The organism is Pseudomonas sp. LAM2023 (assembly GCF_016620375.1).
Taxonomy (GTDB): Bacteria; Pseudomonadota; Gammaproteobacteria; order Pseudomonadales; family Pseudomonadaceae; genus Aquipseudomonas; species Aquipseudomonas anuradhapurensis.
This window is the reverse complement of record NZ_JAENHV010000015.1, coordinates 682272-738306: the sequence shown is the minus strand read 5'-3', so window position 1 is coordinate 738306 and position 56035 is coordinate 682272. Positions and strand designations below refer to the sequence as shown.

The window sequence follows — 56035 nt, the reverse complement described above, 5'->3', positions numbered from 1 at the left end:
TCGATGATCGCCAAGGCCAGGTGCTTGAACTTCACCTCATCCTGGAACAGCGCATGGGTGCCGACCACCATCGGTGCACCGTTGGCGATCTGCTCGAGGGCGCTGGCCCGGGCCTTGCCCTTGAGCTTGCCGGCCAGCCAGGCCACCTCGATGCCCAACGGCTCGAGCCAGCGCTTGAAGGTGATGTAATGCTGTTCGGCGAGAATCTCGGTGGGCGCCATCAGCGCCACCTGGTAACCGGCTTCCAGCGCCTGCAGGGCGGCCAGGGCGGCGACCACGGTCTTGCCGGCGCCGACATCACCCTGCACCAGGCGCATCATCGGCTCGTGCTGGCTGAGGTCATAGGCGATTTCATTGGCCACCCGCCGCTGCGCGCCGGTCGGTTGGAAGCCCAGGTTGGCCAGGTATTGCGCCTGCAGGCGCTGGGCCTTGGGCAGTACCGGTGCGCGCAGGCTGCGCAGGCTCTCGCGCAGGCGCTGCTGCGACAGCTGGTGGGTCAGCAGCTCTTCGAAGGCCAGGCGGTGCTGGGCCCAGTGCTGGCCTTCGGCAAGCTCGTCGAGGTCGGCGTCGGCCGGCGGGTTGTGCAGGTAGCGGATGGCATCGTCCAGCGGGGCCAGCTGGTAGTCGCGGGCCAGTTCGGCGGGCAGCCAGTCTGGCAGGCTGCGCGGGCCGAGCAAGGCCAGGCTTTGCTGGCACAGCAGGCGCAGGCGCTGCTGGGTCAGGCCCTCGGTGGACGGGTAGATCGGCGTCAGGGTCTGCTCCACCGGTGGTGGCGGCTCGTCGCCGTTCAGCGCGCGGTATTCCGGGTGGTAGATTTCCAGGCCCGAGGCGCCGGGGCGCGCTTCGCCATAACAGCGCAGGTGGGTGCCGCGCTTGAGGCCTTCCTTCTGCGCATTGCTGAAGTGGTAGAAGCGCAGGCTCAACACGCCGCTGCCATCACCCAGGCGCACCACCAGGCTGCGGCGTTTGCCCATGGTCACGTCGGCACCGCTGACCACGCCCTCGATCACCGCGTCCTGGCCGGGGCGTAGCTGGCCGATCGGGACCACGCGGGTGCGGTCCTGATAACGCAGGGGCAGGTGAAACAGCACGTCCTGCAGGTTTTCCAGGCCGACCTTGGCGAGTTTCTCTGCCATGGCCTCGCCAACCCCCTTGAGTACCGTGACCGGGACCTTCGACAGCTCACTCATGGCTCAGGCCGGCTGTTCCGCTGGGGCTTTGGCGACCGAGCACAGGCGGATCGAGTCGGCGAGGATCTCGATGGCCTTCGGCCGTGGGAAGCTGGCGCGCCAGGCAATGGCCACGGTTCGGAAGGGCGCCGGTGCGGTCAGCGGGCGGACCTCGATGACGCCTGGGGCGTAATGGTGGCTATGCACTGCCGACAGAGGCAGGATCGACACGCCGAGGCCCGAAGCCACCATGTGGCGGATGGTTTCCAGCGAGCTGGACTCGACCGTGGTGTGCCTGGCCCCTTCGCCGCCCTTGTTCAGGGTCGGGCAGGCTTCCAGCACCTGGTCGCGGAAGCAGTGGCCTTCCCCGAGCAGCAACAGGCTCTTGTCGTTGAGCATGGCGGTGTCGATGGTCTTTTTCGCCGTCCACGGGTGGTCGGCCGGCATCAGCGCGCAGAACGGTTCATCGTACAGCGGCAGGGTCAGCACGTCGGCTTCGTTGAACGGCAGGGCGATGATCACTGCGTCCAGCTCGCCGTTGCGCAGCTTTTCGCGCAGGACGTGGGTGAAGTTCTCTTCGATGTATAGCGGCATCTGCGGCGCTACGCGGTGCAGCTGCGGGATCAGGTGCGGGAACAGATACGGGCCGACGGTATAGATGGCGCCGACCTTGAGCGGGGCAGTCAGCTGGTTCTTGCCGGCCTGGGCGAGTTCGCGAATGCCCTGGGCCTGTTCCAGTACCTTCTGCGCCTGGGCTACGATGCTTTCGCCGACCGGGGTCAGGCGTACCGCGCTCTTGCTGCGCTCGAAGATCAGCACGCCTAGCTCGTCCTCGAGCTTCTTCACACCGACCGACAGGGTCGGCTGGCTCACGTGACAGCGTTCGGCGGCATGGCCGAAATGCTGTTCCTGGGCGAGTGTGACGATGTAGCGTAATTCTGTAAGGGTCATAACGTGCGTCCATGAAGTTGCGAGCCCAGCATAGCGGCTGCAATCGATAGACGCACGTTATCAGAGTTGCCGATTTGTGACAGAAACAAAGCCTCAGCGGCGGTCCAGCGAGTAGACGAACGGCGCCACGACTTCGATCGTGCCGTTGTTCAGCAACTCGGGTGGTGGCTTGGGTACCGTGCCGGCCCGACGGATCATTTCCAAGGTCGCCCGGTCCAGGGCGGCACTGCCTGAGCCACCGGCCATGGAGTACGACACCACCTTGCCTTCGGCGTCGACCACGAAGCGCAGCCGGTTGATGCCCTGCAGGCCGCGCCGGCGCGCGTCTTCCGGGTAGCGCTTGTACTTGGCCAGGTGGCGCAACAGGTCGCTCTGCCAGGTTGGCAGGGCGTTGCTGTTGGCCGCAATGCTCGGTGTCGGCGCCGCGGACTTCTGCGGTGGCGTGTTGCTGGGCGGCGCATCCACCGTCTGTTCGGTCGGCGGGGCTTCCTTCGGCGGCTCAGGCTTTTTCTCGGGCTTGGGCGGCTGCGGTTGCGGCTTGGCCTTCGGCTTGGGCGGCTTGGCAATGGCGATCTTCGGTTTGGGAGCCTCGGCCAGCTTTGGCAGCGGTGGTTCCTCGACCGGTGCCGGCGGCTGCGGCGCTGCTTTCGGAGGGGGCGGTGGCGCAGGCTCCGGCAACGGCGCCAGCTCGACCATCATGGCTGCCGGGGGCAGCTCGATGGCCTGGGGTACCGACCAGTTGAGCGTGAGCAGCACAGCCACGGCATGGACACCCAGCACGAGGGCCAGGCTGCCGCCGTAACGCGCCAGATTGTGCCGCGTCTTCGTCATTTCTTGGCTGCCGTCTCGAGACCTACCAGGCCGACTTTCAGGTAGCCGGCCGCGCGCATGCTGTTCATTACTTCCATCAGGTCACCGTAATCCACGCCTTTGTCAGCCTGGAAGAAGATGGTGGTGTCCTTGTCGCCCTTGGTCTTGGCGTCGAGCATCGGGCCAAGCTGCTCGGGGGCCGGGACCTGATCGTCGCCGACGTACAGCTTCTGGTCGGCCTTGACGCTGACGAACACCGGTTTTTCCGGCCGCGGTGCCGGCTTGGCGGTCGAGGCAGGCAGGTCGACCTTGATGTCGACCGTGGCCAGGGGCGCTGCGACCATGAAAATGATCAGCAGCACCAGCATCACGTCGATGAACGGCGTAACGTTGATTTCGTGGTTCTCGACCAGGTCGTCACCACCTTCGTTGAGATGCAGGCCCATGGCTTACCCCACTTTCACCATGTGCGGGGCGGCGCGCTCGCTGCCCTGGTGGTCCAGGTCACGGCTGACCAGCAGCAGCACCTGGGCGGAGGCGTCGGACACCTGGGCCTTGTAGCCGGCGATGGAACGGGCGAAGACGTTGTAGATGACCACGGCCGGAATCGCCGCGACCAGGCCCAGGGCGGTGGCCAGCAGGGCTTCGGCGATGCCCGGGGCAACCACGGCCAGGTTGGTGGTCTGGGTCTTGGCGATGCCGATGAAGCTGTTCATGATGCCCCAAACGGTACCGAACAGGCCGACGAACGGCGCGGTGGAGCCGATGGTGGCGAGCACACCGGTGCCGCTGCTCATGGTACGGCCGCTGGCGTGTACCAGGCGCTCCAGGCGGAAGCTGACGCGTTCCTTGATGCCTTCCTTTTCCCGGGCATTGGCCGACAGGCGCATCTCTTCAAGCGCATCCTGGACCAGGGTATGAGCCAGGGTACCCTCCTTGTTGGAGTGATCGCTGGCTTCTTTCAGGCTGGCGGATTTCTTCAGCAGGGCGATTTCACCACGCAGGCGACGCTTGGCGCCCATCAGCTCGAAGCCTTTGGCAATCCAGATGGTCCAGGTGATGATGGAGGCGATGGCCAGGCCGATCATGACCGCTTTCACCACTACGTCGGCGTTCTTGTACATGCCCCAAGGCGAAAGGTCGTGGGCCATGCCCAGCGAGGTATCTTCAACCAGGGCTTCGACGCTCGGGTCTGCCGCGGTCGGGGCTTGAGCCGGAGTGGCGGTAGGGGTGTCGGCCGTCGGCGCTGCGGCTGGCGCAGCGGGTGCGCTGGCGGCAGCTGGCGCGGCGGCGCTGGCGGTTGGCTCATCGGCCATGGCCACCGGGGCCAGCACCAGGCTGAGCATCAGCGCGGCGATGGCGCGCCAGGCGCGCGACGGGGTTGGCGAAGCGGAAGGTTGAATACGTGTCATGCTGGCCGGACCTGATGAAGAAAAAGTAAGCGTTCTCCAAGGCCTCGAGGTAGGCCGAGAACAATTTGGCCGCCATTATTGCAAGTAATTCTTGTTAACAAAAGTAATCTTGTTGCTTTTTTCGCCTATGGTCTAGTCACCCATCGTGTAGCGTGGCCGGGTTGATCAAGTTGGTCTAGGGAGTTCAGAGATGTCAGACCTTTCCGTGATGGTTGTGGGTTGTGGTGATGTAGGCGGGCGTCTTGCCCGGCAGATGCTGGCGTGCGGCTGGCAGGTAAGCGGCCTGCGCCGCTCGGTGGGGCAACTGCCGGCAGGTGTTGCGCCGGTGGCTGCAGACCTGGCCGAGCCATCTATGCCACCAGCCTGGCCGCAGCGTGCGCCGGATTATTTGGTGTATTGCGTGGCGGCCAGCCAGCACGACGAGGCCGGTTACCAGGCAGCCTATGTCGACGGGCTGCGCCATGTGCTGGCCTGGTTGGCCGCACGCGGCCAGCGCCCACGGCGCCTGCTGTTCGTCTCCAGCAGCAGCGTGTATGCGCAAAAGGGCGGGGAATGGATCGACGAGCGTGCAGCCACTGAGCCTGAAGGTTATTCCGGGCGGGTGATGCTGGAAGCTGAGCGGCTTGCCTTGGCCAGCGGCATTCCGGCGACTGTGGTGCGTTTGACCGGCATCTACGGCCCGGGTCGCGAATGGCTGCTCAGCCAGGTGCGCCAGGGTTACCGCGTGGCCGAAGAGCCGCCGCTTTATGGCAACCGTATTCATGCCGAGGATGCCGCCAGCCTGCTGGCTTTCCTGTTGCAGGCCGATGCCGAAGGCAAGGCGCTGGATGCCTGCTACATCGGCGTCGACGACGACCCCGCGCCGCTGGCCGATGTGGTGGCCTGGCTGCGGGATTACCTGGGAGTTACCGAGTGGTCCGATGAACAGCGGGTGCGGCGGACGGGCAGCAAGCGTTGCAGTAATGCGCGGGCGCGGGCGCTGGGCTGGGCGCCGGTGTATCCGAGTTACAAGGAAGGCTATGCGGCGATCCTGGCGGGTAAAAACTAGCCCTCTGGCTTGTGCGGTCCGTGTAGGAGCGGCCTTGTGTCGCGAATGGGCCGCAAAGCGGCCCCAGCAATCTATGTAGTAACGCACAAATCCTGGGGCCGCTGCGCGCCCCATCGCGACACAAGGCCGCTCCTACAGGGGGCGGCGCTCGGCTCGAGATAAGGCTTCAGTCCTGCTCCAGCAACCACTGGCGCTTGCCGGCCGCCAACACGGGCATCTCATCCGGCTGCGCACGGTTCACCGCCTGGAAAATCTCCAGCTTGTCGCCATCGCGCTTGAAAATGAAGGGCGCGCCGCGCTGCTCATGCTCCAGCCACAGGCTGTCATTGCTGCCACCCATGGTTGCGCAATCACCCGCCAGGCACAGGGCGAAACGGTCTGGTCCCGGCAGGCCGGTGACGTTGCCGGTATCGCTGAAGCGTACGCTGGCACCTTTGCCCTGGCCGTCGATGATCTTCCAGTTGCCACCCAGATAAGCCTGGTACAACGCCTTCTCGAAGCTGCTACCCAGTGGCGCATTGGCTGACGCTGGCGCCTTGGCCCGCACGAAAGTCTGCTTGGCGCCTTTTTGATCGATGGCTTGCAGCTCGTCACCATCGAGCGACAGCTGCTCGGTCTGGCCGCCCTGGAAGCTGGCCTGCCATTGCTTGTCGGCGGCCCTCAGCTGGCCGTCGACCGCCTCGAAACCATTGCTGTAGCTGGCCTGCTGGCTGGCGACGTCGAGCTTCCACTCGAACACCGGGCCGTGCTCGTCGAGCGCCTGGCGCAGGCTGTCACCTTTGACCGCCGCAGTGATGGCGTCCTGGTTGATCCAGGTACCGTTGAAGTCTTCGGGTTTGTGGCTGGCGCAGCCGCCCAGAAGCAGGGCTGCCAGCGCTAGAGGCAGTGCTTGACGCATGACGGGTAACCTTGCAGAGGAAGGGAGGGTGACGGGCAGGGCGCCCGTCACCGGGGCATCATTCGATGACCAGAATGGCGTCCATTTCAACCTGGGCGCCTTTTGGCAGCGCGGCAACGCCGATGGCGGCGCGGGCCGGGTACGGCTGCTCGAAGTAGCGGCCCATTACCTCGTTGACCTTGGCGAAGTGGCTCAGGTCGGTGAGGAAGATGTTCAGCTTGACGATGTCCTTGAACGAACCGCCAGCGGCTTCAGCCACGGCCTTGAGGTTCTCGAAGACCTGCACGGTCTGGGCTTCGAAGCCTTCGACCAGTTCCATGGTCTTCGGGTCCAGCGGGATCTGGCCCGACATGTACACGGTGTTGCCGGCCTTGATCGCCTGCGAGTAGGTGCCGATGGCGGCAGGGGCCTTGTCGCTGTTGATGACGGTCTTGCTCATGATGACTCCTTGCGGTTGGCGGACTACGTACGCATACGGGTTATGCGGACCACACCGGTCAGGGTACGCAGCTTCTTGATCACACGCGCCAGGTGCACACGGTCGTGCACGCTGACCACCAGTTGGACCACGCTGATACGGCCGTCGCGTTCGTCCATGCTGATCTTCTCGATGTTGCCGTCGGCGGCGTTTACGCTGCTGGCCAGCAGCGCGATCAGGCCGCGCTGGTGTTCCAGTTCGACACGCAGTTCGACGTTGAACTCACCGGTGATGTCCTTGGCCCAGGAAAGCTGTACGCACTTCTCCGGGTTGTGGCGGATTTCACTGATGTTGCGGCAGTTCTCCAGGTGCACGACCATGCCCTTGCCAGCTGACAGGTGGCCGACGATCGGGTCGCCCGGGATCGGCGTGCAGCACTTGGCGTAGCTCAGCACCAGGCCTTCGGTACCGCGGATCGCCAGCGGGCCTTCCGGCGCCGGCAGTTGTTCGCCTTCAGCCGACAGCAGGCGGCGCGCAACCACGTAGGCCATGCGGTTGCCCAGGCCGATGTCTTCGAGCAGGTCTTCGATCAGCTCCAGGCGGTACTCGGCGAGAATCGCCTGGATGTGCTCCTGAGGGATGCTTTCCAGGCTGCTGTCGAAGCCGGTAAGCACCTTGTTCAGCAGGCGTTCGCCCAGGCTGATGGACTCGGAGCGGCGCTGCTGCTTGAGTGCGTGACGGATGTGCGTGCGGGCTTTGCCGGTAACCACGAAGTTGAGCCAGGCCGGGTTCGGCCGTGCACCCGGGGCGCTGACGATCTCCACCGTCGAGCCGCTTTGCAGCGGTTCGGACAACGGTGCCAGGCGGCGGTTGATGCGGCAGGCGATGCAGCTGTTGCCGACGTCGGTGTGCACCGCGTAGGCGAAGTCGACGGCCGTGGAGCCCTTGGGCAGCTCCATGATGCGGCCCTTGGGCGTGAACACGTAGACCTCGTCCGGGAACAGGTCGATCTTCACGCTCTCGATGAACTCCAGCGAGTTGCCGGCACGTTGCTGCAGTTCGAGGATTCCCTTGACCCACTGGCGAGCACGAGCGTGGCTGCCCTTGGGCTGCTCATCGTCGTTGGACTTGTACAGCCAGTGTGCGGCGATACCGTTGTTGGCCATCTCTTCCATTTCGCGCGTGCGGATCTGGATTTCGATGGGCACCCCGTGCATGCCGAACAGCGTTGTGTGCAACGACTGGTAGCCGTTGGCCTTGGGAATCGCGATGTAATCCTTGAAGCGACCAGGCAGCGGCTTGTACAGGTTGTGCACGGCACCGAGCACGCGGTAACAGGTATCGACCTTGTCGACGACGATGCGGAAGGCATACACATCCATGATCTCGTTGAAGGCGCGACGCTTGCCGCGCATCTTCTTGTAGATGCCATAGAGGTGTTTCTGCCGGCCACTGACCTCGCCCTCGATGCCGTCGGCGGCCAGGCAGTTGGCCAGCGAGTGCTCGATCTTGGCGACGATCTCCTTGCGGTTGCCGCGTGCGCTTTTCACCGCCCGGTGAATCAGCGACGAGCGCATCGGGTGCATGGCCTTGAAGCCCAGGTCCTCGAACTCCACGCGCACGGTGTGCATGCCCAGGCGGTTGGCGATGGGGGCGTAGATCTCGAGGGTTTCCTTGGCAATGCGCCGGCGCTTTTCGCCAGACAGCACTTCCAGGGTGCGCATGTTGTGCAGGCGGTCGGCCAGCTTTACCAGGATCACGCGGATATCGCGCGCCATGGCCATGGCCATCTTCTGGAAGTTTTCGGCTTGCGCCTCGGCCTTGGTCTCGAAGTTCATCTGGGTCAGCTTGCTGACGCCATCGACCAGCTCGGCCACGGTCTCGCCAAACTGTTGGCTGAGGGCTTCCTTGGCGATGCCGGTGTCTTCGATCACATCGTGCAGCATGGCGGCCATCAGGCTTTGATGGTCCATGTGCATGTCGGCGAGGATGCTGGCCACGGCCAGCGGATGGGTCACGTAGGGCTCGCCGCTGCGGCGACGCTGCCCGTCGTGTGCCTGTTCGGCGTAGAAATAGGCACGCCGGACCAGGTTGACCTGTTCGGGGCCAAGGTAGGTCGACAGCCGTTCGGCCAAAGCTTCTATACCCGGCATGGGTTCACCTCCTGCCGAGGAAGAGGGCCTTGCGCCGTGCGACGTCGACCAGGCATCAATCAGACAGCCTCGTTGTTCTCGTCCTCGAATGCGGCGAACACCGGATCCTCGGTGACGATCTCTTCGGCGGCGATGAATTCGTTGGTGACGATGCCTTCGGCGATTTCACGCAGGGCAACAACGGTCGGCTTGTCGTTTTCCCACGCAACGCGTGGCTCTTTGCCGCCGGTCGCCAGCTGGCGAGCGCGCTTGGTCGAGAGCATGACCAGCTCAAAGCGGTTATCCACGTGTTCCAGGCAGTCTTCAACAGTTACGCGGGCCATGGTCTTCCTCAGTAGCAATTGCGGTGGGCGTGCAGCCCGATAATGGGCAGGCGGACTCGATAGTTTAAAAAATCACCAGCCAATAGGGAAGCGCTGTTTTGTCGGGTGGATCGGTGTGGGCTTCTTCGCGGGCATGCCCGCTCCCACAAGTCCTGCACAGTTCTCACCGCCGCCGCTTTACCTGTGGGAGCGGGCGTGCCCGCGAAAGGGCCGGAGCAGACATGCTCGATACATGAGCCTGACGATAACCTCAGAGCATCGCGTCACGCAACCGCGGGGTCAGCTCCTCGAACAGCGTCTGGACCGAGCGCAACGCCCGGCAGTCCGGCCGGGTCAGCAGCCACAGCTGAGTATCGCAGCCGGGCAGCGGCCCGCTCAACGCGTCCACCCCCGGCAGGGCATGCACCATGTAATCCGGCAGCGCCGCCACGCCCAGCCCGGCCGTGACCAACTGGGCGATGGTGGACATGCCGCTGCACTGGTAGCGCGGGCTCAACCCCGGATGCTGCTGGTTGCGCCAGACCACCGTGGGGTGGTCCTGCATCGAGTCGTCCGGGGCGATCCACGGCACGCTGGCCGGCGATTCGGCCAGGCGCTCGCGCCACTGCGGCTGGCCGCAGACCACATACGAAGTCGACCCCAGGTTGCGCCCGACCAGGTGCTCCGGCGGCGTGTTGGTCAGGCGCAGGGCAATGTCGGCATCGCGCCGGCTGAGGTTGGCGAAGGTGTTGGACGTGCCCATTTCCAGCGACAGCGCGGGGTAGTTGGGCATGAACTCGGCCAGCGCCGGCAGCAGCAGGCTGTGCATCACCGCTTCGGTGCAGGTCAGCCGTACCGTGCCACTCACCACCTGTTCGCCACTGGTCATGGCAATGCGTGCCGCTTCCAACGCCTGCTCGGCGCGCTCGGCCTGTTCGGCCAGGGCCTGGGCAGTGTCGGTCGGCAGGTAGCCCTTGCGGCTCTTGACGAACAAGGCCGTGCCCAGCGCCGACTCCAGCCGGCGGATCGAGCGGAACACGGTCGAGACATCGACCTTGAGCAGCTCGGCTGCCTTGGCCAGGGAACGACCGCGCTCCAGCGCCAGGACCAGGGAAAGGTCGGCGTGGGTAATCTGATATTGCATTGGTGCACGCTCTGCTTGCCGAATTGCCAATGTCTGTTGCGTTTTGGCCATTTTATAGTGAAACGGCCCCCGGGAATCAATGCGCCCGGTCGGGTAACCAATCCCCACGATGGGAAAGTGAAAAGAACAACAGCTGCAACCATCGTCGCCCGTGAGGCGCCAGCCGTATCCCCACATCGCCGCAGCAAATCATAGGATGTACAGCCATGACGTCGGTAACCCCGTGCGCCAGTTCTTCCAGCGAGATGAGTGACTTCCTCCAGGCCCATCCGGACACGCAGTACGTCGACCTGCTGATCTCCGACATGAACGGCGTGGTACGTGGCAAGCGCATCGAGCGGGCCAGCCTGCACAAGGTGTACGAGAAAGGCATCAACCTGCCGGCGTCGCTGTTCGCCCTGGACATCAACGGTTCCACCGTCGAAAGCACCGGGCTAGGCCTGGATATCGGCGATGCCGACCGTATCTGCTTCCCGATCGCGGGCACGCTGTCGGACGAGCCCTGGCAGAAGCGCCCGACCGCCCAGCTGCTGATGACCATGCATGAACTGGACGGCCAGCCGTTCTTCGCCGACCCGCGCGAGGTGCTGCGCCAGGTGGTGAGCCGGTTCGACGACCTGGGCCTGGATATCTGTGCCGCGTTCGAGCTGGAGTTCTACCTGATCGACCAGGACAACCTGAACGGCCGCCCGCAGCCGCCGCGCTCGCCCATTTCGGGCAAGCGTCCGCAGTCGACCCAGGTGTACCTGATCGACGACCTCGACGAGTATGCCGACTGCCTGCAGGACATGCTCGAAGCGGCCAAGGAACAAGGCTTGCCTGCCGACGCCATCGTCAAGGAAAGCGCCCCGGCGCAGTTCGAAGTCAACCTGCACCATGTGGCTGATCCGCTGAAGGCCTGTGACTACGCGATCCTGCTCAAGCGCCTGATCAAGAACGTGGCCTATGACCATGAAATGGACACCACCTTCATGGCCAAGCCTTACCCGGGCCAGGCCGGCAATGGCCTGCACGTGCACATTTCGTTGCTGGACAAGAAAACCGGCAAGAACATCTTTGCCAGCGATGACCCGCTGCAAAGCGACGCCTTGCGCCATGCCATCGGCGGCGTGCTGGAGACCATGCCGGCGTCGATGGCCTTCCTTTGCCCGAACATCAACTCCTACCGCCGTTTCGGTGCGCAGTTCTACGTACCCAACGCGCCAAGCTGGGGCCTGGACAACCGCACCGTGGCCGTGCGCGTACCCACCGACAGCAGCGACAATGTGCGCCTCGAGCACCGTGTCGCCGGCGCCGACGCCAACCCCTACCTGATGCTCGCGGCAATTCTCGCCGGTGTGCACCATGGCCTGACCAACCAGGTCGAGCCGGGTGAACCGATCGAAGGCAACTCCTACGAGCAGCTGGAGCAGAGCCTGCCGAACAACCTGCGCGATGCCCTGCGCGCGCTGGATGACAGCGAAGTGCTCAACCAATACATCAGCCCGGACTACATCGATATCTTCGTGGCCTGCAAGGAAAGCGAACTGGCCGAATTCGAAGTGTCAATCTCCGACCTCGAATACAACTGGTACCTGCACACGGTGTAAGCCCATGAGCGCAAATGCGGTCCCCTTGATCGGTGTCAGCGCCTGCCGCCAGCAGGTCGGCAAGAACCCGTCGCACACGGTAGGCGACAAGTATGTCGAGGCGGCCGGCTTTGCCGGCCTGCCGCTGATATTGCCGGCGCGTGACGGTGGCAGCGACACACAGGCGCTGCTGGCCCGTCTGGACGGCATTGTTTTTACCGGCTCGCCTTCAAATATCGAACCGCATCATTACAATGGCGCCCCCAGCGCGGCCGGTACCCGGCACGATCTGGCGCGCGATCGCCTGACCCTGCCGCTGCTGCAGGCGGCCATCGCTGCCGGGGTGCCGGTGTTCTGCATCTGCCGCGGTTACCAGGAATTGAACGTGGCCCTGGGCGGCAGCCTGCACCAGCGCGTGCAGGAGCTGCCCGGTTACCAGGACCACCGCGAACCCGAGGACGCACCCCTGGAAGTGCAATATGGCCCTCGCCACCTTGTCGGCATCGAGCCGGGCGGGTTGTTCGAGCGCCTGGGCCTGGCTGCGCAGTTCGAGGTCAACTCGCTGCACAGCCAGGGCATCGACCGCCTGGCCCCTGGCCTGCGCGTCGAGGCACGGGCCCCGGATGGCCTGATCGAAGCGGTATCCATGCCTGCGGCGCCGGGCTTCGTGCTTGGCGTGCAATGGCACCCGGAATGGCGATTTAGCGAAAACCCGGTCTCGCTGCGCCTGTTCCAGGCGTTTCGCGAGGCTTGCATTGCCTACGCAGCACGGGAGGGCGCACGGCAGAAAGCATTCTGACGTCAGCCGAAGGTCTCGGATGACTGATTCCCGGCAGCAGCTTTCAATGAGTGAAAGCGAGCCTTGTGCGCAAGGCCAGTGAAAACAATTCCAAAATCTACGGCAAATACTCATGAGCGATTACACAGAAGCCGGCCGCCCACCCGACGTGGTGGCCGACGCGGGCAATACCCAGCGCAGCAAGGGCCTGGCCAAAGGCCGGCTGGGCTTGCTGGCCAGCGTGGTGCTGGGCATTTCCACCATCGCCCCGGTCTATACCTTGACCGGCGCACTTGGCCCGACCGTGCGCGAGGTGGGCGCCCACCTGCCAGCGGTGTTCATCGTCGGCTTCCTTCCGATGCTGCTGGTCGCCCTCGGTTACCGCGAGCTGAACTCGGCCGAGCCGGACAGCGGCACATCGTTTACCTGGTCGGCGCGTGCCTTCGGCCCGATGATCGGCTGGATCGGCGGCTGGGGTCTGGTCGTCGCCACCACCATCGTGCTGTCGAACCTGGCGGGCGTGGCCGTCGACTTCTTCTACCTGTTCCTCGGCCAGATCACCGGCCATCACGAGCTGGCGGCACTGGCCGACAACCTGTTGATCAACGTGGTGACCTGTTGCGTGTTCATTGCCCTGGCGGTGTGGATCTGCTGTCGGGGTATCGCCACCACCATGACCGTGCAGTACGGCTTGGTGGCGCTGCAGTTGGTGGTGCTGATCGGCTTTGCCTTTGCCGCCTTCGACGGTACCACCGCGCCGCCGCCGCTGGAATTCGATTTCGCCTGGTTCAACCCGTTCGGTGTCGAGTCGTTCTCGGCCTTCGCCGCCGGGCTGTCGCTGTCGATCTTCATCTTCTGGGGGTGGGACACCTGCCTGACCGTCAGCGAAGAGTCGGTAGGCAGTGAAGAGGTACCGGGCAAGGCGGCCACCTGGACCGTGATGTTGATTCTCGGCCTGTACCTGTTCACTGCGATCGCCACCCTGCAGTTTGCCGGGATCAGCGAGTCTGGCCTGGGCCTGAACAACCCGCGCATCCAGGAAAACGTGTTCGCTCACCTGGCCGGCCCGGTCATGGGGCCATTGGCGATCCTGATGTCCATTGCCGTGCTGGCCAGTACCGCAGCCTCGCTGCAGTCGACCTTCGTTGCGCCCGCGCGCACGCTCTTGGCCATGGGCTACTACGGTGCGGTGCCGCAGAAGTTCGCCAGCGTCTGCCCGCGTTCGCAAACCCCACGCTACGCCACCATCTGCGCCGGCCTGGCCGCGGGCCTGTTCTACGTGACCATGCGTACCCTGAGCGAGAACGTGCTGGCGGATACCATTACCGCCCTGGGCATGATGATCTGCTTCTACTATTCGCTGACCGCATTCGCCTGCGTCTGGTATTTCCGCGACAGCCTGTTCGACAGCCTGCGCCACTTCATCATGCGTGGCCTGTGCCCGTTGGTGGGTGGGGTGATTCTGTCGGTGATCTTCGTGCGTACTGCCATCGACAGCGCTTCGCCAGACTTCGGCAGTGGCTCACATGTGGGCGGACTGGGGCTGGTATTCGTGATTGCCGCGATCATTTCGGTGCTCGGCATCGGGCTGATGATGCTGTCGCGCATGCGCGCACCGGCGTATTTCCTCGGGGCTACCCTGCGTCAGCAGGCTACCTTGCCACTGCAGGAATAAAGCCGGGGGGCGCTTCGCGCCCCTTTCGCGACACAAGGCCGCTCCTACAGGAGATCGCGCAAGCCTGACTAACGCGATCCCTTGTAGGAGCGGCCTTGTGTCGCGATAGGGCCGCAAAGCGGCCCCGTACGGTCTCTCAGGAGAGCAGTTCTTTCAGCAACCCGCTGTTGCGCTGTTGCTGTTTCTTCAGCACCAGGCGGTTCGAGCGGAACACCGCTTTCAAATCCTCCAGCGCCACGTCGAAATCATCGTTGATGATCACGTAGTCATATTCGTCGTAGTGCACCATCTCACTGACCGCTTCTTTCATGCGCCCGGCAATGATCTCTTCACTGTCCTGCCCGCGGCCGTCCAGACGATGACGCAAGGCCTGCTGGCTTGGCGGCAGGATGAATATCGACAATGCCTGCGGCATCAGCTTGCGCACTTGCTGGGCGCCTTGCCAGTCGATTTCCAGAATCAGGTCGTAACCCTGGTCCAGCGTATGCTGCAGCGCACTGCGCGAGGTGCCATAGAAGTTGCCGAACACCTCGGCATGCTCAAGGAAGTCACCTTGCGCAATCAGGGCCTTGAACTCCTCGTGGACGACGAAGTGATAGTTCACCCCGTGCTGCTCGCCCGGGCGCATGGCGCGGGTGGTGTGCGAGACCGAGACGCGGATCTGCGGGTCGTCCTTGGTCAGGGCGGTGACCAGGCTGGTCTTGCCGGCGCCGGAAGGGGCCGAAACGATATAGAGGGTGCCGCTGCTGTGGTTCATGGTCGGGGTGGCCTTACTCGATGTTCTGTACTTGTTCACGCATCTGTTCGATCAGTACCTTCAGGTTGACCGCCGCTTGCGTGCTGCGTGGGTCGAAGGCCTTGGAGCCGAGGGTATTGGCCTCGCGGTTGAGTTCCTGCATCAGGAAGTCCAGGCGCCGGCCGGCGGCACCGCCACCCTTGAGCACTCGGCGTACTTCGGTGACGTGGGTGCTCAGGCGGTCGAGTTCCTCGGCCACGTCGCTCTTCTGGGCCAGCAGCACCAGCTCCTGTTCCAGGCGTTGCGGGTCGAGTTCGGCCTGCACGTCGCCGAAGCGATCGAGGATCTTCTGTCGCTGTGCCGCCAGCATCTGTGGCACCAGGGCGCGCAGGGTTGTGACTTCGCTGGCCATGTTGTCCAGGCGTTCGTTGATCAGCCGGGCCAGCTCCTGGCCTTCACGCTGGCGCCCGGCCTTGAGTTCGGCGAGGGCTTCGTCGAACAGTGCCATGGCTTCGGCATTCAGCGCCTGCGGGTCACTGGCGTCGGCCACCAGCACGCCTGGCCACGACAGCACTTCCAGCGGGTTCAGCGGTGCCGGTTGCTTGATCAGGCCGGCCACTTCCTCGGCAGCGGCAACCAGTTGTGCGGCGCGCTCGCGGTCTACCTTCAGCGGTTTGCCGTTGCTGTCGTCGTTGAGGCGCAGGGTACATTCCACCTTGCCCCGCGACAGGCCCTGGCGCAGGCCCTCACGCACGGCGCCCTCGAGGTCGCGCAGGGCTTCGGGCAGGCGCAGGTGCGGCTCCAGGTAACGGTGATTGACCGAACGCAGCTCCCAGACCAGGGTGCCTTGGCTGCCGGCGCGCTCGACACGAGCAAAAGCGGTCATGCTGTGCACCATGGGGAGTACCTCGCGTAGATGAATGAACGGTGGGAGCCTCTCGGCTGCAAGGCGCAGGATTGTAGCGCAGTGGCGCCCTGGCGCCCAATCCACCCATGTTACCGAGGGCTGGCTGGCGCAGCAGGAAAAGGCGACGGGCAGCGCCGGGCGCGACAATAGGCATGTCCTCCCCGGGCCGCGGGCTCTATAATGCTCGGCAGATTCAAGTCCCAGTACAGGTATCCCAGATGAAACGTCCAAGTGGTCGCGCCGCCGATCAGCTCCGCTCGATCCGCATCACCCGCAACTACACCAAGCACGCCGAAGGGTCGGTACTGGTTGAGTTCGGTGACACCAAGGTCATCTGCACGGTCAGTGTGGAAAACGGTGTGCCGCGCTTTCTCAAAGGGCAGGGCCAGGGCTGGCTGACCGCCGAGTACGGCATGTTGCCGCGTTCCACCGGCGAGCGTAATCAGCGCGAGGCCAGCCGTGGCAAGCAGGGTGGTCGCACCCTGGAAATCCAGCGCCTGATCGGCCGTTCGCTGCGCGCTGCGCTGGACATGAGCAAGCTCGGTGACATCACCCTGTACATCGACTGCGACGTGATTCAGGCCGATGGCGGTACCCGCACTGCATCCATCACCGGTGCCATGGTCGCCCTGTGCGACGCCTTGGCGGTGATCAAGAAGCGCGGCGGCCTGAAGGCCGGCAACCCGCTCAAGCACATGATCGCCGCGGTGTCGGTGGGCATGTACCAGGGTGAAGCGGTACTCGACCTGGACTACCTGGAAGACTCCGCCGCCGAGACCGACCTGAACGTGGTCATGACCAGCGCCGGTGGTTTCATCGAAGTGCAGGGTACCGCCGAAGGCGCGCCGTTCCAGCCGGAAGACTTCAACGCCATGCTCGCCCTGGCACAGATGGGCATGGCTGAAATCTTCGAACTGCAGCAGGCCGCACTGGCCGACTGAACCCAGCCAAGGAGGTGCGGGGCATGAGCGATTCCAACCTGTCGATCACCCCGCCCAATGCCGAAGTCCGGCAGTGGGCGATGTTCTGTCACCTTTCTGCGCTGCTGGGCCTGGTGGTGCCGCTCGGGCACTTGCTGGGCCCGCTGGTGCTGTGGCATCTCAAGCGCGAGCAAGACCCTTTCATCGATGCCCAGGGCAAGGAGGCGCTGAACTTTCAGATCAGCGTGACCATTGCCGGGTTCATCTGCTTCCTGCTGATGTTCGTGTTCATCGGGCTGATGCTGTTCGCCATGCTGATGGTGGCGGTGCTGGTGTTGATCATCATTGCGGCGGTGCGGGCCAATGAAGGCAAGCCGTATCGCTACCCGATGATCTGGCGGCCGATCAAATAGCCATTGGGGCTGCTTTGCAGCCCTATCGCGACACAAGGCCGCTCCTACAAGGGATATGCATTCCCCTGTAGGAGCGGCCTTGTGTCGCGATAGGGCCGCAAAGCGGCCCCATGCGTTTAGATGGTCAACGTCCAGTCATAGTCGACAATCAGCGGCGCATGCTGGGAGAAGCGCGGCTGACGCGGCAGGCGGGCATTGCGCACGAAGCGGCGCAGGCCCGGAGTGAGGATCTGGTAGTCGAACCGGTAGCCCAGGTTGAGCATCTCGGCCTGCTCGTTGTCGGGCCACCAGCTGTACTGGTCGCCTTCACGGCTGACTTCACGCAGGGCATCGACGTAACCCATCTCGCCGGTGATCGCATCCATCCAGGCGCGCTCCGGTGCCAGGAAGCCTGGTGACTGTTGGCTGTCGCGCCAGTTCTTGATGTCGAGCTTCTGCTGCGCCACGTAGAACGAGCCGCAGTAGATGTACTCACGACGCTTGCGACGCTGTTTGTCCAGGTACTTGGCGAAGTCGTCCATCAACTTGAACTTCTGGTTCAAGTCTTCGTCGCCGTTCATACCCGAAGGCAGCAACAGGCTGGCAATACTGACCTTGTCGAAATCTGCTTGCAGGTAACGCCCGTAGCGGTCGGCTGTCTCGAAGCCCAGGCCGGTGATGACTGCCTTGGGCTGCATCCGCGAATACAGGGCCACACCACCTTGGGCAGGCACCTCCGCGTCGCAGGCATAAAGGAAATAGCCATCGAGCTGGAAAGCTGGGTCATCGAGTTCAAAGGCCGAGGCGCGGGTATCCTGAAGGCAGATGACGTCGGCATTCTGGGCTTGCAGCCAGCTGAGCAAACCACGCTCGGCCGCAGCCTGAATGCCATTTACGTTCACACTGATGATCCGCATAAATGGCCCCAAAAATCTCGTGCGTGTATGATACCCGAGCTCAACCCATTTAGCTAAATCCGTGGTGTCCGGGACTATCCATGCAGCCGTATCAGCGCGACTTCATCCGTTTTGCCATCGATCGCGGGGTACTGCGTTTCGGTGAATTCACCCTGAAATCGGGGCGTACCAGCCCGTATTTCTTCAATGCCGGCCTGTTCAACAGCGGTTCTGCCCTGGCCCAGCTGGGTCGTTGCTATGCGGCGGCCATCGTCGACAGCAAGATCCCGTTCGACGTGCTGTTCGGCCCGGCCTACAAGGGTATCCCGCTGGCGGCGGCGACTGCCGTGGCCCTGGCCGAGCAGCACCAGCTCGACGTGCCATGGTGCTTCAACCGCAAGGAAGCCAAGGACCACGGCGAAGGCGGCAGCCTGGTTGGCGCGCCGTTGGCCGGTGAAGTGCTGATCATCGACGATGTGATCACTGCCGGTACGGCCATCCGTGAAGTCATGCAGATCATCAATGCGCAAGAGGCCAAGGCCGCAGGTGTATTGATCGCGTTGAACCGCGAAGAGCGCGGCAATGGCGAACTGTCGGCGATCCAGGAAGTGGAGCGTGATTTCGGCATTCCGGTCGTCAGCATCGTTTCGCTGACCCAGGTGCTGGAATTCCTCGCCGATGACCCGCAGCTGAAGCAGCACCTGCCAGCTGTCGAGGCCTACCGGGCGCAGTACGGGATCTGATCCCGGCCTGGAACTGAAAAAGGCGACCTTCGCGTGAAGGTCGCCTTTTTTGTGTCACTCAGTCAGTGCCGTACTTGGGCGAACGTGGCCCGTAGAGAATGCCGCCGTTCGGATGTGGCGTCAGCAGGCGTGCGCTGGTCATGCCGGCGATGGGGTAGCCAGCATCTTCCTGCACGCTGCTGACGATCTGGTTGACTGCCGCAACGATCAGCATGCCGACCAGGCCACCCTGGTTCTGCTGATTCTCCTGGCTGGACGCCGTGGCGCTGCCAGTCCACAGCGTGGTGCCGGTCTTCAGGTCGACCAGCTTGGCATTGGCCGTGACGATAGTTGCACTGCTCAGCACCATGTAACGGGTACCGTAGTCCGATACGGTCACATACAACGCGGCATCAGCGCCAAAGATCTCACGCAGTTTGGGCATTGGCAGCTGGTGGATGTCGGCCGGCGTGGTCATGCCGTTCTGGCGGAAGGTCTCGTCCACCAGCGCCACGGGCATCACGTAGTAGCCAGCCTCGGCCAGCGGGTAGGTGACCTGCGACAGCATGCTGTAGGTCGCCTTCACATCCGGCGACTCGTTCAGTGGCGGGAGAATCAGGATCGACTTCGGCCGGCTCTGCTTGTAAGCGGAGTAGTCGATGGTCTTGCGCTCGGCGCAGCCAGCGAACAGGGCCAGCACGCAAACGGTGGTGATCAGTTGGCTCAGGCGCTTGATCATTGCTTGGCTCCCTTGCTCGCGTTGCTCATCAGGAAGTCCATGTACGTCGCCGATTCCGGGAACAGTGCCTTCTCGGTGCGGAACTGCTGAATCATCTGGTCATCCTTGCCGAGGCTGGAATACAGCAGGCCCAGCTGCGCATGGTAGCCGGGTGGTACGGCGCCGTTCTTGGCCTTGATCTTTTCCAGGTCGCGCTCCAGCGCGGTGACCTGTTCCTCTTTCGAATCGCCTTTGAGGTAGCCATACACCTGGGGTTGGTAGCTTTCCCACTGGTACAGCGGTTTGGGCGCGTTGCAGCCGGCCAGCAGGATGCTGCCCAACACCAGGCCGGCGCAGCTGCGCACGGCCGAGAGGGTGATGCTCATGTAGGAGTCCTTCCTGGAAGAATCTGTTACTGGGCCTTCGGATTCCACTGGCCGCTTTCGACTGCGTTCACCAGCTTGTTGACGGCTTCGCGCATGGCCAGGTCGAGCACCTTGCCGTTCAGCGTGGAGTCATAGCTGGCGGTGCCGCCAAAGCCGATGATCTCGCGGTTGGACAGGGCGTATTCCCCCGCACCCTGGCTGGAGTAGACGACTTCCGAAGTGCTGATGTTGACGATGTTCAGCGCCACCTTGGCGTAGGCGATCTGGGTCTTGCCGCGACCGAGAATGCCGAACAGCTGGTGATCGCCAACCTCTTTGCGGCCGAACTCGGTAACGTCGCCAGTCACCACGAAGTCGGCACCTTTCAGGCGCTGGGCCTGGCCCTTGATCGCGGCTTCCTGCTGGATCTCGCCCATGTTGTCGCGATCGAGCACGTTGAAGCGGTTGGTTTGCTGCAGGTGGGTGATGAGGATGGTCTTGGCCTGGCCGCCGAGGCGGTCGACGCCATCGGAGAAGATGCCGCGCATGTAGCTGGAACGGTTGTCGAACTTGCCGACGGCAATCGGTGCGCGTACACCGCTGTAGGGGCGGCTGACGCTTTCAACCTGTTGTACGGCAACAGCGGTGGATGTTTCGGTGGCGCAGCCGGCGATGGACCCGACAGCCAGGGCGGCTGCCAGCACGAGTCCTTGTGATGCGTATTTCACGCAGTTTCTCCAGAAAAGATCAAATTGAAGCGAGGTGGCATTCTGACAGTATTTGCCGCAAAAAGCATCGCCGGCAAGCCGGCTCCCAGGCCCTGCACCAACCTGGGTCAGTGCAATCGCTGTAGGAGCCGGCTTGCCGGCGATAGGGAGTAGCAGGCTGTCAGCGCGGCTTGCGGTTGGTAATCAGGGTACCTACGCCGCTGTCGGTGAAGATCTCCAGCAGCACCGCATTCGGCACACGACCGTCAATGATGTGCGAGCTGTTCACGCCGCCCTGCACCGCGTCCAGCGCGCATTTGATCTTCGGCAGCATGCCACCGTAGATGGTGCCGTCGGCGATCAGTTCGTTGACCTGCTCGGTGGTCAGGCCGGTCAGTACCTGGCCCTGCTTGTCCATCAGGCCGGCGATGTTGGTCAGCAGCATCAGCTTCTCGGCCTTCAGCGCCTCGGCCACCTTGCCCGCCACCAGGTCGGCGTTGATGTTGTACGACTCACCGTCGGCACCTACACCGATTGGCGCGATGACCGGGATGAAGTCGCCCTTGACCAGCATGTTCAGCAGGTCGGTGTTCACGCTCACCACTTCACCGACGTGGCCGATGTCGATGATTTCCGGGGTGGTCATTTCCGGCGTCTTGCGGCTGACGGTCAGCTTGCGCGCGCGGATCAGCTCCGCGTCCTTGCCGGTCAGGCCGATGGCGCTGCCGCCGTGGCGGTTGATCAGGTTGACGATGTCCTTGTTGACCTGGCCGCCCAGCACCATCTCCACCACATCCATGGTCGCCGCGTCGGTGACGCGCATGCCGTCGATGAAATGGCTTTCGATCGACAGGCGCTTGAGCAGGTCGCCGATCTGCGGGCCGCCACCGTGGACCACCACCGGGTTGATGCCTACAGCCTTCATCAGCACGATGTCACGGGCGAAGCCGGTCTTGAGCTCCTCGCTCTCCATCGCGTTGCCGCCGTACTTGATCACCAGGGTCTTGCCGACAAAGCGGCGAATGTAAGGCAGTGCTTCGGACAAAACCTCGGCTACATGGGAAGCGGCATCGCGATCGAGGGTCATGCAGGGCTCCTGTAAGGAACAGATAGTCGGTCAGAACGGCAGTTGCAGCTCAGGCTCTACCCGCAGCAACTGGGTACGGAAAACATCCTTGATACGTTGCAATTCGGCGTCGCTGTCGGCCTCGAAGCGCAGCACCAGCACCGGGGTGGTGTTGGAGGCGCGAACCAGGCCCCAGCCGTGGGCGTAGTCCACCCGCACACCGTCGATGGTGGTCAGGTTGGCTTCGCCCCAGTCGGCGTCGCGTTGCAGTGCATCAATGATGCTGAATTTACCCTCGTCGGTCACATCAATATTGATTTCCGGCGTGGAAATATCGTTCGGGAAGGCGGCGAACAGGTCTTCTGCGCTTTGCCCGGCCTTGCTGAGGATCTCCAGCAGGCGCGCGGCGCTGTAGATACCGTCATCGAAACCGTACCAGCGTTCCTTGATGAAGATGTGACCGCTCATCTCGCCTGCCAGCAGCGAGCCGGACTGCTTCATCTTCTTCTTGATCAGCGAGTGGCCGGTCTTCCACATCAACGCGCGGCCACCGTGCTGTTCGATCAGCGGGGTCAGGCGGCGGGTGCATTTGACGTCGAAGATGATCTCGGCACCCGGGTTACGCGACAGCACGTCCTGGGCAAACAGCATCAGCAGGCGGTCGGGGTAGACGATGCTGCCGGTGTTGGTCACCACGCCGACCCGGTCGCCGTCACCGTCGAAGGCCAGGCCGATGTCGGCACCGGTTTGCTTGACCTTGGCAATCAGGTCCTCGAGGTTTTCCGGCTTGCCCGGGTCCGGGTGGTGGTTGGGGAAGTTGCCGTCGACCTCGCAGAACAGCGGGATCACTTCGCAGCCCAGGGCTTCGATCAATTTCGGCGCGATCACGCCAGCGGCACCGTTGCCGCAATCCACCACCACCTTGAGCTTCTTCGCCAGCTTCACGTCATCGACAATCTGCTGGAAGTAGCGGTCAAGGATCTCGACCTTTTCCACGCGGCCATCGGCGCGGCTCAGGTTGTTGGTTTTCAGGCGGGTCAGCAGGGCCTGGATCTGTTCGTTGGCCAGGGTGTCACCGGCAATCACGATCTTGAAGCCGTTGTAGTCCGACGGGTTGTGGCTGCCGGTCAGCATCACCCCGGACTTGCCGGCCAGCACATTGGCTGCGTAGTACAGGGCCGGGGTAGGCACCAGGCCGACATCGCTGACGTGGCAGCCGGCGTCGACCAAGCCCTTGATCAGCTCTTCGACCAGCATCGGGCCGGACAGGCGGCCATCGCGGCCGACCGAAACCTGCGGTTCGCCCTGGGCCAGGCTCTGTGCACCGATGGCGCGGCCGATCCAGTAGGCGGTTTCGGCGTGAAGGGTCTTGCCGACCACGCCGCGGATGTCATACGCGCGGAAAATGCTGTCTGGTAGTGCTGCGGGTACCAGGTGGGCCATGTCGTTCATCTCTGGAAGCTCCATTAGTCAAAGGCTTTCTGGGCAGGCGCAAACTGAACGCTTGGACGGTGGTTTCGCCAGAGAGTTCGCCATCCTTGGCCTGAACGGTCATCTGTCGGCTCAGTGGCTGCCAGAATGGCCGAAGCCGCCAGCGCCACGCTGGGTTTCATCGAACGCTTCGACGATGTCGAAATGGGCCTGTACCACCGGTACCAGCACCAACTGGGCGATACGTTCGCCCACCGCGATGGTGAACGCGGTGTTGCCACGGTTCCAGCACGACACCATCAGCTCGCCCTGGTAGTCCGAGTCGATCAGCCCGACCAGGTTGCCCAGCACGATACCGTGCTTATGGCCCAGGCCCGAGCGCGGCAGGATCACCGCTGCCAGGCCTGGGTCGCCAATGTAGATCGACAGGCCGGTAGGGATCAGCAGGGTCTGGCCCGGCTCGATGATGGTGTCTTCCTTGAGCAGGGCGCGCAGGTCGAGGCCGGCGGAGCCGGGGGTGGCGTACTGCGGCAGAGGGAATTCGCTGCCCAGGCGTGGGTCGAGGATCTTGGCTTGAAGAGCGTGCATGTAACTTATTGAACCTGATTGAGCCGTTCGGCGATGAAGGCGACCAGTTGCCGGGCGATCTTGCCCTTGCTGGTCTGCGCGAAGAGGGTCTGGTGCTGCTGGCGGTCGATTACGGTCAAGGCGTTTTCTTCGCTGTTGAAGCCGATGCTGGGGTTGGCCACATCATTGGCAACGATCAGGTCGAGGTTCTTGTCCTTGAGCTTGCGCGTGGCGTAGTCGAGCAAGTGTTCGGTTTCGGCGGCGAAGCCGACGCTGAACGGGCGGTCGGCACGGCCGGCGATGGTGGCAAGGATATCGGGATTGCGCACCATCTGCAGCAGCATGCCGTCGCCGGTCGTAGGATCCTTCTTGAGTTTCTGCGTGGCAACGACTTCCGGGCGGTAGTCCGCGACCGCCGCCGAGGCGATGAACAGGTCACACGGCATGGCCGCTTCACAGGCGGCGAGCATGTCCCGCGCGCTGACCACGTCGATGCGGCTGACCCGGTCGGGGGTTGGCAAGTGCACCGGGCCGGTGACGAGGGTGACCCGAGCCCCGGCTTCTGCGGCCGCTTCGGCCAGGGCGAAGCCCATCTTGCCGGAGCTATGATTGGTGATGTAGCGCACCGGGTCGATGTTTTCCTGGGTCGGGCCGGCGGTGATCAGCACATGCTTGCCGGTCAGTGCCTGGCGCTTGAAGCTTTCCGCGGCACACCAGGCCAGGTCGGTGGCTTCGAGCATGCGGCCCAGGCCCACGTCGCCACAGGCCTGGCTGCCGGACGCCGGACCGAACACCTGGATGCCACGGCTCTTGAGCAGCTCGAGGTTGGCCTGGGTGGCGGGATCGCGCCACATCGCCTGGTTCATGGCCGGGGCCACGGCGACGGTGGCGTCGGTAGCCAGCACCAGGGTGGTCAGCAGGTCATCGGCCATGCCTTGGGCCATGCGCGCCATGAGGTCGGCGGTGGCCGGGGCGATCAGCACCAGGTCGGCCCACTTGGCCAGTTCGATGTGGCCCATGGCCGCTTCGGCGGCAGGGTCGAGCAGGTCCATGTGCACCGGGTGGCCGGACAGTGCCTGCAGGGTCAGCGGGGTGATGAACTCTGCACCACCACGGGTCATGACGACGCGCACCTGCGCGCCGTGCTCCAGGAGTCGGCGAATCAGTTCGGCGCTTTTGTAGGCGGCAATGCCGCCACCCACGCCGAGAACGATGCGCTTGCGATACAGCCGCTGCATAGGCTTGCCTTTTTCCAGTGAGAGCGGGCGACGACGTTTGGGAATGCCTGCGGCAGAACGTCGCATGTACGAGGCGAAATAGATTAACACAGGGCCGAAATCGGTCGCAGCAAGGGTAGACGGCGGATGAATATCAGGGAGTGGCCGGCGGAAGAGCGGCCGAGGGAGAAATTGTTGCAGCGTGGAGCGGCGGTGCTTTCGGATGCCGAGTTGCTCGCTGTACTGCTCGGCTCGGGAGTTGCCGGGCGCAATGTGCTGGACCTGGCGCGAGGGCTGCTGGCGCGGTTTGGCGGGCTCAGGCAGTTTCTTGAAGCCGATCGCGGCGCTGTACTGCGTGAGCCGGGCATAGGGGCCGTTAAATATGCCCAGTTACAGGCGCTTTTGGAGATCGGCCGGCGTTATCTGGATGAGAACATCGAGCGCGCAGCGGTTCTCGAAGGCCCGGCGGCGGTACGGCGTTATCTCAAGGCCATGCTGCGTCATGAAGCCAGTGAGGTATTCGGTTGCCTGTTTCTCGATACCAAGCACAGGCCGTTGGCTTTTGAAATCCTGTTCAGGGGCACGATAGACCGGGCGAGTGTCTACCCGCGGGAGGTGGTACGGCGGGCGTTGCTGCACAACGCGGCGGCGTTGATCCTGTGCCACAACCACCCCTCGGGCAATAGTGAACCCAGCCAGGACGATGTGCATCTGACCCTGTCGTTGAAGCGCGGGCTGGCGTTGATCGATGTGCGGGTGCTGGATCACATCATCATCGGTGACGGGGAGCCGCTGTCGATGGTCGAGCATGGGTGGATTGTGGCTTAGGCACTTGTACAGCCTGTCCCGGCCTTTTCGCGGGCTCGCCCGCTCCCACAGGTATCGTACCAACCTTGAATGTTGTGCTGTCACTGTGGGAGCGGGCGAGCCCGCGAAGAGGCCGGTGCAGGGTTACCTGGTCACTGAGACCTTGCTGAAATCCACCCGCCCGAACGGGCTCACCTGATACCCCTCGACGTCCCGGCGCAGCAAGGTCGCCGCCGTCGGGTGCGCCAATGGCACCCACAGCGCCTGTTGCTGGATCAACGTCTGCGCCTGCTGGTACAGCCGGCTGCGCACGCTCTGGTCATTGGTGGTGCGCCCGGCGCTGATCAGCTGATCCAGGCGGCTGTCGCAGAAGCGGGCGAAGTTGGTCCCCGATTGCACCGCCGCGCAGGAAAACTGCGGGCTGAGGAAGTTGTCCGGGTCGCCGTTGTCACCTGCCCAGCCCATGAACAGCAAGTCATGCTCGCCGGCCTTGGCGCGGCGGATCAGCTCGCCCCATTCGATCACGCGGATTTCTGCCTTGATGCCAACCTTGGCCAGGTCTGCCTGCAGCATCTGCGCGCCCAGGCTGGGGTTGGGGTTGAGCAGGCTGCCCGACGGGCGGGTCCAGATGGTGGTGTTGAAGCCTTCGGCCAGGCCAGCCTTGTTCAGCAGCGCCTTGGCTTTCTTCAGGTCCAGCGTATAGCCGGGCAGGTCCTTGGCGTAGCTCCAGGTGTTGGGCGGGTAGGGGCCATTGGCGGCCACTGCGGAGTCCTCGAACACCGCCTTCAGGTAGGCCTGCTTGTCGAAAGCCAGATTGATGGCCTGGCGTACCTCCGGCTTGTCCAGCGGCCGGTGCTGGCTGTTGATGGCGACAAAGGCCGTCATGAAGGCCGGGGTGGTGGCCACCTTGAGGTTGCCATCCTTGCCTGCTTCGGCAATGTCCAGTGGCTTGGGCGACAAGGCCACCTGGCACTCACCGCGCTTGAGTTTCTGCAGGCGCACATTGGCGTCGGTGGTGATGGCGAAGATCAGCGGGTCGACCGCCGGCTTGCCGGCAAAATAGTCCGGGTTGGCGCGGTAGCGCACCATGGCGTCCTTCTGGAAGCGCTGGAACACGAACGGCCCGGTGCCGACCGGCTGGCTGTTGAGCTTCTCCGGGGTGCCGGCCTTGAGCAGCTTGTCGGCATATTCGGCGGAGTAGATCGAGGCGAAGCCCATGCTCAAGGTGGCCAGGAACGTGGCGTCCGGGTGGTTGAGGGTGAAGCGCACGGTGTTTGGCGTCGGCGCCTCGATCGCCTTGATCAGGCTGCCCAGCTGCAACGACTGGGCATGCGGGTAACCACCCGGTGCGGTCTTGTGCCAGGCATGGGCGGGGTAGAGCATGCGCTGGAAGCTGAACAGCACATCGTCGGCATTCAGTGCGCGGCTGGGCTTGAAGTAGGCGGTAGTGTGGAATTTCACGTCATCGCGCAGGCTGAAGTCATAGACCAGGCCGTCGGCCGATACCGTCCAGCTGGCCGCCAGGCTCGGCACCACCTTGCCTTGCTGCGCATCGAACTCCACCAGCCGGTTCATCAGCACGTCGGCGGTGGCGTTGGTGGTGGTCAGCGAGTTGTACTGCACCACGTCGAAGCCTTCGGGGCTGGCCTCGCTGCAGACGCTCAGCGGGGCAGCCTGGGCAACGCCGGCGGCGAACAGGGCGCCGGCGGCGAACACGGAGTTGAACAATAAGGAAAGGGCGGCGGCACGCATGGTGGCTCCTTGGCTGTCAGTGGCCCATCTGCCAGTGCAGTCTGGAAAAGGCCTACCCTAGTGCGCCTGTCGGGAAATGACCACACCCTTTTTTACAAAACTGGCGACGAGCGGTCGACGGCTGGCGGGGCCTGCCGCTATGCTGGCCCGGCGCGCTTGGCCGGCGCCGGAAATGTATCTTCTGTTGTTGTGGCCAAGTCTTTCTGGTATAAAGCAGCGCTCTTTTCTAGGGGCTCGGCCTGTCGCGTCAGCGTATCCGGTCGGTAAGACCTCCAGAATCACGGCGCCCAGGCGCCAAAGACTGAGAGATTAAGCGGCCAACCCATGCCGGGTTGGGCATGTGGTTTTAGAGGGCTGAGTCATGTCGAGAGTCTGTCAAGTTACTGGTAAGGGTCCAGTAACCGGGAACAACATTTCCCACGCAAACAACAAAACCCGTCGTCGTTTCCTGCCGAACCTGCAGCACCACCGTTTCTGGGTTGAATCCGAGAAGCGTTTCGTGCGTCTGCGCGTATCCGCCAAAGGCATGCGCGTCATTGACAAGCGTGGTATCGACGTAGTGCTGGCCGAGCTGCGCGCTCGCGGCGAAAAGTTCTAAGGAGAACGTCATGCGTGAATTGATCCGTCTGGTTTCGAGTGCTGGCACTGGCCACTTCTACACCACCGACAAGAACAAGCGCACCACTCCGGACAAAATCGAGATCAAGAAATACGATCCGGTTGTTCGCAAGCACGTGGTGTACAAGGAAGCCAAGATCAAGTAATTGATCGGCGACCTGAAAAAAACCCGCCTCCGAAAGGACGCGGGTTTTTTTATGCCTGTCAGGGCCTCAGATCATTTCTGCTCGAACATCACATAGATCTTGCGGCAAGGCTCCAGCACCTCCCAGGTGCCCTTGAAGCCGGCCGGGATGACAAACCGGTCGCCCGTACGCAGGGTCTTGGCGCCACCGTCCTGGTCGCGCAGCACCGACACGCCCTGAACGATCTCGCAGTATTCATGCTCGGTGTAGTTCACCGTCCACTGCCCCACTTCACCCTCCCACACGCCAGCGGCGAACTGCCCGCAGGGGCTGGAATAATGGTTATAGACGGCCTGGTCGGGCTCGCCCTTGAGGATTTTTTCCGCCGCCGGGCGGTAGCGTTCGGCCTCGGTGATGACCTGGGCGAAGTCGATGATGCTGGCAATGCTCATGGTTCGGCTCCTGTTGTTGTTTAATAAAATGCACATCAGTAGGCTTTTGGGGCTTCTGTGTCAAATATATTGATAGTTTGTCCGGCCTGGTTTAGGGTATTGCCTGCCAGTGTGCGCTCGTCGCCCGGCCAGAATTCTGACAACGCCTGCGAGTCCTCAGTGCGGCGTTGCACCTAAACAAGAGGAGGAGTTTCGTATGACCACCCTGACTCGTGCGGACTGGGAACAGCGTGCCCAGCAACTGAAGATCGAAGGGCGTGCCTTCATCAACGGCGAATACACCGATGCCGCATCCGGTGAAACCTTCGAGTGCCTGAGCCCGGTCGACGGACGCTTCCTGGCCAAGGTTGCCAGCTGCGACCTGGCCGACGCCAACCGCGCTGTGGAAAACGCCCGTGCCACCTTCAACGCTGGGGTGTGGTCGCAACTGGCCCCGGCCAAGCGCAAGGCCAAGCTGATCCGCTTCGCCGACCTGCTGCGCAAGAACGTCGAAGAACTGGCGCTGCTGGAAACCCTGGACATGGGCAAGCCGATCGGCGATTCCTCCAGCATCGACATCCCGGGCGCTGCCAATGCCATCCACTGGACCGCCGAAGCCATCGACAAGGTCTACGACGAAGTCGCCCCGACCCCGCATGACCAGCTTGGCCTGGTTACCCGCGAGCCAGTGGGCGTGGTCGCTGCCATCGTACCGTGGAACTTCCCGCTGCTGATGGCCTGCTGGAAACTCGGCCCGGCCCTGGCCACCGGTAACTCGGTGGTGCTCAAGCCGTCCGAAAAATCGCCGCTGACGGCCATTCGCATTGCCCAGCTGGCCATCGAAGCCGGTATCCCGGCAGGCGTACTGAACGTGCTGCCAGGCTACGGCCACACCGTGGGCAAGGCCCTGGCCCTGCACATGGATGTCGATACCCTGGTGTTCACCGGCTCGACCAAGATTGCCAAGCAGCTGATGGTCTACGCCGGCGAATCGAACATGAAGCGCATCTGGCTGGAGGCGGGTGGCAAGAGCCCGAACATCGTCTTCGCCGACGCCCCGGACCTGCAAGCCGCTGCCGAGGCCGCAGCCAGTGCCATCGCCTTCAACCAGGGTGAAGTGTGCACTGCAGGTTCGCGCCTGCTGGTCGAGCGTTCGATCAAGGACAAGTTCCTGCCCATGGTGGTCGAGGCCCTGAAAGGCTGGAAGCCGGGTAACCCGCTGGACCCACAGACCACTGTCGGTGCCCTGGTCGATACCCAGCAGATGAACACCGTGCTGTCGTACATCGAGGCCGGTCACAAGGATGGCGCCAAGCTGCTGGCTGGCGGCAAGCGCACCCTGGAAGAGACCGGTGGCACCTATGTCGAGCCGACCATCTTCGACGGCGTGACCAACGCGATGAAGATCGCCCAGGAAGAGATCTTCGGCCCGGTACTGTCGGTAATCGCCTTCGATACCGCCGAAGAGGCCGTGGCCATTGCCAACGACACGCCGTATGGCCTGGCGGCGGGCATCTGGACGTCGGATATCTCCAAGGCGCACAAGACCGCTCGTGCCGTACGCGCTGGCAGCGTCTGGGTCAACCAGTACGATGGCGGCGACATGACTGCGCCGTTCGGTGGCTTCAAGCAGTCGGGTAACGGTCGTGACAAGTCGCTGCACGCGCTGGAGAAGTACACCGAGCTGAAGGCGACCTGGATCAAGCTGTAATCCCAGGGGGGCTGCACGGCAGCCCCAACGATAGCCGGGTAGGCTAACGCTGCCCGGCTTCGTCGTTTCTGCTGTTCGAATTTCTGCCTGGGAGGCTGCAATGCGTTGGGGGAGCTACTTCGCCGTACTGGCATCGGTGCTCAGCGTCGGGCTGGCGCTCGGCGTGAGCATGCCGCTGGTATCCTTGCGCCTGGAGGCGTGGGGCTATGGCAGCTTCGCCATTGGCGTGATGGCCGCGATGCCGGCGCTGGGTGTACTGGTCGGCGCCAGTCTGGCCAGCCGCCTGGCTGGCTGGGTCGGCGTCCCTTCAGCCATGCGCCTTTGCCTGTGGGGCGGGGCGCTGTCGATCGGCCTGGTCGCCTTGCTGCCCAGTTATCCGCTGTGGCTGTTCTTGCGCCTGCTGATCGGTATGTCGCTGACCGTGGTGTTCATCCTCGGCGAGAGCTGGATCAACCAGTTGGTGGTCGAGCAGTGGCGAGGCCGCCTGGTGGCGCTGTATGGCAGCAGCTATGCCCTCAGCCAGCTGGCCGGGCCGTTGGTGCTCGGCTTTCTCGGCTCCGATGATGACTTTGGCTTCTGGGCCGCTACCGCCTTGCTACTGGTGGCACCGCTGATTCTCCTGGGGCGTGGCGGCGCACCGAGCACCGAAGCCTGCACTGTCACCTTCAGCGACCTGTTCGCCTTCTGCCGGCGTTTGCCGGTGATTGCCTGGGCCATCGCCCTGTTCGCCTCGTTCGAGGCGATGATCCTGACGTTACTCCCGGTGTACTGCCTGCAGCAGGGTTTCAGTACCGAAACGGCCCTGTTCATGGTCAGTACCGTGGTGGTGGGCGATGCGGTGTTGCAACTGCCCATTGGCGCGCTGGCGGACCGTATGTCGCGACGTGCCCTGTTCACCGGTTGTGCGGTGACCTTGCTGGTGTCCAGCCTGGTCATTCCGCTATCGCTGCACACGCCGCTGATCTGGCCGCTGTGGGTGTTGTTCGGGGCCAGCGCCGGGGGCTTGTTCACCTTGTCGCTGGTGTTGATCGGCGAGCGCTACCGCGATGATGAGCTGGTCCGGGCCAATGCCCATGTGGCACAACTGTGGGGCATTGGCTGCCTGCTCGGGCCATTGCTGGCAGGGGCGGGAAGCCAGTGGCTCAGTGGGCACGCGCTGCCGTTGCTGTTGGCGCTGGGGGCTGCGGGGTTGGTGGTGTTGACCCGGCGGCGTGGGGCTTTCGAGCCTGCATCGGCTTGATGGAACCTGGGGCCGCTTTGCGGCCCATCGCGACGCAAGGCCGCTCCCACAGGCGATATATCCCCGGTAGGAGCGGCCTTGCGTCGCGATGGGCTGCAAAGCAGCGCCAAATCCGGTTACAGCATCTTTTCCAGGCCGACCGCCTTGCTGATCCAGGCATTGAACCGCCGCCATATGCCGCCCGGCTCGGAGGTCAGCATGTGCCGCTGGCCATTGTCCTCGGTCGCCCACACCAGTTTGTCGCCCACCAGCTTCACCTGGTAGCTCAACGCGGGCGCCATACCCTGCTGGGCCAGCTCGCGGGTGTACTCGGCCAGTTCCGGGCTGTCCACCAACACGCCGACCTCGGTATTCCACAGCACCGAACGTGGGTCGAAGTTGAACGAGCCGATGAAGGTCTTGCGCCGGTCGAACACGATCGCCTTGGTATGCAGGCTCGAATCCGAGCTGCCGTGGTAACTCAAGCGCCCGGCGCTGGGGTCACCGGGTTGCCGACGCAGCTCGTAAAGCTGCACGCCGTGCTCAAGCAAGGCCCGGCGGTAGGGCGCATAGCCGCCGTGCACCGCCGGCACGTCGGTGGCCTCCAGCGAGTTGGTCAGCAGCTTCACCGACGTGCCGGCGTCGGCACGGCCGGTCAGGTACAGCAGGCCAGGCTCGCGCGGCACGAAATACGCCGACATCAGGATAAGTTCGCGATGCACGTTGGCCAGGTCCGGCGCGAGCTGCTGGCTCAGCAGCAGTTGCGGGTCCGGTTCGTCATCAGCCAGCACCTTGCTTGGTGCATCCCACAGCGCCTGGGCGTGGGCCCAGATCAGTTCGTTGCGCCACACGTCCAGGCGCGGTTGGGCTTGGTAGGCCATCAAGCGGTCGTACAGGGCTTTACGTTGGGTCCTGGCTTCGGCCAACGACACTTCCAGGCGGTGGCGGCTGGCACTCAGGTCGCTGGCATCCGGGTCGTGCCAGAGGAAGTCGGTGATCGGCCGGCTGAGAGCGCTGTTCCAGTACTGGTCGAAACTGTGCCCCAACTGCTCGGCGATCGGGCCTACCCCCAGCAGGTCGATGTCGGTGAAATTGAGGTTGGGCTCGGCATCGAAATACTCGTCGCCCAGGTTGCGCCCGCCGACGATGGCCATGCTGTTATCCACCAGGAACAGCTTGTTGTGCATGCGCCGGTGCTGACGCGACAGGTTGAACAGGCGGCCTACGGCGCGCGTTACACCGGTGCTGCGGCCCAGGTGCAATGGGTTGAACACGCGGATGTGGATGTTCGGGTGGGCATCGAGGGTGCCCATGATCACGTCCAGGCCATCGCTGGTGGTGTCGTCGAGCAGGATGCGTATGCGTACGCCACGGTCGGCAGCACGCAGCAGCTCATGCACCAGGGCGCGGGTGCTGAGGCCGTCGTGGACGATGTAGTACTGCAGGTCGATGCTGGTCTGGGCGTTGCGGATCAGTTCGGCGCGGGCGCGGAACGCCTCGTTGCTGTTGGGCAGCAGGCGAAAGCCGGAGCGGCCGCTGTACGGTGCAGCTTGGCGCAGCACCGAGCGGCCGAACGCCGAGTCGTTGGCCGGCAGCGCCTGGCTGGTTTCGCGGGGCGTGCCGACGCTGGCGCAGCCGGCAAGGCCGAGCAGTAGCACCAGCAGCAGAGGCAGGGCTCGCTGGAGTCTCAAGGGTGAATCGTCCTGTGCAACGAAGGCTTGAAGGGTTGGACCGTAGCGGGCGGCGCAAAGTTACGCGCCCGCGTTTTCTTCATCCAGTAGACGAAGGGCGGTTTCACCGACCTTGCGCACTGCAGCTTCGATCTGCGCTGTCGGCCGCGCGGCGAAGTTCATGCGCAGGCAGTGGCGGAATTTGCCCGAGGCCGAAAAGATGCTGCCTACGGCAACCTGCACGCCTTGCTCCAGTAAAGCGCGGTTTAGCCGCAGCGTATCGAAATGTTCGGGTAATTCCACCCACAGCATGAAACCACCCTGCGGCCGGCTGACCCGCGTGCCCGGCGGGAAGTAGCGGGTCACCCAGTCGCTCATCAGGTCGCGGCTGCGCTGGTACTGGCTGCGCATGCGCCGCACATGGGGTTGGTAGTGCCCGGCGGCGATGAAGTCGGCAATGGCCAGCTGCGGTTGGCTGGCGGTGCTGCCGGTGCTGATGTATTTCATGTGCAGCACGCGTTCCAGGTAACGCCCGGGCGCCACCCAGCCTATCCGCAGGCCGGGGGCGAGGGTCTTGGAGAACGAGCTGCACAGCAGCACGCGGCCATCGTCGTCGAAAGACTTGAGGGTGCGCGGGCGGGGGTAGGTGTAGGCCAGGTCACCGTACACATCGTCTTCGAGAATGGCCACGTCGTAGCGCTGGGCCAGGCTCAGCAAGGCCTTCTTGCGCGCCTCGGGCATGATGTAGCCGAGCGGGTTGTTGCAGTTGGGGGTGATCTGGATGAGCTTGATCGGCCATTGTTCCAGGGCCAGCTCCAGCGCCTCCAGGCTGATGCCGGTGACTGGGTCGGTCGGGATTTCCAGGGCTTTCATGCCCAGGCCCTTGAGGGTCTGCATGGCCCCATGGAAGCTCGGCGAGTCGACTGCGACGATGTCGCCGGGTTCACATACCGCGCGGATGCTGCACGACAGCGCCTCATGGCAACCGGTGGTCACCACCAGGTCGGCCGGGCTCAGGCGGCAGCCAGAGTCGAGCGTCAGCCGCGCCACTTGCTCGCGCAGGGCCAGGTTGCCGTGAATGTTGTCGTAGTACAGGCCAGGCATGTCCTGCCTTCTGCTCAGTTGGGCGAGGCTGCGCAGCAGTGGCTTGAGGGTGGGGCTGTCGATGTCGGGCATGCCGCGGCCGAGCTGGACAACATCCTGGCGCGGGGTGCTGCGCACCAGTTCCAGCACCTGTTCCCACTGTGAAATGTCCACCGGACGCTGGGCCGGGCGGCTGACGGCGGGAAGGGCAGGCAGCTGGCGGAGGTTGCTGACGAAGTAGCCGGACTTGGGTCGCGGCGAGACCATGCCGCTGTCTTCCAGCATGCGATAGGCCTGCTGCACGGTGCTCAGGCTGACCCCGTGCTCCACGCTCAGGGCGCGCACCGACGGCAGGCGCTGGCCGGGGCGGTAGAGGCCCTGCTCGATACGGGCGCCGAGCAGTTCGGCGAGGTTCAGGTAGAGGGTCACGGCATACTCCTGAGCTGCATTGGCATAGCGACCGGTACAGTTGCGTTGAAAATACAGCATTCAGTCAGTCAGCGGCCAATTCTGTATGGGAATAATAAGGCTGTATTGGATCTGTATTGCCGGTGCGTGCAGCGCGCATGCTTTCTCCACGGTATCAATCGAACGGAGAACGCAGCGATGGGTGGCATGAGCGATGTGCGCTTGCAACTGTTGGCCAAGGAACTGGAAGCCGGGCAGCAGGCCAAGGTGTTCAACGCGCCGCAAGGGTTGGGGCGTTGGGGGCTGATGCTGCATCGCTGGAATACCCGCAGGGCGTTGCTGCAGCTGACTGACGATGAGTTGCGCGACGTCGGGCTGAGCTGGGAACAGGCGCGTACAGAAGGGCGCAAACCCTTCTGGAAAGACTAGTCACGGCAGGTGCCGCTCGGTCTGTGTAGGAGCGGCCTTGTGTCGCGAAAGGGGAGCGTAGCGCCCCCAAGCTTCCAGTTACCGCAGGTAATGCCGTGGCCGCGGTGGGCCCTTTCGCGACACAAGGCCGCTGTTACGCTTCAGATCAGCTCTTTCAGGCGATGCCACAGCATCCCCAACGCCAGCAGTGGCGAGCGCAGGTGTTGGCCGCCCGGGAAGGTGATGTGCGGCACCTTGGCGAACAGGTCGAAACGCCCGCTCTCCTGGCCGCTGATGGCCTCGCCCAATAGGCGCGCGGCCAGGTGCGTGGCATTCAGCCCATGGCCGGAGTAGGCCTGGGCGTAATAGACATTCGGCTGGCTGGCCAGGCGGCCGACCTGTGGCAGGCGGTTGGCGCCGATGCCGATCATGCCGCCCCACTGGTAGTCGATGCGGACATCGGCCAGTTGCGGGAATACCTTCAGCATCTTCGGCCGCATGTAGGCGGCAATGTCCTTGGGGTCACGCCCTGAATAATGGCAGGCACCGCCGAACAACAGGCGCTGGTCGGCGGACAGGCGATAGTAGTCCAGTGCTACACGCTGGTCGCACACGGCCATGTTCTGCGGCAGCAGCATACGCGCACGCTCTTCGCCCAGCGGTTCGGTGGCGATGATGTAGCTGCCCGCCGGCAGCACCTTGCCGCCCAGTTCGCGGTTGAGGTTGTTGTGGTAGGCATTGCAGCACAGCACCAAGGTCTTGGCCCGCACCCGGCCTTGCGCGGTATGTACCTGTACTTCTGGGCCATAGTCGATGCGGGTGACCTCGGACTGCTCGAACAGCTGCACGCCCAGGCGGCTGGCCACGGCGGCTTCACCCAGGGCCAGGTTGAGCGGGTGCAGGTGCCCGGAGCCCATGTCGACCAGCCCGCCCACATAGCAGTCGGCGCCGACCACGCTGTGGATATCGTCCTTGCCGACCAGGCGCAGTTCATGGGTATAGCCCAGGCTGCGCAGTTCTTCGGCGTCTTCGGCAAAGCCCAGCAGCTCGGCAGGCTTGTTGGCCAGGTCGCAGTAGCCCCAGGTCAGGTCGCAGGCGATGGCATGCTTTTCGACCCGTTCGCGGACGATTTGCACAGCCTCCAGGCCCATCAGCTTCATGCTGCGTACGCCTTCCTCGCCGATCACCGGGGCGAACTGCTCCAGGCCATGACCGACGCCGCGGATCAGCTGGCCGCCATTGCGCCCACTGGCGCCCCAGCCGAGCTTGCGGGCTTCCAGCAGGATGACCGAGAAGCCGCGCTCGGCCAGTTCGATGGCGGTGTTCAGGCCCGAATAACCACCACCGACGATGCACACATCGGCGCTGTGTTCGCCTTGCAGGAAAGAGTGATCAGGGTGTGGCGCGCTGCTGGCGGCGTAGTAGGAGGCGGCGTGCTGCGCGCTGTGGATCATTGGCTCGGTCCTGAAGCTGGTGGGCAAGGGGGGAGGATAAGCCGGGGCTCTGGGGTGGGCAACCGCTTGCCTGGCTTACGCCGCCGGTTGTAGGAGCGGCCTTGCGTCGCGATGGGGCGCGAAGCGGCCCCAGGCTTTCAGCTTCGTGTCATGGATGGCGGGGCCGCGCTGCGCCCTTCCGCGACACAAGGGCGCTCCGACAAGGCGCCGGTGAGCCTATAATCCGGCCAGGTTCCCTACGTTGTATTCAGCCATGTCCTGCAACCGCCACAAGATCCATTTCCTGCGCGAACTCATCCCTTCATTCGAGTGCGAACCCGGCTGCCATGACTGCTGCGGCCCGGTCACCACGTCGGCAGAAGAAATGGCGCGCCTGCCGCGCAAGTCGCAGGCCGAGCAGGACGCTGCCTTGGAACGCCTGGATTGCGTTCACCTGGGCCCCAACGGCTGCACCGTCTACGAAGAGCGGCCGATGATCTGCCGGCTGTTCGGCACCACCCCGCGCCTGGCCTGCCCGCGGGGCCGTGGCCCGGAGCAGATGATCGACCCTGCCGCCGAGCAGCTGGTCCACCAGTTCATCGCCACCACGCGCCAGGTGCTGGTCTAGCCTCAGTCCGGAATCGGCAGGCAGAGGCTTTCCTTTACCTCTTCCATCACGATGTAGCTCTTCGATTCGCGCACGTGCGGCAGCTTCAGCAGGATGTCGCCAAGCAGTTTGCGGTACGAGGCCATTTCCGAAATGCGCGCCTTCACCAGGTAGTCGAAGTCGCCCGAAACCAGGTGGCACTCGAGCACATGTGGCAGTTTCAACACCGCACGGCGGAACTCCTCGAAGGTATCCCCCGACTTGTAGTCCAGGCTGATTTCCACGAACACCAGCAGGCTGCCCTTGAGGTGCTGCGGGTTAAGGCGGGCGTTGTAGCCCATGATGATGCCCTCGCGCTCCAGGCGGCGAACCCGCTCGGTGCAAGGGGTAGTGGACAGCCCGACTTTCTCGCCCAGTTCGGTGAAGGAAATACGCCCGTCGTTCTGCAGGATACGCAGGATGTTGCGGTCGATCTTGTCCAGCTCACGCTTGGTCTGGTGCTGGGTTCGCATAGGGGATGCCCCTCCGTGAAAGGCAATCTTGCCGAGAATTCTCGCCAATAATAGGCTTTTATATAGTGAATTGCACTGCCTTCAAATTCCTATACTGCGCGCATCCATGCCATTTCAACAAAAGACTGCGGTGCGCCGCGTGCGAGGAATAAAACGATGCGAGTTCTGGTACTTGGTAGCGGTGTAATCGGAACCGCCAGTGCCTACTACCTGGCCCGGCAAGGTTTCGAAGTAACGGTGGTCGACCGCCAGCCGGCGGTGGCCATGGAAACCAGTTTTGCCAACGCTGGCCAGATCTCGCCTGGCTATGCCTCGCCCTGGGCTGCACCGGGCGTGCCGCTGAAGGCCATCAAATGGCTGCTGGAGCGGCATGCCCCGTTGGCCATCAAGCTCACCGGCGACGTCGACCAGTACCTGTGGATGGCGCAGATGTTGCGCAACTGCACCGCCAGCCGTTACGCGGTGAACAAGGAGCGCATGGTGCGCCTGTCCGAGTACAGCCGTGACTGCCTCGACGAGCTGCGGGCAGAAACCGGCATCGCCTACGAAAACCGCAGCCTGGGCACTACCCAGCTGTTCCGGACCCAGGCCCAGGTAGATGCCGCAGCCAAGGACATTGCCGTGCTCGAACAGTCCGGCGTGCCTTACGAGCTGCTCGACCGCGACGGCATTGCCCGCGTCGAGCCGGCCCTGGCTGGCGTCAAAGACATTCTGGCCGGCGCCCTGCGCCTGCCCAACGACCAGACCGGTGACTGCCAGCTGTTCACCACCAAGCTGGCCGACATGGCCACCAAGCTGGGCGTGGAGTTCCGCTTCGGCCAGGACATCCAGCGCCTGGACTTCGCCGGCGACCGTATCAATGGTGTGTGGATCGACGGCAAGCTGGAAACCGCCGACCGCTACGTGCTGGCACTGGGCAGCTACTCGCCGCAGATGCTCAAGCCGCTGGGCATCAAGGCTCCGGTGTATCCGCTGAAGGGCTACTCGCTGACCGTGCCGATCACCAACGCCGACATGGCCCCGACGTCCACCATCCTCGACGAGACCTACAAAGTCGCGATCACCCGTTTCGACAACCGTATCCGGGTTGGTGGCATGGCTGAAATCGCCGGCTTTGACCTGTCGCTGAACCCGCGTCGGCGCGAAACGCTGGAGATGATCGTCAACGACCTTTATCCTCGCGGCGGTGACCTGAGCCAGGCCAGCTTCTGGACCGGCCTGCGCCCGGCGACCCCGGACGGTACGCCGATCGTCGGTGCCACGGCGTTCCGCAACCTGTTCCTGAATACCGGCCACGGTACCTTGGGCTGGACCATGGCGTGCGGCTCCGGTCGCCTGCTGGCCGACCTGATTGCGCGCAAGAAGCCGCAGATCAGTGCCGAAGGCCTGGACATCTTCCGCTATGGCAACAGCCGGGAAGTGGCCAAGCATGAGCAGACTGCGCCGGCTCACCAGCAGTAAGTTCGCCTGTACCGGCCTCTTCGCGGGCTCGCCCGCTCCCACAGGAACACCACAGATATTGAAAACTGTGCAGTACCTGTGGGAGCGGGCGAGCCCGCGAAGAACCCAACACCGATTTCAACCCGAACCACCATAAGGCAGCCGCCATGCGTCCCGCCCGCGCCCTGATCGACCTCCAGGCCCTGCGCCACAACTACCGTCTGGCCCGTGAACTGACCGGTGCCAAAGCCCTCGCCGTGATCAAGGCCGATGCCTACGGCCATGGCGCCGTGCGCTGTGCCCTGGCCCTGGAAGCCGAAGCCGACGGTTTTGCCGTGGCCTGTATCGAAGAGGCGCTGGAGCTGCGCGCCGCCGGTATCAAGGCGCCGGTGCTGCTGCTGGAGGGCTTTTTCGAGGCCAGCGAACTGGCGCTGATCGCCGAGCACAACCTGTGGTGCGTGGTGCATTCGCTGTGGCAGCTGGAAGCGATCGAGCAAACCCAGCTGCATAAGCCGCTCACCGTCTGGCTCAAGCTCGACAGCGGCATGCACCGTGTCGGCCTGCACCCCAAGGATTACCACGAGGCCTACCAGCGCCTGCTGGCCAGTGGCAAGGTCGCGCGCATCGTGCTGATGAGCCACTTTGCCCGCGCCGACGAGCTGGATGCCGATGCTACCGCCCAGCAGATCGCCGTATTCGAAGCCGCTCGCCAAGGCCTGGCCGCCGAATGCAGCCTGCGCAATTCGCCCGCTGTGCTGGGGTGGCCGCAGGCACCCAGTGACTGGGTACGCCCGGGCCTGATGCTGTACGGTGCCACGCCGTTCGAGGTGGCGCAGGCCCAGGCCGAGCGCCTGCAGCCGGTGATGACCCTGCAATCGCGGGTGATCAGCGTGCGCGAGCTGCCCGCCGGCGAGCCGGTGGGCTATGGCGCCAAGTTCGTCAGCCCGCGGCCGACCCGCGTGGGCGTGGTCGCCATGGGCTATGCCGATGGCTACCCACGCCAGGCGCCGAATGGCACCCCGGTGCTGGTCGCCGGCAAGCGCACGCAGCTGATCGGCCGTGTATCGATGGACATGCTCAACGTCGACCTGACCGACATACCGGAAGCGACCGTCGGCAGCCCGGTCGAACTGTGGGGCAAGCATGTGCTGGCCAGCGAGGTGGCTGCCCAGGCTGGCACCATTCCCTACCAGATCTTCTGCAACCTGAAGCGGGTACCGCGGGACTACTGCGGCGAATGAAACGCTGAAGCGGACAGGTTGAGGGGCTGTGTGTTGTAAATACTGAACGGCATTGCCATGATATCGTTCACATCCACCCCCTTTTCCACCGTTTCAGGAGGCTCCAGCTTTGGACGTCGGCGAACGACTGCAAGCCATCCGCAAGCTCAAGGGCCTGTCCCAGCGTGAACTCGCCAAGCGCGCCGGGGTGACCAACAGCACCATTTCGATGATCGAGAAGAACAGCGTGAGCCCTTCGATCAGCTCGCTGCGCAAGGTGCTGAGTGGCATTCCCATGTCCATGGTCGAGTTCTTCTCGGTCGAGCTGGAACCTGAAAGCCCCACGCAGATCGTCTACAAGGCCCATGAGCTGATCGATATCTCGGACGGTGCGGTGACCATGAAGCTGGTCGGCAAGTCGCACCCCAACCGTGCCATCGCCTTCCTCACCGAGGTCTACCCACCGGGCGCCGACACCGGTGCCGAAATGCTCACCCACGATGGCGAGGAAACTGGCATTCTGCTGGAAGGCCGCCTGGAGCTGGTGGTCGGCAACGAGATCTTCATTCTCGAGGAAGGCGACAGCTACTACTTCGAAAGCACCCGCCCACACCGCTTTCGCAACCCGTTCGACCGGCCGGCGCGGTTGATCAGCGCGGCGACACCTTCGAACTTTTGATCCAGCGCAGTGCATTGATTCGGCAATACCCCTTTCCCGTGTAGGGTCGTTTCACGGCCTCCGGGTTCCCGCTATACTTTTCAGCGCTCGCCGATCCGTGGCCGCGAGCGTGATTAGCCACCATGAGGGTGTTCGCGTGAACCAAATCAAGAAGATGCTGGCCGTACCAGCAGCCGTATTCGCCCTCTGGGCAATGAGCGCAACCGCTGCGACCAAGGATGACATCGCCAAGCGCCTGGAGCCGGTCGGCCAGGTGTGTGTGCAGGGCCAGGAATGCAAGGGCATGGAAGTGGCCGCTGCCGCTGGTGGCGGTGGTGCCAAGACGCCGGACCAGATCATCGCCAAGCACTGCAACGCCTGCCATGGCTCCGGCCTGCTTGGCGCGCCGAAGATTGGCGACACTGCAGCCTGGAAAGAGCGCGCCGACCATCAGGGCGGCCTGGATGGCATCCTGGCCAAGGCCATCACCGGTATCAACGCAATGCCACCGAAAGGCACCTGCGCGGATTGTTCCGATGATGAGCTGAAAGGGGCGATCAAGAAGATGTCCGGGCTGTGAGAAACAGCTGAATTGCATGAAGCCCGCCATTGATGGCGGGCTTTGTTTTTGTGGTACCTGTACCGGCCCTTTCGCGGCTAAAGCCGCTCACACAGGCATCTCGCAGTTCTTGAATCTTGTGCTGTAACTGTGGGAGCGGCTTTAGCCGCGAAGGAGCCGGCACGGGCAACCAACCCACCAAAGCCCATGTCCAACTCCTGAACCCACGGATGTCTCAGGAGGCCCCGATGCACCTCTGCTCCATCGATCAGGCTGTCGAGCAGGTCCTGGCGCGCTTGCCAGCCCACATCCACATGGGCCTGCCGCTGGGTCTGGGTAAGCCGGTCGCTTTCGTCAATGCCCTGTATGCCCGTATACGCGAGCAGCCCGAGCGCCGCCTGACCATCTACACCGCACTCTCGCTCGGCCGTCCAGCACTGGGCGATGGCCTGCAGCGGCGCTTTCTCGAACCCTTCGTCGAACGGGTGTTCGCCGACTACGAAGAACTCAGCTACCTCGCCGACCTGCGCAACGACAGCCTGCCGCCGAACATCCGGGTCGAGCAGTTCTTCCTGCAGCCCGGCAGCCTGCTGCACAGCGAGTCTGCCCAGCAGGACTACGTCAGCAGCAACTACAGCCACGCCGCGCGCGATATCAACGCCAAGGGCCTGAACCTGATCGCCCAACTGGTGGCTGCCACCCCGGAGCGGCCGGTGCACCTGAGCCTGGCGTGCAACCCTGACATCACCCCCGACCTGTTGCCGATGGTCGCCAGGCGCCGTGCCGCTGGCGAAACCATCCTCATGCTTGGCCAGGTGCATGCCGAACTGCCGTACATGCCCGGCGACGCCGAGCTGCCCATGGATGCCTTCGACCTGCTGCTCGATGAAGCCGAGCAGCGTCGCCTGTTTTCCACGCCGAACATGCCGGTGAGCACCCAGGATCATTGCATCGGCCTGCATGCCAGCAGCCTGGTACGGGACGGCGGCACGTTGCAGATCGGCATCGGTGCCATGGGCGATGCGGTAGCCGCCGCCCTGCTGGCGCGCCAGGGCGACAACGCCGGCTACCGTGCCGTGCTCGATGACCTGGATATTGGCCCATGGCAAGCGCTGATCGAACGGGAAGGGGGGCTGGGTGGTTTCGCCCAGGGGTTGTATGGCTGCAGCGAGATGTTCGTCAACGGCCTGCTGGTGCTGGCTGAGGCGGGCCTGCTGCGACGCCCGGCGGATGCGCAGGGCAGCGTGCTGCATGGCGGCTTCTTCCTTGGCCCTCAGGCCTTCTACCAGCGCCTGCGTGACATGACGCTGGAACAGCGGGCGCGGTTTGCCATGACCCGCATCAGCTTCATCAACGAGCTGTATGGGCAGGAGCAACTCAAGCGCCGCCAGCGTCGCGATGCGCGCTTCATCAATACCGTGTTCGGCATGACCCTGCTCGGTGCCGGGGTGGCCGACCAGTTGGAAGATGGCCGTGTCCTCAGCGGCGTGGGTGGCCAGTACAACTTTGTCGCCCAAGGGCATGCGCTGGAAGGTGGGCGCTCGATCCTGCTGCTGCGCAGCTGGCGCGAGGCGGGCGGCGAGGTGACCTCGAACCTGTTCTGGACCTATGGCCACTGCACCATTCCGCGGCACCTGCGCGATATCGTGGTGACCGAATATGGCATTGCCGACTTGCGCGGGCAGACCGACAGCGAGGTAATCGCACGTTTGCTGGCGGTGTGTGATTCACGGTTCCAGCAGGGGCTGATCGAACAGGCAAAAGATGCTGGCAAGCTCGCCCGGGATTTCCAGCTGGATTCGCGCTTCACCGACAACACGCCGCAGCGGTTGGAAGCGATCAGGGCGAAGCATGCGCGGCTGTTCCCGGAGTACCCGCTGGGCACGGACTTTACGGCTGAAGAGCGGGATTTGCTGCGGGCGCTGAACTGGTTGAAGAGCAAGTTCAAGCTGAGCGAGGTGCTGGAGCTGGGCAAGGCAGCACTGGATGCGCCGGGGCCCGAAGGGTACGAGCGGCATCTGGCGCGGATGGGCCTGGATCGGCCGCAGGGGCTGAAGGACGAGCTGTATCAGCGGCTGTTACTGGCGGGGTTGGCGGCAGCCGGTTGAATTGCCGGGGCTGCTTTGCAGCCCATCGCGACGCAAGGCCGCTCCTACAAGGAGTTGAGCTGCGCCCAGATGTTGGACACCTGTCCATCAATTTGGGCGCGGCTCAAGTATGCGGCTCATGTACTCGTGTAGGAGCGGCCTTGTGTCGCGATGGGCTCGCGCAGCGGCCCCGAGGGGCATCACTCGATGAAAGTCACCACACCACCTTCCAGCGACTTCACCCGGGCCAGCGATTCGACGCGGTAGCCCTGGCTGTCCAGCTCGGCACGGCCACCCTGGAACGACTTCTCGATGACGATGCCCAGGCCGGCCACGGTCGCGCCGGCCTGCTTGATGATCGAGATCAGTGCCTGCGACGCCTTGCCGTTGGCCAGGAAGTCGTCGATCACCAGCACCCGGTCGCTGCTGTTGAGGTGGCGCGGCGAAATGGCCACGGTGTTCTCGGTCTGCTTGGTGAAGGAATACACCGAGGCAGTCAGCAGGTTTTCGGTCAGGGTCAGCGACTGGTGCTTGCGGGCGAAGATCACCGGCACGCCCAGCTTCAGGCCGGTCATCACCGCCGGGGCTATCCCTGAGGCCTCGATGGTGACGATCTTGGTCACGCCGGCGTCGGCAAACAGGCGGGCGAACTCGTCACCGATCAACTGCATCAGCGCAGGGTCGATCTGGTGGTTGAGAAACGCATCGACTTTGAGAACCTGATCGGAAAGCACGATGCCTTCTTCGCGAATCTTCTGGTGCAGTGCTTCCACTGTGTTTACCTCGAAACAAAGGTGGCCGCTGTACGCGGCAATAGTAAAGAGTAATGGTTGATCAGCGTTTGAGCATCGCCCGGATATCGGCCAGGGCGTTGTTGCCGCGTGCCGCCTTGACCTCGACCGGCGCATCGTCCAGGCCCTCCCAGGCCAGGTCTTCCGGCGGCAGTTCATCGAGGAAGCGGCTGGGTGTGCAGTCGATGATTTCGCCGTACTGCTTGCGCTTGGCGGCGAAGGTGAAGGCCAGGGTCTGGCGCGCGCGGGTGATGCCCACGTAGGCCAGGCGGCGTTCCTCTTCGATGGTGTCGGCCTCGATGCTGGAACGGTGCGGGAGGATCTCCTCTTCCATGCCCATGATGAACACGTAGGGGAACTCCAGGCCCTTGGAAGCATGCAGGGTCATCATCTGCACGCCTTCGGCGTTCTCTTCCTCTTCCTGCTGGCGCTCGAGCATGTCGCGCAGCACCAGCTTGCCGATGGCGTCCTCGATGGTCATGTCACCCTCTTCGTCCTTTTCGAGGGTGTTCTTCAGCGCTTCGACCAGGAACCAGACGTTGCTGATGCGGAACTCGGCAGCCTTGTCGCTGGCGGTCTGCTGGCGGATCCAGTTCTCGTAGTCGATGTCGCGGATCATCTCGTGCAGTGCGGCAATCGGGTCTTCCAGGGCAACCTTGTGGCGCACCCCGTCCAGCCAGTGCTTGAAGCGCTGCAAACGCTCGGTATAGCGGGCGTCCAGGTGCTCGCCCAGGCCCAGCTCCTCGCTGGCGGCATACATCGAGATGCCGCGCTCGGTGGCGTAGTTGCCAAGCTTTTCGAGGGTGGTGGAGCCGATTTCCCGGCGCGGTACGTTGATCACCCGCAGGTAGGCGTTGTCATCGTCCGGGTTCACCAGCAGGCGCAGGTAGGCCATCAGGTCCTTGACTTCCTGGCGGCCGAAGAAGCTGTTGCCGCCCGACAGGCGATACGGCACCTGATGATGCTGCAGCTTCAGTTCGATCAGCTTGGCCTGGTAGTTGCCCCGGTAAAGTATGGCAAAGTCGCTGTAGGGGCGGTTGGTGCGCAGGTGCAGGGTGAGGATTTCCATGGCCACGCGTTCGGCCTCGGCTTCCTCGTTCTTGCAGCGGATCACCCGGATCTCGTCGCCTACGCCCATCTCGCTCCACAGCTGCTTCTCGAACGCGTGCGGGTTGTTGGCGATCAGCACGTTGGCGCAACGCAGGATGCGGCTGGTGGAGCGGTAGTTCTGCTCCAGCATCACCACCTTCAGGGAGGGGTAGTCCTCCTTGAGCAGCATGAGGTTTTCCGGCCGGGCACCACGCCAGGCATAGATCGACTGGTCGTCGTCGCCGACCACGGTGAACTGGTTGCGCATGCCGATCAACATCTTCACCAGCAAGTACTGGCTGGCGTTGGTGTCCTGGTATTCGTCCACCAGCAGGTAGCGCACGCGGTTCTGCCAGCGCTCCAGCACGTCGGGGTGCTCCTGGAACAGCTTGACCGGCAGCAGGATCAGGTCGTCGAAGTCCACCGCGTTGAACGCCTTGAGCGTGCGCTGGTAGTGGGTGTAGACGATGGCGGCGGTCTGCTCGCGCGGGTTGCGCGCCTTTTCCAGGGCCTCGGGCGGCAGGACCAGGTCGTTCTTCCAGGCACCGATCATGTTCTTGATCTCGTCGATGCCGTCGTCGCCGGAGTATTCCTTCTGCATGATGTCCGACAGCAACGCCTTGATGTCGGACTCGTCGAAGATCGAGAAGCCCGGCTTGTAACCCAGGCGCTCGTGCTCCTTGCGGATGATGTTCAGGCCAAGGTTGTGGAAGGTGCACACCGTCAGGCCGCGGCCTTCGCCCGGGCGCAGCAGGGTGGCGACCCGTTCCTTCATCTCGCGGGCGGCCTTGTTGGTGAAGGTCATCGCCACGATGTACTGGGCACGGATGCCGCAGTTCTGGATGAGGTGGGCAATCTTGCGCGTGATCACGCTGGTCTTGCCCGAACCTGCACCGGCGAGCACCAAAAGAGGGCCGCCGACATAGTCACGGGCTTCCTGCTGCCGGGGATTGAGTCGGGACATGCTAGAAACCGGGGGTCGCCAGAAAATAGCCGCGCATTCTAACAGGCATGCGGCCGTTATGGCGCGACCGTCTGACGTCTGAGTCAGACTTTTGTGACCGTTCCAGTATTAGTGCAGCTAATCCTAGGCACTGAAAAAAACGTATTTGCCGGTTGGGTCCGTTTCGCGCAGGATGCACGACAAAATGCGTCGGGATGTTACGCCTGCCTTTGCGCGCACAAATTTAGAAATCATTCTCATTTGTGCAGTAGCATACCCGAACTCTTCCGTTGCACCGTGAAGCCCTAAGGAGCCCGCTTGTCCACGCCTGTCGAACCTCTGCGTTTGCTGCTGTTGGCTGATGAGCCGGAATGGACCGTATTGCTGCGCGACTGCGTGCAGGCATTGGACGGTGCTGCAGTGTTGCTGACTGCACCCAACTGGGAGGCGGTAGACAGCCTGTTCAGCAATGACCGCCAGGCTGTCGTGCTGGCCACACCGGCTTTGCAGCCTGCACCCGGGCGCTGCGACCTGCCGACCATCCTGCTGCTCGAGCATGAGCCCGAGCTGCCACCGAGCGCGGTCAGCGATTGGCTGGTGCGCGAGCAACTCAATGCCGACAGCTTGCGCCGCTCGCTGCGCCATGTGCGTGAACGCGGCGTGCTGGTGGCCACCTTGCAGCGCCTGGCCGAGCAGGACCCATTGACCGGTATCGCCAACCGCCAGGGCTTCCAGGCCTTGCTCACCGCGCGCCTGGCCGAGAACGATGGTCGCGGCGTTGCCCTTGGCCATCTGGACCTGGACAACTTCCGTCACGTCAACGATGCGCTTGGTCACCAGAGCGGCGACCGCCTGATCCTGCAAGTGGTGGCACGCCTGAAGCAGCAACTGGAGGCGGGTGACCAGGTGGCGCGCCTGGGCAGTGATGAGTTCGCCCTGCTGATCGACACCCGCCGTGACGCCAACCGCGCCGAGTGGATTGCCGAGCGCATTGTCGAAGCACTGGCCGAGCCGTACTGGATCGACGGCGAAAGCCTGCTGCTGGGCTGCAGCCTGGGCCTGGCCCATGCGCGTGTCCAGGGCGGGGCCGACCCGCTGATGTGGCACGCGCACATTGCCATGCGCCAGGCCAAAGGCAGCCAGGGCTGTACCTTCCATGTGTTCAACGAGCGCATCAACCGCAATGCCCGCAGCCTTGCCGACCTGGAGAGCGAGCTGCGTCGTGCCCTGCGCCGTGACGAGCTGGAGTTGCACTACCAACCGCGGCTGAACCTGGCCGATGGGCGCATCGTCGGCCTGGAGGCGCTGGTGCGCTGGCGGCATGCCGAGCGTGGCCTGTTGCCGCCCAGTGAGTTCGTGCCGCTGGCCGAGCAGAGCGGGTTGATCGTACCGTTGGGCTACTGGGTCATTTCCCGAGCCCTACGTGACATGCAGGCACTGTGCGAGGGTGGGCTGGAGCCGCTGCACATGGCGGTCAACCTGAGCTTCCGGCAGTTCCAGGACAGCCAGTTGCTGGCGACCTTGAGCCGGCTGATCATCGAGCATGGTGTCGATGCCCGCTGGCTGGAATTCGAACTGACTGAAACAGCGGTGATGCGCCGCAACGAGCTGGTACGCCAGACCATGGATGCCCTGGGGCGCCTGGGCGTGCGTTTCTCGCTGGATGACTTCGGTACCGGGTTCTCTTCGTTCGTGCATCTCAACAGCCTGCCGATCACCTTGCTCAAGGTGGACCGCAGCTTCGTCGCCGAAATGGAAATGCGTGAAGAGAACCGCAAGCTGGTGCACGCCATGATCAACCTGGCGCACAACCTCAACCTCGAGGTAGTGGCCGAGGGAGTGGAGAGTGAAGAGCAGCTGGCCTTGTTGCGCGGGTTCGGTTGTGACCAGGTGCAGGGCTTCCTGGTCAGCAAGCCGCTGCCGGTGGGGGAGTTGATGGAGTTCTTGCTGGATTACAGCAAGCCGAAGCTGATTAGCCTGTGACATCGCAGGGGAGGGCTTCGCCCTCCTGTCGCGACACAAGGCCGCTCCTACATTGATCGGCGAACGCAGGCCCATGTAGGTGCGGCCTTGCGTCGCGAAAGGGCTGCAAAGCAGCCCCAACGGTCACACAGACACTGCAGACCTGTCAGCCAGCCCGGCCTTCCCCAGCAACCGCTTCATTCGCCACTCAAAACCAAAGGTCAGCGCCACCGCCGCACATGCCAGCCCCAGCGCCAGCCCCCACCATACCCCCACCGCGCCACCGCCCAGGGTAAAGGTGAACAGCCAGGCGCTCGGCGCCCCTACCAGCCAATAGCACACCAGCCCGATCAGGAAGGTGGTCTTGGCATCCTTCAGGCCGCGGATCGAGCCCATGGCAATGGTCTGCATGCCGTCGAACAGCTCGAACCATGCCGCCACCGCCAGCAGCTGCACCGCCAGCTGGAAGATCGCCGCGAAGGCCGGGTCGTTGCGGTCGATGAACAGCCCCACCAGCGCATCGGGCAGCAGCCAGAACAACGCGGCAAAGGCAAACATGATCATGGCCCCGAAGCCGATACCCACCCGCCCGGCGCTGCGTGCCGCCAGCAGGTTGCCGGCGCCGAAGTACAGCCCCACCCGCATGGTCACCGCGTACGACAGGCCGGTCGGCACCATGAACGCCGTGGAGACGATCTGCAGGGCGATCTGGTGCGCCGCCAGCTCGGTACTGCCCAGCACGCCCATGCACAGCGCGGCGAAGGCGAACAGGCCGACTTCCACCATGTAGGTACCGCCAATCGGCAGGCCCAGCCGCCACAGTTCGCGCAGGGCCGGCAGCGACGGGCGCGACAGGCCTTTGCGTAGCGGGTAGGCCGCATAGGCCGGGTGCCAGCGGATATACAGCGCCAGGGCGATGGCCATGCCCATCGACACCACCGCGGTGACCAGGCCGATGCCCATCAGGCCCAGCCTGGGCAGGCCGAACATGCCTTCGATCAGCGCCACGTTGAGCAGGTAGTTGAGCACCGTGCCTACCAGGCTGATGACCATCACCGGGGTCGAGCGGCCCAGGGCGCTGGTGAAACCGCGCAAGGCCATGAAGGTCAGGTAGCCGGGCAGGGCCAGCGGCAGCAGGGTGAGGAACTCGGCGGCCGAGGCCACGTTCTCGGGTTTTTGCCCGAACAGCAACAGCACCGGCTCAAGGTTCCACAGCACCAGCCCGGCGCACAGCGCCAGGCCCCAGGCCAGCCACAGACCGTTTTGCGCCAGGCGCGTGGCGCCGTCGATGTCGTTGGCACCCTTGCGGATCGCCACCAGTGTGCCGACTGCCGCGATCACGCCCAGGCAGAAGATCGACACGAACGAATAGCTCGCCGCCCCCAGGCCACCGCCGGCCAGTGCTTGCGGGCTGATGCGGGCCATCATCAGGGTGTCGGTGAGCACCATCAGCATGTGCGCCAGTTGCGAGGCGATCAGCGGCCCGGCCAGGCGCAGCAAAGCCTTGAGTTCGGTAGTGGGCGCGACGTGCATGGGACGGTCCTTCTTCCTGGGGCGATCAACGAAGGGCGATTCTGAGGCTTTGGTCAACTTTGCACAAAAGGATAAAAGCGATCGTTGGCATGAGTGTGACTCATGCATATATGCTCAGCGGTGATCCGTTCATAGCCCCGCATGGCAGGTGCCTCATGTCCCGTCAGCTTCCCCCGTTGTATGCCCTGCGTGCATTTGAAGCCGCCGCCCGGCTGAGTTCGTTCACCCGTGCCGGTGAGGAACTGTCGATCACCCAGAGCGCGGTCAGCCGGCATATCCGCACACTGGAAGACCACTTCGCCTGTCGCCTGTTCGTGCGCAATGGCCGCAGCCTGCAACTGACCGAAGCGGCGCGGGTGCTGCTGCCAGGCGTGCGGGAAGGCTTCGCCGCGCTGGAGCGGGCCTGCGATACCTTGCGTGGCGAAGACGGCATCCTGCGCATGAAGGCGCCTTCGACCCTGACCATGCGCTGGCTGCTGGCGCGGCTGAGCCGGTTCCGGCACCTGCAGCCCGGCAACGAAGTGCAGCTGACCAGTGCCTGGATGGACGTCGACCATGTGGACTTCAGCAACGAACCGTTCGACTGTGCGGTGCTGCTCAGTGACGGCGTGTTCCCGCCAGACTGGGAGGTGCGCCGGTTGTTCGCCGAACTGCTGATCCCGGTAGGTGCGCCGGACCTGCTCGCGGATGGCCCCTGGGATGTGCGACGGCTGGCCGGTATCGAGCTGCTGCACCCGACGCCGGACAAGCGCGACTGGCGCGCCTGGCTCGAACGCATGGGGCTCGGCGACCAGGTCTCGCTCAAGGGCGGGCAGGTGTTCGATACCCTGGAACTGGGCATGATCGCGGCCGCGCGCGGCTACGGCATCTCCATGGGAGACCTGCTGATGGTCGCCGAGGACGTGGCACAGGGACGCCTGAGCCTGCCGTGGCCGACCGCCGTTCCCAGCGGTATGGACTATTACATGGTGTGGCCGCGCACCCGCCCGGGCGGGGAGCGCTTGCGGCGGCTGAGCAGGTTCCTGCAGGACGAAGCGGCGGCGGTGGACCTGCCCGATGTGCAGATTCTGCCGACGCTTTGAATGCCAGGCGCAAAGGTTTGCGAATATCCCGGTCCGACACTCAAGTATTCCCTGGCGACGCCGATCAAGTGGCACCAGCGTCCCGGAAGAGGGCGCGCTTCCCGATGACAACAAGCGGGTGGCCCACGTGATCAGGACGATCCCGGCCTCTTGCCAGGAGCTTGACCATGTCTCAACCGCGTGCCCGAATCGCCTCGCAACTGGGGGTTGCCCTCGCCATCGTGCTGGCGCTGGTGATTTCCGGCAGTACCCTGTTCGCCTTGCGCTCGCTGGACGATGCCAACCTCGCCACCCGCCAGGCCCACCTGGCCAGCGAGGCACGTTTGCTGGCCGACCAGCTCGACACCTTCCACGGCTCGCTCAAGGACAACACCCAGCGCCTCAGCGGGCTGTTCGAGCGGCGCTTCGCCTCGGGCCTGTCGCTGCATGCGGGGGAGACCGTGCAGGTCGCCGGCCAGGCCACGCCTGCCCTGTACCTGGGCAACCAGCTGCTGAACAACGACTTCCAGCTGGTCGACGACTTCCAGCAGATGACCGCCGGCATCGCCACGCTGTTCGTGCGCAGCGGTGACGATTTCGTGCGTATCAGCACCAACCTGAAGAAGCAGGACGGCAGCCGCGCCATCGGCACCCTGCTGGATCGCCAGCACCCGGCCTACGCCCGGTTGCTGGCCGGGCAGATGTACGTGGGCCGCGCCGTGCTGTTCGAGCGTAACTACATGACCCGCTACGTGCCGGTGAGTGACGCCAGCGGTCAGGTAATCGCCGTGCTGTTCGTCGGCTTCGACTACACCGACGCGCAGAATGCCCAGTTTGCCAACCTGGTGCGCTTCCGCATCGGCCAGACCGGCTCGTTGGCCTTGCGCGACGAGAAGGGCGCCTGGCTGGTGCCGCCGGCCAATGCCGACCAGCAGTTGTACAGCGCCACCGCCCCCTTCGCCGAAGGGCCCTGGACCGTGGTGGCCAGCATGCCGATGGCAGAAATCCGCGAAGTGACCTGGAGCGTTGGCCTGCGCCTGGCCATCGGCAGCCTGCTGGCGATGCTGCTGGCTGTTGCCGCCACGCTGTGGCTGTTGCGCCGCAAGCTGCGCCCGCTGGACGACCTGGTGCGCCAGGCAGAGGCGCTCGGGGCGGGAGACCTGGGGGCACGCCTGAGCGTGACCAGCGATGACGAGATCGGCCAGCTGGCACGCAGCTTCAACAAGATGGGTGAAGCACTGGCGACCATGGTCGAGCACATCCGCAGTGCCTCCGAGCAGGTCAGTACCCGTGCACGCTCGCTGGCTGGCCTGTCGGCCGGTGCGTGCGAAGGCATGGACCAGCAATCCGGCGAAATCACCAGCATGGCCGGCGCGGTGGAAGAGTTCAGCGCCACCTCGATGAACATCGCCGACAACATGGCCGGCACCGAGCGCATGGCCCGTGACAACGCCCAGCAGACCCGCATCGGCCGCAATGCCATGGACGAGGCGTCGCGCTCGCTGACGCAGATTGCCGAGGCGCTCGGCGGTACCGCCACGGTGATGGACAGCCTGGGCGCCCGCTCGCAGGAAATCGGCGGCATCATCAGCGTGATCACCGCCATTGCCGAGCAGACCAACCTGCTGGCGCTGAATGCCGCCATCGAGGCGGCCCGTGCCGGCGAGCAGGGGCGTGGCTTCGCCGTGGTGGCCGATGAGGTGCGGGGGCTGGCTGCGCGTACCCGCCAGGCCACGGACGAGATTTCCAGCATGATCACCAGCATCCAGCAGCAGACCGGGCACGCCATCACCACGCTGGAGCAAGGCAACCAGCTGATGCAGGAAGGCCTGGAACGCAACGACAAGGTGGCCCAGGCGTTGGCGCGTATCGACGAGCAGAGCCGTGCGGCCGGTGAGCAGTTTGCCGTGATCAGTACCGCCACTCAGGAGCAGAGCAGTACCGCGACGGTGCTCAGCCGCAACCTGCAGAGCATTGCCCAGGCCAACGGCGAGCAACGCGAGGTGGCCAATGAACTGGCCTTTACCGCGCGTGAACTGGAAGGTTTGGCAGCACAGTTGCGCCAGGAAGTGGACCGCTTCCGCTGAAACCGCAGGGGGCGCAGGGCGCCCCCGCAATCTGAAACCTTACATCGAACCCAGGTTCAACGCCTGCGCACAGGCCTGCAGCGACCGCCGCTCGCTCAGCGCATACAGGGCCAGCTCATCCTGCACCTGCATGCCCAGCGCTGCTTCGAACGCAGCGCGGTTGGCATTGCTGCCGTACTCGGCGTGCGCGTCGTCACCCAGGTTGGACTGGAAGATCCCTGCCGCACTCACCGGCAGGAAGTCCTCGTAAACCAGCGCTTCGTAGTGCACGTGACCCGCTTCGATCAGCCCTTCCAGGGTGCTCGGGCGGTCATCCTGGTCACGCGCGGCCAGGCCTTTCTCGGTAGCGAAGTAACGGAAATACGCCAGCCCCTGCTGGCGCATCTGTGCCAGGTCGTCCGGGAATTCGGCAAAGGTTTCCTTCAGCAGCGCCATGTAGCGTTCGGCATTGGCCTCGGCCGGCACGCCACCCAGGGCAGCCCGAGTGGCATCGAGCAGCTTGTCGTACAGTTGACGGCCTTTCGGCGTCAGGGCTGCACCGCGTTGCTCGATTTCGCCGAAGCGCGCGGTGTGGCTGCCTTCGCTGCCCTGCTGGTCGCTGAAGGCGACCTTTTCCTGCAGGGCCTTGAAACTGGTCTGGCGCAGCAGGATCGGGTGGCGCCGGGTGGGAGGCCCCTCGACCACCGCCTTCGGCGGGATGCCTTTGGCTGGCATGCCGGCCTGGATCGCATCAATGTCCAGCGTGCGCGGGGTCAGGTGGTTGATGTGCGGGCCCTTGAAGGCCACCACGTCGGCGATCAGGCGGTGCTGGTCGTGCAGCTGCTGGTACTGCTCGGCAGTAACCGTGGCGTCATGGTGCCAGCGGAAGGTGTGCAGCGCTTCCTGCACGAATGCCTCGGCATCTGCGCCGTTCAGGCCACCGTCGCATTCGCACTGGGCAATCAGTTCAAGGGCGCGGTCGGTGAAGATCTTGCGTTTGGCCAGGATGCTCTCTGCCAATGCACGCAGCTGCGGGTTGTCGATCAGTTCCAGGCGCAGCAGCGAAGTGAATACGCGGAACGGGCTGACGTGCAGCGACTGCTCGTGCACTGCGCGGAAGGCGGTGGAGTGAACTGGCACCCCGGCGGAGCTGAGGTCGTAGTAGCCGACCGGCTGCATGCCCATCACTGCGAACAGGCGGGCAATGGTTGCCAGTTCTTCAGCAGTGCCGACGCGGATAGCCCCGTGGCGCTCCTGGTCCAGCCGTTCGATCTCGCCTGTCCAGCGCAGGGCCTCGGCGACTTCAGGTTGCCGGGCCATGACCTGCTGGTTGATTTCGCTCACCAGCTCCAGCAGCGTGCCGTACAGGGGCACTTCCTGTTTGTACATGAGCGACATGGCGGCAGAGAACTGCGCGCGGATGTTGTCGGGGCTGACGAAATCGTGGGCGGGCATCGCTAGCTTCCTGGTTGGTTCGGACGCTTACATGAAAGCGGGGAATGCACTTGGCTTACAAGCGAAAAAAAGTGAGTGTGTCATTCCTTTTTTGATCGATCTAAAGAGCGCTGGGGCTGCTTTGCAGCCCTTTCGCGACGCAAGGCCGCTCCTACAAAAGCAACGCGGCCTCCTGTAGGAGCGGCCTTGCGTCGCGAAAGGGCCGCAAAGCGGCCCCGGCAGTATCAATCCGCAAGCTGCTCGCGAATCCACTCCACCAACGCCCGCACCTTGGGCACCTCCGCTGCATGCTCGGCATACGCCAGGTAATGCGCTCCGGCACTGGGCATCGCATGGTTCCACGGCATCACCAGGCTGCCCTCGGCCAGTTCCTTCGCCGCCAGGTAGCGCGGCACCAGTGCCACCCCGCACCCGGACTGCGCCGCGCTCAAGGCCATATAGAATGTATCGAAGCGCGGCCCGTGGTAGGCGCTGACGCTTTCCAGGCCCAGCTCCAGAAACCATTCGTGCCACGCCTCTGGTCGCGAGGTACTCTGTAGCAGCACCAGCTCGGCCAGTTGCCCGGCATCGACCAGTTCGCGGCCGGCCAGCAGCTCCGGTGCGCACACCGGCACCACTTCTTCACCGAACAGCTCCATGCAGGTGGCCCCCGGCCAGGTGCCCTGGCCGTAGAAAAACACCACGTCCGCCGAACCCTGCAGCAAGGCGAACGGCTCCATCTCGTTGCGGATGTCGAGGTGGATATTGCCGTGGCGTTTGCCAAAGCCCTTGAGGTGCGGAATCAGCCAGCGCACGCCGAAACTCGGCTGGGTGGCTACTTTCAATATCTCGGTCTGCTCGCCGTAGGTGAGCACGTAGCGGCTGGACATGTCGACCTGGGTGAGGATCTTGTTGACCTCGGCCAGGTACAGGCTGCCGGCTGGGGTCAGCTGCAGGCGGCGGCGGATGCGCAGGAACAGGTGGTGGCGCAGCATGTCTTCCAGCTGCGCCACCTGCTTGCTGACCGCGCTCTGGGTCAGGTGCAGTTCTTCGGCGGCACGGGTAAAGCTCAAATGGCGGGCTGCAGCTTCAAAGCACTGCAGGGCGGTCATGGACGGCACCAGGCGTTTGGACATAGCGGTCTCTGCGGCTCAAATCATTACCTGACGGAATGATATGCGGAATAAAGGTCGTTTGTTGTACCTATGTGATCGGATTAATACTGACCCACATCATTTTTCCACCCCATCACCCGATGTAGGAGAAGCACAATGGTTGCTGGATTGCTCGAGCGCCTTGGCGTTGCTGCCGAGGCTTACACCCAGGGCGACTACCCTGTTCACACGCCGATCGACGGCAGCCAGATCGCCTCGGTGAAACTGCTCGGCAAGGCCGAGACCATCGCCCGCATCGACCAGGCGCAAGGTGCCTTCGAAGC

At 63.8% G+C, this 56035-nt stretch carries 53 protein-coding genes and 2 pseudogenes (2 of these 55 only partly in view); 24 read left to right on the top strand and 31 right to left on the bottom strand.

Features of this window, described 5'->3' with window-relative positions; translation table 11 throughout:
• The 5 genes from recG to exbB all read right to left on the bottom strand — a co-directional run.
• Positions 1 to 1190: the 5' portion of an ATP-dependent DNA helicase RecG gene (recG, locus tag JKP78_RS08925; RefSeq protein ID WP_186684013.1), read on the bottom strand. Its footprint begins 889 nt before the window's first position; the window shows 1190 of its 2079 coding nt (coding positions 1-1190); it begins with the start codon at positions 1188 to 1190; its stop codon lies off the left edge, out of view.
• Between the two features lie 3 nt (positions 1191 to 1193).
• Entirely contained in the window at positions 1194 to 2120 is a 927-nt protein-coding gene (locus tag JKP78_RS08920) for a hydrogen peroxide-inducible genes activator (RefSeq protein ID WP_043199836.1), read from the bottom strand.
• 93 nt (positions 2121 to 2213) lie between these two features.
• Positions 2214 to 2951 (bottom strand): energy transducer TonB, encoded by a 738-nt coding sequence (locus JKP78_RS08915; protein WP_170033822.1) that lies wholly within the window; start codon positions 2949 to 2951, stop codon positions 2214 to 2216.
• Complete coding sequence (gene exbD / locus JKP78_RS08910) at positions 2948 to 3376, bottom strand: TonB system transport protein ExbD (RefSeq protein WP_170033820.1); 429 nt, start codon at positions 3374 to 3376, stop codon at positions 2948 to 2950. The genes JKP78_RS08915 and exbD overlap by 4 nt, the downstream gene beginning before the upstream one ends.
• Positions 3377 to 3379: 3 nt before the next feature.
• Positions 3380 to 4342 carry a tonB-system energizer ExbB gene (exbB, locus tag JKP78_RS08905; protein ID WP_186684015.1) on the bottom strand — a complete coding sequence of 321 codons (963 nt, stop codon included), beginning with the start codon at positions 4340 to 4342 and terminating at the stop codon, positions 3380 to 3382.
• A gap of 190 nt (positions 4343 to 4532) precedes the next feature.
• Here exbB and JKP78_RS08900 point away from each other — a divergent pair, with 190 nt between their 5' ends.
• Positions 4533 to 5390 (top strand): SDR family oxidoreductase, encoded by an 858-nt coding sequence (locus JKP78_RS08900; RefSeq protein WP_200626563.1) that lies wholly within the window; start codon positions 4533 to 4535, stop codon positions 5388 to 5390.
• A gap of 166 nt (positions 5391 to 5556) precedes the next feature.
• Here the strand turns inward: JKP78_RS08900 and JKP78_RS08895 are convergent, their stop codons facing one another.
• The 5 genes from JKP78_RS08895 to JKP78_RS08875 all read right to left on the bottom strand — a co-directional run bounded on the left by JKP78_RS08895 (position 5557) and on the right by JKP78_RS08875 (position 10305).
• On the bottom strand, positions 5557 to 6288 hold the full coding sequence (locus JKP78_RS08895; protein ID WP_186684017.1) for a hypothetical protein: 732 nt from the start codon (positions 6286 to 6288) through the stop codon (positions 5557 to 5559).
• A 58-nt stretch (positions 6289 to 6346) separates the two neighbouring features.
• Positions 6347 to 6727 (bottom strand): RidA family protein, encoded by a 381-nt coding sequence (locus JKP78_RS08890; protein WP_009684531.1) that lies wholly within the window; start codon positions 6725 to 6727, stop codon positions 6347 to 6349.
• Positions 6728 to 6750: 23 nt separating this feature from the next.
• Positions 6751 to 8859 (bottom strand): bifunctional GTP diphosphokinase/guanosine-3',5'-bis pyrophosphate 3'-pyrophosphohydrolase, encoded by a 2109-nt coding sequence (gene spoT / locus JKP78_RS08885; RefSeq protein ID WP_170033812.1) that lies wholly within the window; start codon positions 8857 to 8859, stop codon positions 6751 to 6753.
• Between the two features lie 59 nt (positions 8860 to 8918).
• A complete protein-coding gene (rpoZ, locus tag JKP78_RS08880; protein ID WP_003253383.1) occupies positions 8919 to 9182 on the bottom strand; it encodes a DNA-directed RNA polymerase subunit omega in 264 nt (87 codons plus the stop codon).
• Positions 9183 to 9432: 250 nt separating this feature from the next.
• On the bottom strand, positions 9433 to 10305 hold the full coding sequence (locus JKP78_RS08875; RefSeq protein WP_013974798.1) for a LysR family transcriptional regulator: 873 nt from the start codon (positions 10303 to 10305) through the stop codon (positions 9433 to 9435).
• Between the two features lie 245 nt (positions 10306 to 10550).
• Between JKP78_RS08875 and JKP78_RS08870 the strand changes: the two genes are divergently transcribed.
• The 3 genes from JKP78_RS08870 (at position 10551) to JKP78_RS08860 (ending at position 14326) form a co-directional block, all read left to right on the top strand.
• Positions 10551 to 11894, top strand: a complete 1344-nt coding sequence (locus JKP78_RS08870; protein WP_372241591.1) for a glutamine synthetase family protein — start codon at positions 10551 to 10553, stop codon at positions 11892 to 11894.
• Between the two features lie 4 nt (positions 11895 to 11898).
• Positions 11899 to 12672 carry a gamma-glutamyl-gamma-aminobutyrate hydrolase family protein gene (locus JKP78_RS08865; protein ID WP_186684018.1) on the top strand — a complete coding sequence of 258 codons (774 nt, stop codon included), beginning with the start codon at positions 11899 to 11901 and terminating at the stop codon, positions 12670 to 12672.
• Between the two features lie 112 nt (positions 12673 to 12784).
• The gene (locus tag JKP78_RS08860) at positions 12785 to 14326 is read left to right on the top strand and encodes an APC family permease (RefSeq protein ID WP_170033807.1); all 1542 of its coding nucleotides are present in this window, start codon (positions 12785 to 12787) and stop codon (positions 14324 to 14326) included.
• Between the two features lie 136 nt (positions 14327 to 14462).
• Here JKP78_RS08860 and gmk read toward each other — a convergent pair whose 3' ends face one another.
• Positions 14463 to 15083 (bottom strand): guanylate kinase, encoded by a 621-nt coding sequence (gene gmk, locus JKP78_RS08855; protein ID WP_186684019.1) that lies wholly within the window; start codon positions 15081 to 15083, stop codon positions 14463 to 14465.
• Between the two features lie 13 nt (positions 15084 to 15096).
• Positions 15097 to 15960, bottom strand: coding sequence for a YicC/YloC family endoribonuclease (locus JKP78_RS08850; RefSeq protein ID WP_170033803.1), 864 nt, complete (start codon positions 15958 to 15960; stop codon positions 15097 to 15099).
• Between the two features lie 227 nt (positions 15961 to 16187).
• Between JKP78_RS08850 and rph the strand changes: the two genes are divergently transcribed.
• Together rph and JKP78_RS08840 are read left to right on the top strand one after the other, a co-directional pair.
• The gene (gene rph, locus JKP78_RS08845) at positions 16188 to 16910 is read left to right on the top strand and encodes a ribonuclease PH (protein ID WP_170033801.1); all 723 of its coding nucleotides are present in this window, start codon (positions 16188 to 16190) and stop codon (positions 16908 to 16910) included.
• Between the two features lie 23 nt (positions 16911 to 16933).
• Entirely contained in the window at positions 16934 to 17302 is a 369-nt protein-coding gene (locus JKP78_RS08840; RefSeq protein WP_186671858.1) for a DUF4870 domain-containing protein, read from the top strand.
• Positions 17303 to 17418: 116 nt separating this feature from the next.
• Here JKP78_RS08840 and JKP78_RS08835 read toward each other — a convergent pair whose 3' ends face one another.
• Positions 17419 to 18198: an exodeoxyribonuclease III gene (locus JKP78_RS08835; RefSeq protein WP_003253401.1), complete on the bottom strand. Its 780-nt coding sequence runs from the start codon at positions 18196 to 18198 to the stop codon at positions 17419 to 17421.
• Between the two features lie 80 nt (positions 18199 to 18278).
• On the opposite strand from JKP78_RS08835, the gene pyrE reads away from it, so the two are divergent.
• On the top strand, positions 18279 to 18920 hold the full coding sequence (gene pyrE, locus JKP78_RS08830; protein ID WP_186684021.1) for an orotate phosphoribosyltransferase: 642 nt from the start codon (positions 18279 to 18281) through the stop codon (positions 18918 to 18920).
• A gap of 58 nt (positions 18921 to 18978) precedes the next feature.
• Here the strand turns inward: pyrE and JKP78_RS08825 are convergent, their stop codons facing one another.
• From JKP78_RS08825 to coaBC, 7 genes and pseudogenes are all read right to left on the bottom strand, one after another.
• Positions 18979 to 19638 carry a DUF799 domain-containing protein gene (locus JKP78_RS08825; protein WP_186684023.1) on the bottom strand — a complete coding sequence of 220 codons (660 nt, stop codon included), beginning with the start codon at positions 19636 to 19638 and terminating at the stop codon, positions 18979 to 18981.
• Positions 19635 to 20003: a DUF4810 domain-containing protein gene (locus JKP78_RS08820; RefSeq protein ID WP_186684025.1), complete on the bottom strand. Its 369-nt coding sequence runs from the start codon at positions 20001 to 20003 to the stop codon at positions 19635 to 19637. The genes JKP78_RS08825 and JKP78_RS08820 overlap by 4 nt, the downstream gene beginning before the upstream one ends.
• A 26-nt stretch (positions 20004 to 20029) precedes the next feature.
• Positions 20030 to 20710 (bottom strand): CsgG/HfaB family protein, encoded by a 681-nt coding sequence (locus JKP78_RS08815; RefSeq protein WP_186684027.1) that lies wholly within the window; start codon positions 20708 to 20710, stop codon positions 20030 to 20032.
• A gap of 160 nt (positions 20711 to 20870) precedes the next feature.
• Entirely contained in the window at positions 20871 to 21776 is a 906-nt protein-coding gene (gene argB / locus JKP78_RS08810; protein WP_170033798.1) for an acetylglutamate kinase, read from the bottom strand.
• A gap of 30 nt (positions 21777 to 21806) precedes the next feature.
• Positions 21807 to 23174: pseudogene (locus JKP78_RS08805) on the bottom strand (phosphomannomutase/phosphoglucomutase); the annotation flags it as partial.
• A 144-nt stretch (positions 23175 to 23318) separates the two neighbouring features.
• Complete coding sequence (gene dut, locus JKP78_RS08800; protein ID WP_186684029.1) at positions 23319 to 23774, bottom strand: dUTP diphosphatase; 456 nt, start codon at positions 23772 to 23774, stop codon at positions 23319 to 23321.
• A 5-nt stretch (positions 23775 to 23779) separates the two neighbouring features.
• Positions 23780 to 24991 (bottom strand): bifunctional phosphopantothenoylcysteine decarboxylase/phosphopantothenate--cysteine ligase CoaBC, encoded by a 1212-nt coding sequence (gene coaBC, locus JKP78_RS08795; protein WP_003253409.1) that lies wholly within the window; start codon positions 24989 to 24991, stop codon positions 23780 to 23782.
• A gap of 126 nt (positions 24992 to 25117) precedes the next feature.
• On the opposite strand from coaBC, the gene radC reads away from it, so the two are divergent.
• Positions 25118 to 25798, top strand: a complete 681-nt coding sequence (gene radC / locus JKP78_RS08790) for a RadC family protein (protein ID WP_200626561.1) — start codon at positions 25118 to 25120, stop codon at positions 25796 to 25798.
• A 123-nt stretch (positions 25799 to 25921) separates the two neighbouring features.
• Here the strand turns inward: radC and JKP78_RS08785 are convergent, their stop codons facing one another.
• Positions 25922 to 27529: an ABC transporter substrate-binding protein gene (locus JKP78_RS08785; protein ID WP_186684031.1), complete on the bottom strand. Its 1608-nt coding sequence runs from the start codon at positions 27527 to 27529 to the stop codon at positions 25922 to 25924.
• 361 nt (positions 27530 to 27890) lie between these two features.
• On the opposite strand from JKP78_RS08785, the gene rpmB reads away from it, so the two are divergent.
• Positions 27891 to 28127, top strand: coding sequence for a 50S ribosomal protein L28 (rpmB, locus tag JKP78_RS08780; protein WP_003258972.1), 237 nt, complete (start codon positions 27891 to 27893; stop codon positions 28125 to 28127).
• A 10-nt stretch (positions 28128 to 28137) separates the two neighbouring features.
• The gene (gene rpmG / locus JKP78_RS08775; protein ID WP_003253507.1) at positions 28138 to 28293 is read left to right on the top strand and encodes a 50S ribosomal protein L33; all 156 of its coding nucleotides are present in this window, start codon (positions 28138 to 28140) and stop codon (positions 28291 to 28293) included.
• Between the two features lie 71 nt (positions 28294 to 28364).
• Here the strand turns inward: rpmG and JKP78_RS08770 are convergent, their stop codons facing one another.
• Complete coding sequence (locus JKP78_RS08770) at positions 28365 to 28724, bottom strand: cupin domain-containing protein (RefSeq protein WP_186684032.1); 360 nt, start codon at positions 28722 to 28724, stop codon at positions 28365 to 28367.
• A gap of 196 nt (positions 28725 to 28920) precedes the next feature.
• Between JKP78_RS08770 and JKP78_RS08765 the strand changes: the two genes are divergently transcribed.
• Both JKP78_RS08765 and JKP78_RS08760 read left to right on the top strand, forming a co-directional pair.
• Entirely contained in the window at positions 28921 to 30414 is a 1494-nt protein-coding gene (locus JKP78_RS08765; protein WP_186684033.1) for an aldehyde dehydrogenase, read from the top strand.
• 100 nt (positions 30415 to 30514) lie between these two features.
• A complete protein-coding gene (locus JKP78_RS08760; RefSeq protein WP_186684034.1) occupies positions 30515 to 31654 on the top strand; it encodes an MFS transporter in 1140 nt (379 codons plus the stop codon).
• A gap of 116 nt (positions 31655 to 31770) precedes the next feature.
• On the opposite strand, the gene JKP78_RS08755 is transcribed toward JKP78_RS08760, so the two are convergent.
• Together JKP78_RS08755 and JKP78_RS08750 are read right to left on the bottom strand one after the other, a co-directional pair.
• A complete protein-coding gene (locus tag JKP78_RS08755) occupies positions 31771 to 33324 on the bottom strand; it encodes a phospholipase D family protein (RefSeq protein WP_170033783.1) in 1554 nt (517 codons plus the stop codon).
• Positions 33325 to 33384: 60 nt separating this feature from the next.
• A complete protein-coding gene (locus JKP78_RS08750; RefSeq protein ID WP_200626560.1) occupies positions 33385 to 34815 on the bottom strand; it encodes an aminotransferase-like domain-containing protein in 1431 nt (476 codons plus the stop codon).
• A gap of 177 nt (positions 34816 to 34992) precedes the next feature.
• Here JKP78_RS08750 and JKP78_RS08745 point away from each other — a divergent pair, with 177 nt between their 5' ends.
• Positions 34993 to 35223: a DUF1127 domain-containing protein gene (locus JKP78_RS08745; protein ID WP_200626559.1), complete on the top strand. Its 231-nt coding sequence runs from the start codon at positions 34993 to 34995 to the stop codon at positions 35221 to 35223.
• Between the two features lie 140 nt (positions 35224 to 35363).
• Here JKP78_RS08745 and JKP78_RS08740 read toward each other — a convergent pair whose 3' ends face one another.
• A complete protein-coding gene (locus JKP78_RS08740) occupies positions 35364 to 36656 on the bottom strand; it encodes an NAD(P)/FAD-dependent oxidoreductase (protein ID WP_200626558.1) in 1293 nt (430 codons plus the stop codon).
• 253 nt (positions 36657 to 36909) lie between these two features.
• Here JKP78_RS08740 and JKP78_RS08735 point away from each other — a divergent pair, with 253 nt between their 5' ends.
• The gene (locus JKP78_RS08735) at positions 36910 to 37263 is read left to right on the top strand and encodes a YkgJ family cysteine cluster protein (protein WP_186684038.1); all 354 of its coding nucleotides are present in this window, start codon (positions 36910 to 36912) and stop codon (positions 37261 to 37263) included.
• A gap of 2 nt (positions 37264 to 37265) precedes the next feature.
• On the opposite strand, the gene JKP78_RS08730 is transcribed toward JKP78_RS08735, so the two are convergent.
• Positions 37266 to 37754 carry an Lrp/AsnC ligand binding domain-containing protein gene (locus tag JKP78_RS08730; RefSeq protein ID WP_003253520.1) on the bottom strand — a complete coding sequence of 163 codons (489 nt, stop codon included), beginning with the start codon at positions 37752 to 37754 and terminating at the stop codon, positions 37266 to 37268.
• A gap of 156 nt (positions 37755 to 37910) precedes the next feature.
• Between JKP78_RS08730 and dadA the strand changes: the two genes are divergently transcribed.
• The 5 genes from dadA to JKP78_RS08705 all read left to right on the top strand — a co-directional run bounded on the left by dadA (position 37911) and on the right by JKP78_RS08705 (position 43739).
• Entirely contained in the window at positions 37911 to 39215 is a 1305-nt protein-coding gene (gene dadA / locus JKP78_RS08725; RefSeq protein WP_200626557.1) for a D-amino acid dehydrogenase, read from the top strand.
• Positions 39216 to 39361: 146 nt separating this feature from the next.
• A complete protein-coding gene (alr, locus tag JKP78_RS08720) occupies positions 39362 to 40435 on the top strand; it encodes an alanine racemase (RefSeq protein ID WP_200626556.1) in 1074 nt (357 codons plus the stop codon).
• Positions 40436 to 40544: 109 nt separating this feature from the next.
• Positions 40545 to 41093, top strand: a complete 549-nt coding sequence (locus tag JKP78_RS08715) for a cupin domain-containing protein (RefSeq protein WP_013974777.1) — start codon at positions 40545 to 40547, stop codon at positions 41091 to 41093.
• A gap of 154 nt (positions 41094 to 41247) precedes the next feature.
• Positions 41248 to 41652, top strand: a complete 405-nt coding sequence (locus JKP78_RS08710; protein WP_186672959.1) for a c-type cytochrome — start codon at positions 41248 to 41250, stop codon at positions 41650 to 41652.
• Between the two features lie 227 nt (positions 41653 to 41879).
• On the top strand, positions 41880 to 43739 hold the full coding sequence (locus JKP78_RS08705) for an acetyl-CoA hydrolase/transferase family protein (RefSeq protein ID WP_200626555.1): 1860 nt from the start codon (positions 41880 to 41882) through the stop codon (positions 43737 to 43739).
• A gap of 179 nt (positions 43740 to 43918) precedes the next feature.
• On the opposite strand, the gene JKP78_RS08700 is transcribed toward JKP78_RS08705, so the two are convergent.
• On the bottom strand, positions 43919 to 44491 hold the full coding sequence (locus tag JKP78_RS08700; RefSeq protein WP_009683322.1) for a xanthine phosphoribosyltransferase: 573 nt from the start codon (positions 44489 to 44491) through the stop codon (positions 43919 to 43921).
• Between the two features lie 61 nt (positions 44492 to 44552).
• The gene (gene rep / locus JKP78_RS08695) at positions 44553 to 46562 is read right to left on the bottom strand and encodes a DNA helicase Rep (protein WP_170033767.1); all 2010 of its coding nucleotides are present in this window, start codon (positions 46560 to 46562) and stop codon (positions 44553 to 44555) included.
• Positions 46563 to 46859: 297 nt separating this feature from the next.
• On the opposite strand from rep, the gene JKP78_RS08690 reads away from it, so the two are divergent.
• Positions 46860 to 48524 (top strand): putative bifunctional diguanylate cyclase/phosphodiesterase, encoded by a 1665-nt coding sequence (locus JKP78_RS08690; protein WP_186684046.1) that lies wholly within the window; start codon positions 46860 to 46862, stop codon positions 48522 to 48524.
• 123 nt (positions 48525 to 48647) lie between these two features.
• Here the strand turns inward: JKP78_RS08690 and JKP78_RS08685 are convergent, their stop codons facing one another.
• A complete protein-coding gene (locus JKP78_RS08685) occupies positions 48648 to 50036 on the bottom strand; it encodes a NorM family multidrug efflux MATE transporter (RefSeq protein ID WP_186684048.1) in 1389 nt (462 codons plus the stop codon).
• A 155-nt stretch (positions 50037 to 50191) separates the two neighbouring features.
• On the opposite strand from JKP78_RS08685, the gene JKP78_RS08680 reads away from it, so the two are divergent.
• The 3 genes and pseudogenes from JKP78_RS08680 (at position 50192) to JKP78_RS25415 (ending at position 53184) form a co-directional block, all read left to right on the top strand.
• Entirely contained in the window at positions 50192 to 51118 is a 927-nt protein-coding gene (locus tag JKP78_RS08680) for a LysR substrate-binding domain-containing protein (RefSeq protein WP_186684050.1), read from the top strand.
• A 167-nt stretch (positions 51119 to 51285) separates the two neighbouring features.
• Positions 51286 to 52326 (top strand): annotated as a pseudogene (locus JKP78_RS25420) (Cache 3/Cache 2 fusion domain-containing protein); the annotation flags it as partial.
• Complete coding sequence (locus JKP78_RS25415; protein ID WP_372241590.1) at positions 52324 to 53184, top strand: methyl-accepting chemotaxis protein; 861 nt, start codon at positions 52324 to 52326, stop codon at positions 53182 to 53184. The pseudogene JKP78_RS25420 and the gene JKP78_RS25415, both read left to right, overlap by 3 nt.
• Positions 53185 to 53223: 39 nt before the next feature.
• On the opposite strand, the gene hglS is transcribed toward JKP78_RS25415, so the two are convergent.
• Both hglS and JKP78_RS08665 read right to left on the bottom strand, forming a co-directional pair.
• Positions 53224 to 54618, bottom strand: a complete 1395-nt coding sequence (gene hglS, locus JKP78_RS08670) for a 2-oxoadipate dioxygenase/decarboxylase HglS (protein WP_200626553.1) — start codon at positions 54616 to 54618, stop codon at positions 53224 to 53226.
• A gap of 224 nt (positions 54619 to 54842) precedes the next feature.
• Positions 54843 to 55733, bottom strand: coding sequence for a LysR family transcriptional regulator (locus JKP78_RS08665; RefSeq protein WP_200626552.1), 891 nt, complete (start codon positions 55731 to 55733; stop codon positions 54843 to 54845).
• 135 nt (positions 55734 to 55868) lie between these two features.
• Between JKP78_RS08665 and amaB the strand changes: the two genes are divergently transcribed.
• A protein-coding gene (gene amaB, locus JKP78_RS08660; RefSeq protein ID WP_200626551.1) for an L-piperidine-6-carboxylate dehydrogenase crosses the window boundary here: on the top strand, positions 55869 to 56035 show its beginning. Its footprint extends 1324 nt past the window's final position; the window shows 167 of its 1491 coding nt (coding positions 1-167); the start codon lies at positions 55869 to 55871; its stop codon lies off the right edge, out of view.

Coding starts and splice junctions, on each gene's coding strand:
- JKP78_RS08920 (WP_043199836.1), bottom strand. CDS start 2,120: ATGACCCTTACAGAATTACGCTACATCGTCACACTCGCCCAGGAACAG.
- JKP78_RS08915 (WP_170033822.1), bottom strand. CDS start 2,951: ATGACGAAGACGCGGCACAATCTGGCGCGTTACGGCGGCAGCCTGGCC.
- exbD (WP_170033820.1), bottom strand. CDS start 3,376: ATGGGCCTGCATCTCAACGAAGGTGGTGACGACCTGGTCGAGAACCAC.
- exbB (WP_186684015.1), bottom strand. CDS start 4,342: ATGACACGTATTCAACCTTCCGCTTCGCCAACCCCGTCGCGCGCCTGG.
- JKP78_RS08900 (WP_200626563.1), top strand. CDS start 4,533: ATGTCAGACCTTTCCGTGATGGTTGTGGGTTGTGGTGATGTAGGCGGG.
- JKP78_RS08895 (WP_186684017.1), bottom strand. CDS start 6,288: ATGCGTCAAGCACTGCCTCTAGCGCTGGCAGCCCTGCTTCTGGGCGGC.
- JKP78_RS08890 (WP_009684531.1), bottom strand. CDS start 6,727: ATGAGCAAGACCGTCATCAACAGCGACAAGGCCCCTGCCGCCATCGGC.
- spoT (WP_170033812.1), bottom strand. CDS start 8,859: ATGCCGGGTATAGAAGCTTTGGCCGAACGGCTGTCGACCTACCTTGGC.
- rpoZ (WP_003253383.1), bottom strand. CDS start 9,182: ATGGCCCGCGTAACTGTTGAAGACTGCCTGGAACACGTGGATAACCGC.
- JKP78_RS08875 (WP_013974798.1), bottom strand. CDS start 10,305: ATGCAATATCAGATTACCCACGCCGACCTTTCCCTGGTCCTGGCGCTG.
- JKP78_RS08870 (WP_372241591.1), top strand. CDS start 10,551: ATGAGTGACTTCCTCCAGGCCCATCCGGACACGCAGTACGTCGACCTG.
- JKP78_RS08865 (WP_186684018.1), top strand. CDS start 11,899: ATGAGCGCAAATGCGGTCCCCTTGATCGGTGTCAGCGCCTGCCGCCAG.
- JKP78_RS08860 (WP_170033807.1), top strand. CDS start 12,785: ATGAGCGATTACACAGAAGCCGGCCGCCCACCCGACGTGGTGGCCGAC.
- gmk (WP_186684019.1), bottom strand. CDS start 15,083: ATGAACCACAGCAGCGGCACCCTCTATATCGTTTCGGCCCCTTCCGGC.
- JKP78_RS08850 (WP_170033803.1), bottom strand. CDS start 15,960: ATGGTGCACAGCATGACCGCTTTTGCTCGTGTCGAGCGCGCCGGCAGC.
- rph (WP_170033801.1), top strand. CDS start 16,188: ATGAAACGTCCAAGTGGTCGCGCCGCCGATCAGCTCCGCTCGATCCGC.
- JKP78_RS08840 (WP_186671858.1), top strand. CDS start 16,934: ATGAGCGATTCCAACCTGTCGATCACCCCGCCCAATGCCGAAGTCCGG.
- JKP78_RS08835 (WP_003253401.1), bottom strand. CDS start 18,198: ATGCGGATCATCAGTGTGAACGTAAATGGCATTCAGGCTGCGGCCGAG.
- pyrE (WP_186684021.1), top strand. CDS start 18,279: ATGCAGCCGTATCAGCGCGACTTCATCCGTTTTGCCATCGATCGCGGG.
- JKP78_RS08825 (WP_186684023.1), bottom strand. CDS start 19,638: ATGATCAAGCGCCTGAGCCAACTGATCACCACCGTTTGCGTGCTGGCC.
- JKP78_RS08820 (WP_186684025.1), bottom strand. CDS start 20,003: ATGAGCATCACCCTCTCGGCCGTGCGCAGCTGCGCCGGCCTGGTGTTG.
- argB (WP_170033798.1), bottom strand. CDS start 21,776: ATGACCCTCGATCGCGATGCCGCTTCCCATGTAGCCGAGGTTTTGTCC.
- dut (WP_186684029.1), bottom strand. CDS start 23,774: ATGCACGCTCTTCAAGCCAAGATCCTCGACCCACGCCTGGGCAGCGAA.
- coaBC (WP_003253409.1), bottom strand. CDS start 24,991: ATGCAGCGGCTGTATCGCAAGCGCATCGTTCTCGGCGTGGGTGGCGGC.
- radC (WP_200626561.1), top strand. CDS start 25,118: ATGAATATCAGGGAGTGGCCGGCGGAAGAGCGGCCGAGGGAGAAATTG.
- JKP78_RS08785 (WP_186684031.1), bottom strand. CDS start 27,529: ATGCGTGCCGCCGCCCTTTCCTTATTGTTCAACTCCGTGTTCGCCGCC.
- rpmB (WP_003258972.1), top strand. CDS start 27,891: ATGTCGAGAGTCTGTCAAGTTACTGGTAAGGGTCCAGTAACCGGGAAC.
- rpmG (WP_003253507.1), top strand. CDS start 28,138: ATGCGTGAATTGATCCGTCTGGTTTCGAGTGCTGGCACTGGCCACTTC.
- JKP78_RS08770 (WP_186684032.1), bottom strand. CDS start 28,724: ATGAGCATTGCCAGCATCATCGACTTCGCCCAGGTCATCACCGAGGCC.
- JKP78_RS08765 (WP_186684033.1), top strand. CDS start 28,921: ATGACCACCCTGACTCGTGCGGACTGGGAACAGCGTGCCCAGCAACTG.
- JKP78_RS08760 (WP_186684034.1), top strand. CDS start 30,515: ATGCGTTGGGGGAGCTACTTCGCCGTACTGGCATCGGTGCTCAGCGTC.
- JKP78_RS08745 (WP_200626559.1), top strand. CDS start 34,993: ATGGGTGGCATGAGCGATGTGCGCTTGCAACTGTTGGCCAAGGAACTG.
- JKP78_RS08740 (WP_200626558.1), bottom strand. CDS start 36,656: ATGATCCACAGCGCGCAGCACGCCGCCTCCTACTACGCCGCCAGCAGC.
- JKP78_RS08735 (WP_186684038.1), top strand. CDS start 36,910: ATGTCCTGCAACCGCCACAAGATCCATTTCCTGCGCGAACTCATCCCT.
- JKP78_RS08730 (WP_003253520.1), bottom strand. CDS start 37,754: ATGCGAACCCAGCACCAGACCAAGCGTGAGCTGGACAAGATCGACCGC.
- dadA (WP_200626557.1), top strand. CDS start 37,911: ATGCGAGTTCTGGTACTTGGTAGCGGTGTAATCGGAACCGCCAGTGCC.
- alr (WP_200626556.1), top strand. CDS start 39,362: ATGCGTCCCGCCCGCGCCCTGATCGACCTCCAGGCCCTGCGCCACAAC.
- JKP78_RS08710 (WP_186672959.1), top strand. CDS start 41,248: ATGCTGGCCGTACCAGCAGCCGTATTCGCCCTCTGGGCAATGAGCGCA.
- JKP78_RS08705 (WP_200626555.1), top strand. CDS start 41,880: ATGCACCTCTGCTCCATCGATCAGGCTGTCGAGCAGGTCCTGGCGCGC.
- rep (WP_170033767.1), bottom strand. CDS start 46,562: ATGTCCCGACTCAATCCCCGGCAGCAGGAAGCCCGTGACTATGTCGGC.
- JKP78_RS08685 (WP_186684048.1), bottom strand. CDS start 50,036: ATGCACGTCGCGCCCACTACCGAACTCAAGGCTTTGCTGCGCCTGGCC.
- JKP78_RS08680 (WP_186684050.1), top strand. CDS start 50,192: ATGTCCCGTCAGCTTCCCCCGTTGTATGCCCTGCGTGCATTTGAAGCC.
- JKP78_RS25415 (WP_372241590.1), top strand. CDS start 52,324: ATGGGTGAAGCACTGGCGACCATGGTCGAGCACATCCGCAGTGCCTCC.
- hglS (WP_200626553.1), bottom strand. CDS start 54,618: ATGCCCGCCCACGATTTCGTCAGCCCCGACAACATCCGCGCGCAGTTC.
- JKP78_RS08665 (WP_200626552.1), bottom strand. CDS start 55,733: ATGTCCAAACGCCTGGTGCCGTCCATGACCGCCCTGCAGTGCTTTGAA.